Genomic DNA, 57,671 nt, shown 5'->3' with positions numbered 1-57,671 from the left:
CGGCCACCACCCGCGCCTTGATCATCGCGTAGCGTTCCCAATCGCGGCCCTGGTCCTGGTAATACTGTTCCAATGCATTGAAGCTGAGCACCAGTGCACCGGACGAGCCGTAGGGGCGCAGGCGCATGTCGACGCGGAAGACAAAACCATCGACGGTGATCGGGTCCAGCGCCTTGATCAGGCGCTGGCCCAAGCGAATGAAGAACTCCTGGTTGTCCAGCGCCCGCTTCACCCCAACCGTTTCGCCACCCTCGGGGTAGGCGAAGATCAGGTCGATGTCGGAGGACAGGTTAAGCTCCACCGCACCGAGCTTACCCATGCCGAGAATCACCATTTGCTGCGGCTCGCCGCTGCGCCAGCCCATGGGTGTACCAAACTGCTGGCAGTGGCGCTGGTACAACCATTGATAGGCCTGATCGATGCAGGCATCGGCCATGTCGGACAGGTCGCGGCACGTCTGGACCAGGTCGGCCTGGCGGGTCAGGTCACGCCAGATAATCCGCACCTGCTGCCGATTGCGCTGACGCCGCAGGACCCGGCCCAACTCATCATCCGTGGCTGCACTTTGCGTGGCCGTCGCGATTTGCCCGCACAACTCGCCAGGGGCGAAGGCGCGATCCAGCTCCCCGGACTGCACAAGCGTGAGCAGCATCACAGGATCACGCACGCACTGTTCAATGACAAAGTCGCTGGCGGCCGTTACCCGGGCGAAGTCCGCCCAGCGCTCAGGCGTCCAGGAAGACAGGCCATGATCGTCATCAAGCGCCGCGACGGCGGCGCGAAACGATTGCTCGGCGCGGCTGACAAACGGCAGGAGAATGGCGGGCAGCGGGGCAAGCGAAGGGAGGCTCATGGTCTATCCTTGATCGGCGTAGAAGGGGCGGTCTGTAGTGAACGCATCAAATGCACTACGCAAAGGACTGTCGAACAAAAGTTAGAAATAGCTGAAATTTCTGTTTTTTTGGTAGCCAGCATCAAGCTTTTACCTTTTCTGGTTGGCTAAAGACCAAGAGTAACGATTATTCTCACAACGAAACAGGAGGCCACAAGCCGTACTTCTGTAGTTTTACTACTCGTATATACATTCGAAAGGCTGAAATGGCCGACGATTTGTAGTAAAACTACACGCCGCCGAGTCAACCTACCGGCAATCCAAGAATTCATAACGTCTGCCCACAAGGCCAGTCGCTAACTCAGGCAACCGATTCTGGTAGCCTTTCCGCCCTGGAGCAAGCCATGCAAGACCTCGATCCCGTCGAAACCCAGGAATGGCTGGACGCCCTGGAATCGGTTCTCGACAAAGAAGGCGAAGACCGTGCTCACTATCTGATGACCCGTATGGGCGAACTTGCGACCCGCAGCGGCTCGCAGCTCCCTTACGCCATCACCACGCCGTACCGCAACACCATCCCTGTGACCCACGAAGCACGCATGCCTGGCGACCTGTTCATGGAACGCCGCATTCGCTCGTTGGTACGCTGGAACGCGATGGCCATGGTGATGCGTACGAACCTGAAAGATTCTGACCTGGGCGGTCACATCTCCAGCTTCGCCTCCAGCGCAACCCTGTATGACATCGGCTTCAACTACTTCTTCCAGGCCCCGACCGACGAACACGGCGGCGACCTGATCTACTTCCAGGGCCACACCTCGCCAGGCGTTTACGCCCGTGCGTTCATGGAAGGCCGCATTACCGAAGACCAGATGAACAACTTCCGCCAGGAAGTCGACGGCCAGGGCTTGTCGTCCTATCCGCACCCTTGGCTGATGCCTGACTTCTGGCAGTTCCCGACCGTATCCATGGGTCTGGGCCCGATCCAGGCGATCTACCAGGCACGTTTCATGAAGTACCTGGAACACCGTGGCTTCATCCAGCCAGGCAAACAGAAAGTCTGGTGCTTCCTGGGCGACGGCGAGTGCGACGAGCCGGAATCCCTGGGCGCGATCTCCCTGGCCGGCCGCGAGAAGCTGGACAACCTGATCTTCGTCATCAACTGCAACCTGCAGCGCCTCGACGGCCCGGTTCGCGGCAACGGCAAGATCATCCAGGAACTCGAAGGCGTGTTCCGCGGCGCTCAATGGAACGTGACCAAAGTCATCTGGGGCCGTTTCTGGGACCCTCTGCTGGCCAAGGACGTCGACGGCATCCTGCAACGCCGCATGGACGAAGTCATCGACGGCGAGTACCAGAACTACAAAGCCAAAGACGGCGCGTTCGTACGTGAGCACTTCTTCAACACGCCGGAACTCAAGGCGATGGTTGAAGACCTGTCCGACGACGAGATCTGGAAACTCAACCGTGGCGGCCACGACCCGTACAAGGTCTACGCGGCCTACCACGAAGCGGTCAACCACAAAGAACAACCGACCGTCATCCTGGCCAAGACCATCAAGGGTTATGGCACCGGCGCCGGCGAAGCGAAGAACACCGCGCACAACACCAAGAAGGTCGATGTCGACAGCCTGAAGTTGTTCCGCGATCGTTTCGATATCCCGGTCAAAGACGACGAACTCGAAAACCTGCCGTTCTTCAAACCGGAAGAAGGCAGCGCCGAAGCCCGCTACCTGAGCGAGCGCCGTACCGCACTGGGCGGCTTCGTGCCTCAGCGTCGCGCCAAGAGCTTCAGCATCCCGACCCCGCCACTGGACACCCTCAAGGCAATCCTGGACGGCTCGGGCGACCGTGAAATCTCCACCACCATGGCCTTCGTGCGAATCCTCGCGCAACTGGTCAAGGACAAGGAAATCGGCCCGCGCATCGTTCCGATCATCCCGGACGAAGCCCGTACCTTCGGTATGGAAGGCATGTTCCGTCAGTTGGGCATCTACTCGTCCGTTGGCCAGCTCTACGAGCCAGTCGATAAAGACCAGGTGATGTTCTACAAGGAAGACCAGAAGGGCCAGATCCTCGAAGAAGGCATCAACGAAGCGGGCGCCATGAGCTCCTTCATCGCGGCCGGTACTTCGTACTCCAGCCACAACCAGCCGATGCTACCGTTCTACATCTTCTACTCGATGTTCGGCTTCCAGCGTATCGGCGACCTGGCCTGGGCCGCTGGCGACAGCCGTACCCGTGGCTTCCTGATCGGCGGCACCGCCGGCCGTACCACCCTGAACGGTGAAGGCCTGCAACACGAAGACGGTCACAGCCACCTGCTGGCTTCCACCATCCCGAACTGCCGCACCTACGATCCGACCTACGGCTACGAGCTGGCGGTGATCATTCAGGACGGCATGCAGAAGATGACCGAAGAGCAACAGGACGTCTTCTACTACATCACCGTGATGAACGAGTCGTACCAGCAGCCAGCCATGCCGGCCGGTGCCGAGGAAGGCATCAAGAAAGGCATGTACCTGCTCGAAGAAGACACCCGCGAAGCGGCGCACCACGTTCAGCTGATGGGCTCCGGCACCATCCTGCGTGAAGTCCGTGAAGCGGCGAAGATTCTGCGTGAAGAGTTCAACGTCGGCGCTGACGTCTGGAGCGTTACCAGCTTCAACGAACTGCGTCGCGACGGCCTGGCCGTTGAGCGCACCAACCGTCTGCACCCGGGCCAGAAGCCTAAGTTGAGCTACGTTGAAGAGTGCCTGAACGGCCGTAAAGGCCCGGTCATTGCCTCTACCGACTACATGAAACTGTTCGCCGAGCAGATCCGTCAGTGGGTACCGTCCAAGGAATTCAAAGTCCTGGGCACCGACGGTTTCGGCCGCAGCGACAGCCGCAAGAAACTGCGTCATTTCTTCGAAGTCGACCGTCATTTCGTGGTGTTGGCAGCCCTTGAAGCACTGGCTGACCGTGGTGACATCGAACCTAAGGTCGTGGCTGAAGCCATCGCCAAGTTCGGTATCAACCCGGAAAAACGCAACCCACTGGACTGCTGAGGAGAGACTCTGTGAGCGAACTCATTCGCGTACCTGACATCGGCAGCGGTGAAGGTGAAGTAATTGAACTGATGGTCAAGGTCGGTGATCGCATCGAAGCCGACCAGAGCCTGCTGACACTTGAGTCGGACAAGGCGAGCATGGAGATTCCGGCCCCCAAGGCCGGCGTCATCAAGAGCCTGAAAGTGAAGCTGGGCGATCGCCTGAAAGAAGGCGACGAACTGATGGAACTGGAAGTCGAGGGTGCCGCTGCGGCACCCGCGGCGCCAGCCGCTGCTCCTGCTCCGGCCGCCGCGGCTCCTGCTGCTGCGCCAGCACCGGCTGCTGCCCCAGCGCCAGCTGCGGCACCTGCTGCTGCCACCATTCAGGACATCCACGTCCCGGATATCGGCTCGTCGGGCAAGGCCAAGATCATCGAGCTGCTGGTCAAGGTCGGCGACACCGTCGAGGCTGATCAATCGCTGATCACCCTGGAATCCGACAAGGCCAGCATGGAAATCCCTTCGCCGGCTGCCGGCGTGGTGGAAAGCATCGCGGTCAAACTCGAAGACGAAGTCGGCACTGGCGACTTTATCCTCAAGTTGAAAGTGGCGGGCGCTGCGGCACCGGCTGCGCCAGCACAAGCGGCGGCTCCCGCGCCAGCGGCGGCACCGGCTGCTGCACCAGCCCCGGCTGTCAAAGCCGAGGCTGCGCCAGCCCCGGTTGCAGCACCTGCGCCAAGCGGCGCCAAGGTGCATGCAGGCCCGGCAGTACGCCAGCTGGCCCGCGAGTTCGGCGTCGAGCTGAATGCAGTGAGCCCAAGCGGCCCACACGGCCGTGTGCTCAAGGAAGACGTACAGGTTTACGTCAAAGCCATGATGCAAAAGGCCAAAGAAGCTCCGGCTGCAGGCGCAACCGGCGGTGCCGGTATTCCACCGATTCCGGTCGTGGATTTCAGCCGCTTCGGTGAAACCGAAGAAGTGCCGATGACCCGCCTGATGCAGATCGGCGCGTCGAGCCTGCATCGCAGCTGGTTGAACATCCCGCACGTGACTCAGTTCGACTCGGCTGATATCACCGAGCTGGAAGCGTTCCGCATCGCTCAGAAAGCCGTTGCAGAGAAGGCTGGCGTCAAGCTGACCATCCTGCCGCTGCTGCTCAAGTCGTGCGCGCACCTGCTCAAGGAACTGCCGGACTTCAACAGTTCGCTGGCGCCAAGCGGCAAAGCGATCATCCGCAAGAAGTACGTGAACATCGGCTTCGCGGTCGACACCCCGGATGGCCTGCTGGTACCGGTCATCAAGAACGTCGACCAGAAGAGCCTGTTGCAACTGGCAGCCGAAGCCGCCGCGCTGGCAGCCAAAGCCCGCGACAAAAAGCTCACCGCTGACGACATGCAAGGCGCCTGCTTCACGATCTCCAGCCTCGGCCACATTGGCGGCACCGGCTTCACGCCGATCGTCAACGCGCCGGAAGTGGCGATCCTCGGTGTTTCCAAGGCAACCATCCAGCCTGTCTGGGACGGTAAAGCCTTCCAGCCGAAACTGATGCTGCCGCTATCGCTGTCCTACGACCACCGTGTGATCAACGGCGCCGCTGCGGCCCGTTTCACCAAGCGTCTGAGCGACCTGCTGGGCGACATCCGCACCATCCTGCTGTAAGACCGGGCGGCCCTCCCTCAACGGAGGGCCACTCGCGTTCCACGTTTTCCGAGCGCCACGCTCGTACCTCAACCCCGCCAATTTGGCGGGGCTTTTTTTGCCCGCAAAACAGCCCGCCACCTAGCACTGTCTTCAACACTCGTTGAAAGCATGCCCCCTGCCTACAAACAAAAAATAATCGGTACCACATCGACAGTTTACTCAGCCCACACCTGCAGTCTGCTTATCCATCAATATTTATCGTCTTGCGAGCAATAGGATAAGTTCAACACAGCACACTAAGTGCTTTGCCACAACATACTGACCTCCACAGTTATATTGCGAACGGACTCGAAAATGTTCAAACTTAGCGTCGGCCCGATTATTGGCCATACAACAACTAATCACACACGTATATTCCTCCGTGGGAACCTGAAAAAGAATAACCCGGCATTTGCTGGAATACGTTATCGCCGCGCGGGTGATACCGATTGGTCCAACTCATTGTTTACTGCCTTGACACCCCTTCGCGACATGTCGAATGTCATCGCACTCAACAACCTGTCCAGCGATACTCAGTATGAATATCAGGCAGGCTGGTTCACTACCGGCAGTGCGACACACTCCCAGGAAACCCTGAAGGAGTTGCCACTGCAATGGCCCACAGAGATCTACCGCTTTCGTACCACTTCCAGTCAAGCCACCACACCTCGAAGCTACATGGTTGGCTCTTGTCGCTATTTACGCATGACGCTAGGCATCCCGTCATTGCCATCAAAGGGCGATAAGATCTACTCGGCTGTCTACCGCCTGGCACAAAAGTCCTCGCCACCTGCCAGCGCCTTTATCATGACAGGCGATCAGGTTTATGTAGACGATATGAACATTGTTGCGCCAGACCGTGAATACAAAGACATACTTAGCAAGTATCGAGCAGCCTTTTCTCAGCCGCACATCCAGGAATTAATGGCATCTCTCCCGACATACATGATTCTGGACGACCACGAAATAGAAGATAACTGGCCAGCCAAGGCCAACAACGATACAACGCTTTATCGTAATGCAATAACCGCGTATGAAATCTACCAAGCCAGCCATAGTCCCGTTCATGAACTGACGCCCGACGGACAACCAGACCGAACGCTGAAACACTATTGGTATCAGTTCTCGCAGGGAGATCTCGAATGGTTCGTGACCGACAGCCGAACCCGTCGCAATCTCTCAGCTGACGATCGTCGCATCCTCGACACGGAACAGGAACACTTCCTGCTCGAGTGGCTGATCAACAGCCCGGCGCGCGTCAAATTCGTGGTGACCAGCGTCATGCTCTACCCCGACAGCAAAAGCCAGGACAACGACGCCTGGAAAGGCTTCCCCGAGCAACGCCTGCGCATCCTGGAAACCATCCGCCACAACAAGATCAAGAACGTAGTGTTCGTGACCGGTGATGTTCACGGCTCACTCACCTGCCGCCTGCGTCACAGCCAGGACCCCGACTTCGAAGTACACACCCTCGTGTCCTCCCCGCTGTGCAACAGCGCATGGCTGCCCTACGCCAAAGCGTCGACATTCATCCTGGACCGCCCCCTGATGCAAACGCCTACGGGTGACTATCACCTCCAGTTAACAAGTGCAGTGGTCAGCCAGGACAACTTTGCCCACATGATTGTCGGCACAGAACAGATCCAAGTGGACTACTACGACCCAAACGGCAAGGTCTTGCAATCAGCACACATCCCACTGCACAACAACCTGTCGTAGCGACCGGAGAGACGTTGCGTGCGTCGTTGAAGAGCCCCATCCGGCACGATGACCAACAGGATGCCTGTCGCTGGCACGCCTGCCACAAAAGCAAACACCCTCACAGGCGGCAAGGGTTTCAGTTGTTTACTGCAGAAACCCTTCTTCCTGCCGATACGCTCTCATAGCACTTAGCCTTGATCCTCACTTGTCAGTCACTGCGCCATGATGCAACCTTGCCGCAGGCAGCAGTTAAGAGGGCGTGAGCCCGGCGCGTTCAGCACTTTCGAAGCGAGTTTCTTTCATGAAAAGCCATCCCGATGCCGCCAGCCGTATGGTGGCCGAGGTAGTGACGCAGTTGCCAGTGCCCTCGCGGCTCGGCATGCTGCGTTTCGAACGGCTGAATGAAGCAAGCTGGGCCCTGCTATTTCTCGACCCCAACTGCGAACGCCAGTTCGGCTTGCCCGCTGTCGAGCTCTGCGCTCTGGTTGGCTCGCCCTACGCGAGCCTGATGGAGCCCGAAGCCCGCTATCAATTGCACGACACCATCCAGCAGCAACTGACACAAAGCCCCCATTACCTGATCCGGTACACCCTCCACACCGCCCAGGGCTCCCTGAGCCTGCTTGAACTGGGTGAGGCCTACAAACAGCACAATCGTCACCTGCTACGCGGCTATCTGCTGGTGGTCGACGGCCTGTTCGAAAACGATACGCTACTGTCGGCACTCGACCTGGAAACCCAGAACTCGCGCCTGCAAATCGCCCTGGAACTGAACCAGCGCGCCCAGCAGGAGCAACTGCTGCACCTGGAGCGCGTACGCGCCCAGCAGGACTTGATCCTGCTGCTCACACGCCAGCGCTACAGCAGCGGCAATTCGCTGCAGGAAGCGGCCCAACTGATCACCCGCAGTGCCTGCGACATCTACCAGATCGACAGCGCAAGCCTGTGGAACCTTGAAGGCCAGCACTTGGTAGCGGTTTCCGCCTACCACCGCGCCTCCCAGGAGTACCGGCTACCCGAGGCGATCGACGTCAGCGACTGCCCTGATTATCTGGAAGCCCTGCACACCTGCCGCGCCATTGACGCTCATAATGCGATGCACGACCCACGCACCCGGGAAATGGCCGAGAGCCTGCGCCCGCGCGACGTCAACGCCATGCTCGACGCCAGCATCCGCGTCGACGGCCACGTGGTGGGCGTGCTCTGCCTGGAACAGACCGGCGTGACCCGCGCCTGGCAATCGGACGAGATTGCCTTCGCCGGGGAGTTGGCCGACCAGTTCGCCCAAGTCATCAACAACCACAATCGCCGCAAGGCCACCAGCGCCTTGCACCTGTTCCAGCGTGCGGTGGAGCAGAGCGCCAACGCCTTTTTGCTGGTCAACCGCGACGGCGTGGTCGAGTACGTCAACCCAAGCTTCACGGCCATCACCCAGTACAGCACCGAAGAAGTCCACGGCCATCGTCTGTCGGAACTGCCGGCGCTGGAAAACCTCAGCGAACTGCTGTTCGACGCGCCCTCGAGCCTGGCCAAGAGCAACAGCTGGCAAGGCGAGTTCAGAAGCCGGCGCAAGAACCTGGAACCCTATTGGGGCCAGCTGTCGATCTCCAAGGTATACGGGGACAACCGCGAGCTGACCCACTACATCGGCATCTACGAAGACATCACCCAGACCAAGCTCGCTCAACAACGCATCGAGCGCCTGGCCTACACCGACAACCTGACCAACCTGGGCAATCGCCCGGCGTTCATTCGCAACCTCGACGAGCGTTTTGCCCGCGACAGCGACAGCCCGATCTGCCTGTTGCTGGTGGACATCGACAACTTCAAGCGGATCAACGACAGCCTCGGCCACCAGACCGGCGACAAGTTGCTGATCAGCCTGGCGCGACGCTTGCGCAACAGCCTGAGCCCGAGTGGCAGCCTGGCGCGTTTTGCCAGCAATGAATTTGCGGTGCTACTGGACGACACCCACCTGAATGCCGGCCAACAAATTGCCAGCCAGCTGCTGATGACGCTGGATAAACCGATGTTCGTCGACAACCAGTTGATCAGCGTCACCGGCTCCGTGGGCGTGGCCTGCGCGCCTTTGCACGGCCGCGACCCACAGACCCTGATGCGCAATGCCGGGCTGGCCCTGCACAAGGCCAAGGCCAATGGCAAGCATCAGGTCCAGGTCTTCACCGAAGCGCTGAACGCCGAGGCCAGTTACAAGCTGTTCGTGGAAAACAACCTGCGCCGCGCCCTGACGCAAAATGAACTGGACGTGTTCTACCAGCCCAAGCTGTGCCTGCGCACTGGCCGCTTGTTGGGGATGGAGGCGCTGTTGCGTTGGGACCATCCAGAAAAGGGCATGATTCGTCCGGATCAGTTCATCAGCGTCGCCGAAGAGACCGGACTGATCATCCCCATCGGCAAATGGATCGCCCGACAAGCCTGCCGCATGAGCAAAGCCCTGACCGCTGCCGGCCTGGGCAACCTGCAGGTGGCGATCAACCTGTCACCCAAGCAATTCTCCGACCCGGACCTGGTGTCGTCGATCGCCGGCATTCTCAAGGACGAACAACTGCCCGCCCAACTGCTGGAGCTGGAACTGACGGAAGGCCTGCTGCTGGAGGCCACCGAAGACACGCACTTGCAACTCGACCAACTCAAGCGCCTGGGCCTTACCCTGGCCATGGACGACTTCGGCACCGGCTACTCGTCGCTCAGCTACCTGAAGAAATTCCCGATCGACATCATCAAGATCGATCGCAGCTTCATTCATGAAATCCCGGACAACCAGGACGACATGGAAATCACCTCGGCCGTGATCGCCATGGCCCATAACCTGAAGCTCAAAGTGGTTGCCGAAGGCATCGAGACCGCCGAACAGCTGGCGTTCCTGCGTCGCCACCGCTGCGACGTCGGCCAGGGCTACCTATTCGACCGACCGATCCCGGGCTTTGATCTGATCGAGAAGCTCAAACGCTATCCACGCGGCCCAAACGCCTGACAGCGCTGTAACACTCGGGCACACTGACACTCTACTTAATCGACATCCCCAACCTGACTGGAGGACCGATCATGGTCTTGCGTTCGGAAATTCTGGTGAACAAAAACGTGCTCCCTACTAAAGAACAAGCTCTGCCTGGCCGCGAATCCCCGATGACCGTGCCGGAGAAACACTTCGTCAATAAGGATCAGTACATGCTCGGTCCATTCATTGGCAATGTGGAGTTCGCGATCTTCGGCCTGGGCTGTTTCTGGGGTGCGGAACGTAAGTTCTGGCAGCGCGAAGGCGTCGTGAGCACGGCGGTGGGTTATGCCGGTGGCTTCACACCAAACCCGACCTACGAAGAAGTCTGCTCGGGCCTGACCGGCCACACGGAAGTGGTGTTGGTGGTGTATGACCAGGATCAGATCAGCTACAAGGAACTGCTGGCCATGTTCTGGGAACTGCACAACCCGACGCAGGGCATGCGCCAGGGCAACGACATCGGCACCCAGTACCGTTCGGTGATCTACGCGGTCAAACCTGAACAACTGGACGAAGCCAAGGCCAGCGAGAAAACGTTCCAGGCAGAACTGACCAAGGCCGGGCTGGGCACCATCACCACCGAAATCGAACAGGCCCCGACCTTCTACTACGCCGAGGCCTATCACCAGCAGTACCTGGCAAAGAACCCAGAAGGCTACTGCGGGATCGGCGGCACCGGCGTCACCTGCCCGATCTGATTTTCGGACCATCAAAAGCATCGCGGGCAAGCGGAACGCCGCCCGGCCCGCTCCCACATTAGGTTGGGAGCGGGCTTGCCCTAATACCGATCAGTTAAGCCATGACGCGATCCGTAGCAGCTGGCGAAGCCAGCGTTCGGCTGCGCAGCAGTCACAAAGTCAAACATTGGGTGAGCATGCCCACCACGCACATCGTCGGCGAAATCGGCAGTAATGACTCTGATGGACGACGGGTTTTCCGGGGTGCCAAGAGCAAGAGCGCCATCGTTTAATAGGCACGCAAAACCGTCGCACCCTACAGCCCGAACAGAGCGGCCAGCTAAGAGTGTGAGCAGGGCAACCAAACAACACTCCACCGATTTTTTATTGCGCACTTGGCCTGCGTAAATTGCGCCAACACGCTAACAAGGCATTGGAAGGATTGATGTGAGACGCTTCTATTGCCATGGTCAGAAACCTCCTCTATTTCAGAATGATGTATCAGAACTTGATAAGGAAATTTCTTAAGCTTGTCGCGTAGACTTTAAATTCTATGCACTCCAATAAAGATGAATTGTGAGACATTGCTTGATAATCGATGAAATTACATAAAGGTGCCGCGGCGCTTTAACTGGCTGTTCTCATTTGCTTGCATTTTCAGAAGCGTCCTACATTTTTTGTTTTATATTTTTGTCATGCTTTGGTGGCTTCTGGTGCTGGGGCAGATCATTGAAACTCCAATGGGGGAATGAACGTGATTCTTAAAAACGGCCATGGATGTCTTACTCAAGCAAACTTCCACTTATTATATTTAGCTCGCTAAGGTCTATGTTTCCAAAGAAAGTTTCGTGAGCGAGGGTGCGCGCTCTTCGAAAGAGTATAAAGCGCTGGAATGCGAGTTGGGCAAAGGCAACATGGCCATAACCGTTTATACAAAATTCTATTGTTATGGTGATTGCATGGATGAGTCATGTGGAAATTCCAATATTTTCCGTCTGACAGATTTTGAAAAAGAGGGTATTCGCGATGCACTGGTGGGTGTTTGCTACGAGCCGACAGGGGGTCACAATTACATTCAGAAGATTCGTACGACTGCATATCGGATGTTTCCGGAGCGTTTGATTGAAAAACTCGAGTCGCTGAAAAACGACGATGCGTCTTACTGCGTGTTCGAAAATCTTCCAGTGGATGATGCGTTCGGTAGTCCACAACGAGATGCAGACAGTTTTGGTTTTAAAAATGGGTACCTGTCCGAAAACGTATTAGTAGCGTTAGGCAGTTTGATTGCAGAGCCTTACTCCATCGAGCACGAGGGACCGAAACTGGTAAATGACCTTGTTCCGCACCCTGAGGCGGCAGCCGAATACACCGGAAACGGGTCGGAGGTGGAATTGGACTTGCACACTGAGAACGCCTTCCAGACTTACGACACCCGTGGCGACACATCGCCATTAGCTCTAATGCTGTTTGGGGTTCGCAGCGACCCATATACCTCAGGCCCGAAAACTTGGGTTTCCGATGCTAGGGAAGCGCTCAAGACGCTGAGCGAAATGGACATTCAACTGTTATACGGCAAGCATTTCATAATCCGGCAGCCTTATCGCTGGAGAAACAGCGGCGCTCAATCTGGCGAAACCCGCTTGTATCCAATATTGACCGGGCCGATATCTCATCCTCGGGTCACCGCTGCGTTTTATCCAGATATGGTTATCGCCGTTGATGAGGCGGCAAAAAAAGCCTATTCGAAATTTTACGAAGCCCTTAAACAAGTCGCCCACGCAATAGATATCCAGCCTGGAAAATTAGTGTACATAAACAATCGATTTACTCTGCACTCCCGTGACAAGTTCATACCCAGCTTCGACCCGAAAGGTCACGCGTATCGTTGGGTCCAGCGCGTGTTTCTCACCAATAACCTGTGGAACTTTCGAACGTTCAAAAAGAACGGTACTCGAATTTTTGAACCCTTGCCTACTGATTTCAAGAGGTGAAGTAAATGTCCGATGCGAAACGCTACACGTCAATAATCCATAATATAGGCACGTTCCTAACGGGCGATCTCGACATTCCGCTCATTGATGCAGACACACTGGTCAGCGTTGACGGCATGATTACGTATGTCGGCCGCATTGAAGATGTAGAGTTTTCAAATGCAGATCTTCTGATCGACGCAAAACAAAGCACCGTAATGCCCGGCTTGATCGACAATCACACTCACCCGACCCTTGGTGAATATAGCCCACGATCCGGTAACCATAATTGGATCTGGCATTCACTGCAGGGTGGAGTCACGACCATGATTTCTGCTGGGGAAGTACACGTTCCAGGGCTACCCACTGACAGAGTCGGCACTATCGCAATGGCAATTGCTGCCCAGCGCTCTTTCTCCAACACCCGCCCTTCGGGGATAAAAATGGAGGCAGGTGCACCACTGCTCAATGATGAGTTTACGGATCAAGACTTTGCCGAAATGGTTGCCCAAGGCATCAACCAACTGGGAGAGGTCGGCATAGGCCCGGTCAAATCCGTAAGCCGCGCAGCTGAGTTGGTCAAGATAGCTCGCAAGCACGGCATGACTTCTATTACCCACACCGGCGGTCCTTCTATTTCCACCTCTCAGAGAATGGACGCAGAACAGATCCTTGAAATTGCGCCGGACATTATCGGGCATATCAATGGCGGCTATACCGCATTGGCGCCAAGCCAAATTCGGTGTCTGTGTGAGGGCTGCCTGGGTGCTTTGGAAATCGTACATAACGGGAACGAGTTCGCGGCGGTGACCACCTTGAACTACGCAAGAGAAATGAACCAACTCGACCGTATAGTAATTGGAACAGATTCGCCCGCTGGCTGCGGGGTTCCCACGCTCGGCATGCTCAGAGCCATCGCCTTGCTCAGTAGTTTCGGCGACGTACCTCCGGAAAAGGCTGTCTGCTTTGCAACGGGCAATACTGCAAAGGTGCGAAAGTTGAACCGCGGAATTCTGAAAGTCGGAAGAGAAGCCGACATTCTGATCGCATGCGGCCCTTTGGGTGGCGCAGAGCCCAGCGTATTGGGCAGTTTCAGCAGCGGCGACCTTCCGAGCATCACCTCGATTCTGATTGATGGGCGCCTGGTAGTGAAGCAATCCAAGAACTCACCACCGCCATCCGTCACACCTGAAATAACACTCCGCACCTAAATAGAGGCGCCCTGTGAGGGATGCCGGTTTGAGAACATTTGCATGCATAGAATCCTACCCGGAATCACCCGCAGAGGGCCTACTGTCTTGGCCTCCGGTTGCGCGATTGGATTGGCTATCCCTCATCTTGCTGACTTGGCGAGACCATTGCTGCCCGTCATGGTATTCATATTTGTATTAGGTGCTCTCCTGCGCATCAACAACACTGAGGTAATAAGAGCGGCAAGAAACATTAAAATATCGCTGATATTTCCAACCTTGATGGTTGTTGTTTGCCCTTACCTTTTCGGAGTGGTTTCGTTCTATCTCAGTGGTAATCAGGAATTGTCTCTTGCTATCGCCATCGCCGTTGCAGCCCCGCCGGCCAGCGGAAATGCTGCAGTGGCGAGAATGCTCGGACTTGACCCCTCCATGTCGCTGGTGACCGCTCTCTGCTCAATGGCAATTATCCCTATTAGCGCTCCGCTGATACTCCATGTTTTCGCTGATGGACTTTCACTCTTCATAGACCCTATTGATCTGGCCATCAGACTGGCAATATTGATAGGGGGCGCCGAAGGGGCCGCGTTATTGATACGTCGCCTTTCGCAAACGTTTGTTGCAACACATGGTTTGGCAATCGATGGTGTAGTCGTGATTGCTCTTTTCTTTTTTGCAGTAGGGACGATGGCAGGCATGCAACTGATCATTTTGGATAAACCCTCGCTGGCCATTTCAATGATAGCTATCGCCTACTGCATAAATGTTTGCCTACAACTGATCATGGGCTGTCTGTACCCCGGATCATTGACATCGAAATTCACCATGGCACTTAACGGCGGTAACAGAAATGTTGGGCTATTATGGTCTGCTCTTGGCGTCAGCCTGTCCCCTACCATGGCGTTGTTTTTCGCATGCTGCCAACTGCCTATCCACACCATGCCGAAGATACTGCAGTTTGTTTTACCTAAGATTGAGAGCTTTTTGAGTAAGCTAGCTGTAAGTAAAAATCAAACTTGAACTATTACCGCCTGGAATTTCATACAAAATTACGCTCACACAAGTAAATATCAGGCAGATCGCGGAGCTTTCATCGCTGGTGTCCAAGTCCTGTAGGTGAATCGGAGGCTTGTCGCAGGGCTAGGAGGCTTTGCCCATTACCCAGTTAAGGATCAGAAAACCTGGCTTCCGAAAGAGGTTGCGGAGTGATGTTTATTCAATGACTTGGCAGTCATCAGCGTCAAAAAATATCCCATCTTCTTCTAAAGCCACACAATAGTGGTGCTCTCGTTCGAAGCCGTTAAACTGCCCCAGCCATTCATTTTCCTCTTGAGGCTGTGTGCATGAAATTTCGTTTTCTGCTGTGGATGCTGGGTTTGTTGATGGGTAAGGCCAGCCGGACCAATCCGGCTTTTCAGCAGCAGTTGGGTGACAAGGATTTGGTGTTTCAGCTACAGACCCTGGACGGGAAAGTGGCGCGGCATTTCCGCGTGAAGGACCAGCGCATCACCAGTCAATCGGGTGTGCATGCCGAGCCTGCGTTTGCGATTGCCTTTAAGGACGCAGCTTATGGCTTTGCCACGATGCAGGCGAAGAACAAGCAGTTGGCATTCATGACGGGGATTCAGGACAAGTCGATCCAGATCAAGGGCAACCCGGCGCTGGTGATCTGGTTCCAGGGGCTGAGCAAGTATTTGAAGCCGAAGAAGGCGTAGGGGCGAGCTTGCTCCGGGCGGCGTTCCGACGAGAAACTCAAGTACCCCGGGTTTATCCAGGACGCACGCGTCATCGTTGACGGCCTTCGCGGGCAAGCCCTAATGCCAGTCAGTTAAGCCCTCCAGTTTTCTTTTTGGAGTATTTTACAGGCCTGGGCTTGACTACCCTTGGGTAACTTCGCGGTCGCCTGGCAGGCAACATGAAGTGTTGAGCCTGGGACCGCAGTGCTGCCAGTCGCTGAGGAATCGTACCTGGCGTTTCCAGCGGGCAGAACCGTAGCGCGTTGGTCACCGCTTGAGCCAACCAGAGGAAGCTTAAGTGGTGCGGCGCCACCTTCATTTCTCCAGCCATCAAGCGCATTTCCTGACGGATCAAATTGTAGGCCAGCAGGGTCCCCCACAGTTCCTGGCGCACCAGATCAGGGTGTTTACTGCGTAGTTGTTCGCCTTTAAGCAGATTTTGCTTGATTTCGCGATAACCCAATTCGATTTCCCAGCGTTCGTTGTAGTGCCCTGCCACCTGATTGGCAGGGTAACGTTCAGCATCGGTCAACGAAGTGAGATAGCGGCGCGGTTTGTCGTCTATCGAGTACTCAATCAGTCGTGCATGCCAATGGGTGGGAAGGTCCGGACGTTGCTTGAGAGCGTCTCGAGAAACGGTCAGTCGCACGAGCCAATCACCCACGCCCAACTCTTCGATCACTTCGTATTTAAGTGGTTTGCGTGCTCGCATGAGCCAATGCCGCTCAGTGCCACTTTGTTGCCAATCAAGCAAGAGGACTGCGGAGTAGTAGGCTCGATCAAAAATCGTCACCGAGTGATCGCTCACCGCTTTTTCCAACCCCTTCGCATGGCGAAGCTCACCGACAGCAAACTCGCCAAAACAGGCGGCTCGAATCAAGTAACTATGGGTATCCATCAGGCAAACACCACGTACTTGCGGCCAGGCTCCATCTCCCGAGTGAGTCCGCCCGCCACCAAAGGCCTGGCGGTTCTCCGGCGTGTCGGGAGTGGACCAAACCACGCCGTCTACCGCAAAGCTACGCAACCCCAAAAAGCCAGCCGAAGCCGGCTGCTCAGCACAGCTCCATGCTTCGGCCAATTGCTTAAACAGTGCGACCAGCGGTGCCTCTCCGAGCCGTTGCCTAGCCTGGACTGCGGCACTGGGGCAGGTACTTTCGCTTCGCCCAGAGCCAATCCTAGTTGTTGCACGATGAGCCAAATCGGTTCGCTCTTGAACAAGGCCAACCCAACCACCAGCCACACAATGCGCGCGGCCGGCAAGCGTCTGCGGCGAATAGAGACCGTACCGGTCGACAGCTGCGCCTGCTCAATCCACGCAGGGTCAATCAGCTGTGCAAAGCGCTCGAAGGAGATTGGATTAAGCTTGGTAAGTTCTTGAAGGTCGTTTTGGAGGGGCATGAAGCGAGCTCATAAAAACATAAGACCGTTTCTAATATTGCTTGGCGGCCAAGTCAATTCCTTAACTGACTGGCATTAGGGCAAGCCCGCGATAGCGTCAGACCAGACGCCGAAGAATCCACCAATCAACTCTCGGCAATCAACCAATCCATCTGCCACCCACCCTGGGTCTGGCCAAGCTTCTGCGCCAGCCAGGGCAGCAGCTCCCGCAGCTCCTCTTCCAGCCCCCACGGAGGATTGGCAATGGCCATCCCGGAGCCATTCAGGCTGTTGGGCGTATCCAGCGGATGCACCAGCAGTTCCACGCGCAACAGCTTCGGCGCGCCCGTACCGGCCAGGTCCTGATAGAAGCGACGCAACAGGCGCTGGTCCTTGACCGGGTACCAGATCGCTACCACGGATTGCCGCATCCGGCCAATCGCCTCTTTGAGGGAGGCGGCGCAGCGCTGCATCTCATCGAGCTTCTCGAACGGCGGATCGATCAGCATCAACCCACGCTTCTCGGGTACCGGCAACAACGCACGCGGGACATGCCAGCCTTCGCCAAGGTGCACCTTGACCCGGCGATCGCCCTTCATGTTGTCCTTGAGCAGCAAGCCGTCTTCTGGATGTTTCTCGTTGAGCAGTACCCTGTCTTGCGGGCGAGTCAGGCGTCGTGCCAGCTCTGGCGAACCAGGGTAGTAGCGTAACTGGCCATCCGGGTTCATTTCATGCAGCACCTGCATGTAGTCCGCCGTCAGCAGCGGCAGATCCGGCTCGCCCCACAAACGTGCGATACCTTCCAGGTATTCACCGGTACGGCTGGCCTGGTCGCCTTGCAGGTCATACAGACCAATGCCGGCGTGGGTGTCGAGATAGGCAAACGGCTGTTCCTTGCGCGACATCAGGGCGATGAGGCGGGTCAAGGTCAGGTGTTTGAACACGTCGGCGTGATTGCCGGCGTGGAAGGCGTGACGATAATTCATGGCTGCTCCTGCGAAGGAGGCGAAGTTTACCCTGTACCGCGCCCAACGTCAGGGGTTCGCAGCCGAGCGGCCCCCAGGACGCCAGCCATGCCGGTATCCGCCGAGCGGAACCCGCACAAAAAAACGGCCCGCATCCAATTGGCTGCGGGCCGTTTTTTATCAGTGCTTAATCAGGGTATTTGCCCTGGCAATCACTTGTTCAGGTGGAAATCTTTCTCGGCGGCGGCAAAACGCTGCAGCATGCCGGCCGTTGGCTCACCCATCTTGCTGACCAGGAAAATGGCCAGGCTGGCGAAGATGAAGCCCGGGATGATTTCGTACAGGCCCAGCAGTTCGAAATGCTTCCAGACGATCACGGTGAGAGCACCGACCACGATACCGGCCAGAGCGCCGTTACGGGTCATGCCTTTCCACAGTACCGAGATCAGTACAACCGGACCGAAGGCAGCACCGAAGCCGGCCCAGGCGTAGCTGACCAGACCCAGTACGCGGTTTTCCGGGTTGGCGGCCATCACGATGGCAACCAGTGCTACGGCCAGCACCATGGCACGACCGATCCACACCAGCTCAAGCTGGGAAGCGTTCTTGCGCAGGAAAGCCTTGTAGAAGTCTTCGGTCAGGGCGCTCGAGCACACCAGCAACTGGCAGCTCAGGGTGCTCATCACGGCAGCCAGAATGGCCGACAGCAGCACGCCAGCGATCCATGGGTTGAACAGGATCTTGGCCAGTTCGATGAACACACGCTCGTGGTTCTCACTGACCGGCATCGCCACGGCCGGATTCGCCGAGAAGTAAGCAATGCCGAAGAAACCGACTGCAACGGTACCGCCCAGGCACAGGATCATCCAGGTCATGGAAATACGACGGGCATTGGCAATCGATTTCACCGAATCCGCCGCCATGAAGCGCGCCAGGATGTGCGGCTGACCGAAGTAACCCAGGCCCCAGCCCATCAGCGAGATGATGCCGATGAACGTCGTGCCCTTGAGCATGTTGAAGTTGTCAGGGTTCTGCGCTTCGATCGCCAGGAACGTGGTGTCGACGCCACCGGTGGCCAGCAGCACGATGATCGGCGTCAGCAACAGGGCGAAGATCATCAGCGTGGCTTGTACGGTGTCAGTCCAGCTTACCGCCAGGAAACCACCAACGAAGGTGTAGGCAATCGTTGCCGCAGCACCGGCCCACAGCGCGGTCTCGTAGGACATGCCGAAGGTGCTTTCGAACAGACGGGCGCCCGCCACAATGCCGGAGGCGCAATAGATGGTGAAGAACACCAGAATCACGACGGCCGAGATAATACGCAGCAAGCCGCTCTTGTCTTCAAAACGGCTGGAGAAGTAGTCCGGCAGTGTCAGCGCGTCACCGTTGTGTTCGGTCTGTACTCGCAGACGACCGGCTACAAACAGCCAGTTCAGGTAGGCACCGATGACCAGGCCGATGGCGATCCAGCTCTCAGACAGGCCAGACATGTAGATGGCACCCGGCAGGCCCATCAACAACCAGCCACTCATGTCGGAAGCGCCGGCGGAGAGCGCGGTCACGACGCTGCCCAGGCTACGGCCACCCAGAATGTAGTCGGAGAGGTTGTTGGTGGAGCGATAGGCCATGAAGCCGATCAGCACCATTGCTGCGATGTAGATCACGAACGTGATCAAGGTTGGATTGCTAGCACTCATTGAGTTACGCCCTGGCTTTGTTTTTATGTAGCTGCGGTCTGCTGAACCGCCGCCAAACGATTACGTTTGAAAGACGATCGGGTAATCCGCGCATTTATGACTGATGTTTCCCCAGGAAAGCCATCAGCCGATGAACTGTCTCGTGGACGGTTGCACCTTGGGCGCGAATGCTATTCAACAAAGCAAATAAGGTGCAACCAGTTTCGCCCGAATAAGTTGCACCTAGTCGGAAATATTTTTTAGGTAAAGGTTTCTTGCTCCTTTTCGGAGCAAGAAACATCGCTAACCCAGACAAACAGCACCAAGCAGGAGCAGCACCCGCGTAGCAGAATTTATTTCCTGACGAGCTGCCTGTTTTTCCGGCAAAAAAAGGTTGCACCCGGTTGCACCTCTTTCGGCGCACGGCTAATCTTGCCGCCAGCTGATGCCACGCAGTCGTGGCAAACATGAGGATAAAAATATGGCTACCACCACCCTTGGGGTCAAACTCGACGACCCGACCCGCGAACGCCTCAAGGCCGCCGCGACCTCGATTGATCGCACGCCGCACTGGTTGATCAAGCAGGCGATTTTCAATTACCTGGAAAAACTCGAGGGTGGTGCAACCCTGACCGAACTCAATGGTTCGGTCCGTCCTGAGCTGGATGAAGGCGCCGACATTCACGTCGACCACGCACACCAGTGCTTCCTTGAATTCGCTGAGAGCATCCTGCCGCAATCGGTACTGCGTGCTGCGATCACCGCCGCCTACCGTCGTCCAGAGCCGGAAGTGGTACCCATGCTGCTGGAGCAGGCTCGCCTGCCGGCACCGATGGCAGAAGCCACCAACAAGCTGGCCGCCTCGATTGCTGAAAAACTGCGCAATCAGAAGAGCGCCGGTGGCCGTGCCGGCATCGTGCAGGGCCTGCTGCAGGAATTCTCCCTGTCGTCCCAGGAAGGCGTGGCACTGATGTGCCTGGCCGAAGCGCTGCTGCGTATTCCGGACAAGGGCACTCGTGACGCCCTGATTCGCGACAAGATCAGTACCGGTAACTGGCAGCCGCACCTGGGCAACAGCCCGTCGCTGTTCGTCAACGCCGCGACCTGGGGCCTGCTGCTGACCGGCAAGCTGGTCTCCACCCATAACGAAGCAGGCCTGACCTCGTCCCTGAGCCGCATCATCGGCAAGAGCGGCGAGCCGATGATCCGCAAGGGCGTCGACATGGCCATGCGCCTGATGGGCGAGCAGTTCGTGACCGGCGAAACCATCGCCGAAGCCCTGGCCAACGCCAGCAAGTTTGAAGCCAAAGGCTTCCGCTACTCCTATGACATGCTCGGTGAAGCCGCACTGACCGAGCATGACGCGCAGAAATACCTCGCGTCCTACGAGCAAGCCATCCACTCGATCGGCAAGGCGTCCCACGGTCGCGGCATTTATGAAGGCCCGGGCATCTCGATCAAGCTGTCGGCCCTGCACCCGCGTTACAGCCGTGCCCAGTACGAGCGCGTGATGGACGAGCTGTACCCGCGCCTACTGTCGCTGACCCTGCTGGCCAAGCAATACGACATCGGCCTGAACATCGACGCCGAAGAAGCCGACCGCCTGGAGCTGTCGCTGGATCTGCTGGAGCGCCTGTGCTTCGAGCCGCAACTGAGCGGCTGGAACGGTATCGGTTTCGTGATCCAGGCGTACCAGAAGCGTTGCCCGTATGTAATCGACTACGTGATCGACCTGGCTCGCCGCAGCCGTCATCGCCTGATGATCCGCCTGGTAAAAGGCGCCTACTGGGACAGCGAAATCAAGCGCGCCCAGGTCGAAGGCCTGGAAGGCTATCCGGTCTACACCCGCAAGGTGTACACCGACGTTTCCTACATCGCCTGCGCGCGCAAACTGCTGTCGGTACCGGAAGTCATCTACCCGCAGTTCGCCACGCACAACGCCCACACCCTGTCGGCCATCTACCATATCGCCGGGCAGAACTACTACCCGGGCCAGTACGAGTTCCAGTGCCTGCACGGCATGGGTGAGCCGCTGTACGAACAGGTTGTAGGCAAGGTGTCCGAGGGCAAGCTGAACCGTCCGTGCCGCGTGTACGCACCGGTCGGCACCCACGAAACCCTGCTGGCGTACCTGGTACGTCGCCTGCTGGAAAACGGCGCGAACACCTCGTTCGTCAACCGTATCGCCGACCAGTCCATCTCCATCCAGGAGCTGGTAGCCGACCCGGTGAACCAGATCGAGCAGATGGCCACGCTGGAAGGCGGCTTCGGCCTGCCGCACCCGCGCATTCCACTGCCACGCGACCTGTACGGCAGCGAGCGCGCCAACTCCAGCGGCATCGACATGGCCAACGAACACCGCCTGGCATCCTTGTCCTGCGCCCTGCTGGCCAGCGCCCACAACAACTGGAAAGCCGCGCCGATGCTCGGTTGCGCCTCCAGCACTGAAACGCCTGCGCCGGTGTTGAACCCCTCGGACCTGCGTGACGTAGTCGGCCATGTACAGGAAGCGACCGTCGAAGACGTCGACAACGCCATCCAGTGCGCCCTCAACGCCGCTCCGATCTGGCAGGCCACCCCGCCAGCCGAACGCGCCGCGATCCTGGAACGTGCCGCCGACCTGATGGAAGCCGAGATCCAGCCGCTAATGGGCCTGTTGGCCCGCGAAGCTGGCAAGACCTTCGCCAACGCCATCGCCGAAGTGCGTGAAGCCGTGGACTTCCTGCGTTACTACGCGGTGCAGGCCCGCAACGATTTCACCAACGACGCCCACCGCCCACTGGGCCCAGTGGTGTGCATCAGCCCGTGGAACTTCCCGCTGGCGATTTTCAGCGGTCAAGTCGCCGCCGCACTGGCCGCCGGTAACCCGGTCCTGGCCAAGCCGGCCGAACAGACCCCACTGGTGGCGGCGCAAGCCGTGCGCTTGCTGCTCGAGGCCGGGATCCCGGAAGGCGTGCTGCAATTGCTGCCGGGCCGTGGCGAAACCGTGGGTGCCGGCCTGGTGGGCGATGATCGCGTCAAAGGCGTGATGTTCACCGGCTCCACCGAAGTCGCGCGACTGTTGCAACGCAATATCGCCGGCCGCCTGGACTCCCAGGGCCGTCCGATCCCGCTGATCGCCGAAACCGGTGGCCAGAACGCAATGATCGTCGACTCCTCGGCGCTGACCGAACAAGTGGTCATCGACGTGGTTTCGTCGGCCTTCGACAGCGCCGGCCAGCGTTGCTCGGCCCTGCGCGTACTGTGTCTGCAGGAAGATTCGGCAGACCGCGTGATCGAAATGCTCAAGGGCGCCATGGCTGAATGCCGTCTCGGCAACCCGGAACGCCTGTCCGTGGACATCGGCCCGGTGATCGACGCCGAAGCCAAGGCGGGCATCGAGAAACACATCCAGGGCATGCGCGACAAAGGTCGCAACGTGTACCAGGTCGCGATCGCCAATGCCGAAGAAATCAAACGCGGCACCTTCGTCATGCCCACCCTGATCGAACTGGAAAGCTTCGACGAACTGCAACGCGAGATCTTTGGTCCGGTGCTGCACGTGGTGCGCTACAAGCGTAAAGAGATCGATCAACTGATCGAGCAGATCAACGCTTCCGGTTATGGCCTGACGCTGGGCGTGCACACGCGCATCGACGAGACCATCGCCAAGGTGATCGACAACGTCAACGCCGGTAACGTCTACGTCAACCGCAACATCGTGGGTGCCGTGGTCGGCGTGCAACCGTTCGGCGGCGAAGGCCTGTCGGGCACCGGCCCGAAAGCCGGTGGTCCGCTTTACCTGTACCGCCTGCTGTCGACCCGCCCTGGCGACGCCATCGAGCAATCCTTTGCCCGTGCCGACGCCGAAACCGCGCCGGACGTCCGTCTGCGTGATGCCATGAGCAAGCCGCTGACTGCCCTGCAAGCCTGGGCCGACAGCCACAAGCTCAGCGACCTGAGCGCCCTGTGCGTGAAGTTCGCCGCGCAATCGCAGAGCGGTATCACCCGCGTATTGGCAGGCCCGACCGGCGAGCGCAACAGCTACGCCATCCTGCCGCGCGAACACGTGCTGTGCCTGGCGGAAATCGAAGTCGACCTGCTGACCCAACTGGCAGCGGTACTGGCCGTGGGTGGCTCGGCAGTCGTGCCGGAGAATGAGCTGAGCAAGGCACTGCTGGCGCGCCTGCCAAAAGACGTGCAAGCACGCATCAAGCTGGTCGCTGACTGGACCAAGGACGAAGTGGTCATCGATGCGGTACTGCATCACGGTCACTCCGACCAGTTGCGCGCGGTCTGCCAGCAAGTGGCAACCCGTGCCGGCGCCATCGTCGGGGTTCACGGCCAGGCGCCGGGCGAAACCGGCATTGCGCTGGAACGCCTGGTGATCGAGCGCGCGCTGAGCGTCAACACCGCAGCGGCCGGTGGTAACGCCAGCCTGATGACGATCGGTTAAAAACAGCTGCAAGTTTCAAGCTTCAAGCGGCAAGTAAGAGCAGTTTGCGGTGTTCGCAATGTGCTTTTACTTGCCGCTTTTAGCTTGCTGCTTGCAACTGCTCCTCTATCACCCAAATCAATCATCCTGTTCACTCCACCCTTCCCACGCCTAGACTCGGCCTATTCCAAAACAGGTAGGCCGCCATGTCCGAGACGTTGCTCAGTTCCCGCAATCTGGCTTTCGAGCTGTACGAAGTCCTCGACGCCGAGGGCCTGACCCAGCGCGAGCGTTTCGCCGAGCACAACCGCGAGACCTTCGACGCCGCCATTAGCACTGCGCGTAGCATCGCCGAAAAGTTCTTCGCCCCGCACAACCGCAAGGGCGACGAGAACGAACCGCACTATGAAGACGGCCAGGCGATCCTGATCCCGGAAGTGAAACCTGCCGTGGATGCCTTTCTCGAAGCCGGTTTCCTCAACGCTGCACGCAGTTTCGAGGCGGGTGGCATGCAGTTGCCGACGCTGTTGTCGCAAGCCTGCTTCGCGCACTTCCAGGCGGCCAACGCGGCGACGACTTCCTACCCGTTCCTGACCATGGGCGCCGCCAACCTGATCGAGAGCTTCGGCACCGAGGAACAGAAACAACGCTTCCTGCAACCGATGATCGACGGCCGCTTCTTCGGCACCATGGCCCTGACCGAGCCCCACGCCGGTTCGTCGCTGTCGGACATCCGCACCCGCGCCGAACCCGCGGCGGACGGCACCTATCGACTCAAGGGCAACAAGATCTTCATCTCCGGCGGCGACCATCCGCTGTCGGAAAACATCGTGCACATGGTGCTGGCCAAACTGCCGGATGCACCCGCCGGGGTGAAGGGCATCTCCCTGTTTATCGTGCCCAAGTTCCTGGTCAACGACGACGGCAGCCTGGGCCAGCGCAACGACGTGCTGCTGGCCGGGCTGTTCCACAAGATGGGCTGGCGCGGCACCACCTCCACCGCGCTGAACTTCGGCGACAACGGCGAGTGCGTCGGCTACCTGGTGGGCCAGCCGCATCAAGGCCTGAGCTGCATGTTCCAGATGATGAACGAGGCGCGGATCGGCGTCGGCATGGGCGCGGTGATGCTCGGTTACGCCGGTTACCTGTACTCGCTGGAGTACGCCCGCGAACGCCCGCAAGGCCGCCTGCCGGACAGCAAGGACCCGAACACCGCACCGGTGTCGATCGTCCAGCACGCCGACGTCAAACGCATGCTGCTGACCCAGAAGGCCTATGTCGAAGGCTCGTTCGACCTGGGACTGTATGCCGCGCGATTGTTCGACGACACCACTACCCTTGAGACCGAAGCCGAGCGCAAGCAGGCCCATGAACTGCTGGATTTGCTGACCCCCATCGTCAAATCCTGGCCGTCGGAGTTCTGCCTCAAGGCCAACGAACTGGCGATCCAGATCCTTGGCGGCCACGGCTATACCCGCGAATACCCGGTGGAGCAGTACTACCGCGACAACCGCCTGAACCCGATCCACGAAGGCACCCATGGCATTCAGTCACTGGACTTGCTGGGGCGCAAACTGGCGCAGAACGGCGGAGCCGGACTCAAGCAGTTGATCCGCTTGATCGCCGACACCGTTGAGCGGGCCCACGCCCATGAATCGCTGACCCCATTGCGCGAACCGCTGGAAAAACTGGTAGCGCGCCTGCAAACGGTGACCATCGGCCTGTTGACCGACCTGGCCCAGGGCAAGATCAACGGCAGCCTCGCCAACTCGGCGCTGTACCTCAAGGCGTTCGGCCACACGGTGATCGGCTGGCGTTGGCTGGAGCAGGCGATCCGCGCCGAGGAAGGCTTGGCCAAGGGTAATGCCGTGGATGTGAGCTTCTATAAAGGCAAGCTGCAAGCGGCGCGCTACTTCCTGACCTGGGAAGTGCCGGCTTGCCACCATGAACTGGCGATTCTCGAGGCACGGGATGATGTGTGCCTGGGTATGCAGGATGAGTGGTTCTGACATCCTACACTCCGCCTGACCGATCGTTCCCACGCTCCGCGTGGGAACGATCCCCCCTTGTCAGCTCAGCTTGAACCCACCCATCTGCCGCGCCAGATCATCCGCCAACCGCTGCAACGTCTGACAATCTTCCCGGCAAGCCCTGACCTCCCCCGCCGTGGCCCGTGCCAGGTCGGAGATGCCCTGCACATTGCGGTTGATCTCTTCAGTCACCGCCGACTGCTCTTCGGTGGCCGTCGCCACTTGATGGTTCATGTCGCTGATGTGTTCAACCTGTCCGGTAATCGCCGTTAGTGAAGCACCCGTGCGCTGGCTCGACTCGACACCGGTGCCGGTTGCGGCCTGTCCGGACTGCATCGACGACACCGCATTCTCCGCCCCCTGCTTGAGGCTGCCGATCATCTGCTGGATCTCATCGGTAGAGGATTGCGTACGCCGGGCCAGCGTGCGGACTTCATCGGCCACCACCGCAAAGCCACGGCCCATGTCGCCAGCCCGCGCCGCTTCGATGGCGGCATTGAGCGCCAGCAAGTTGGTCTGCTCGGAGATCCCACGGATCACCGCCAACACCTGATCGATAGAAGCCACCTGAGTCGCCAGTTCGCCCACGGCCTGGGCGGCAATGCCGATTTCGTCGGACATGCTTTCGATATGGCGGATCGAGCCGCCAACTACTTCCCGGGCCTGCAAGGCTTCGTCGCGGGCCGTTTGCGAAGCGACGGCCGCATTACCGGCGTTCTGGGCGATTTCCTGTACGGTCAGGCCCATCTCATGCACTGCGGTGGCGACCATGTCGGTCATTTCCTGCTGCCGACCGGAGCGTTGCGCCGTGTTTTCCACCACCTGCGCCACCTGCCCGACAGCTGTGCGCAAGCGTTCGCTGGTGGCCAGCACGTCGCCGATCATGCTGCGCTGGTTTTCCAGGAAGCGATTGAAGCCACGGGCCAGGTCCCCCAGCTCATCGGCGCGGCTGGCGTCCAGCCTGTGTGTCAGATCGCCACCACCGCTACCAATCGCTACCAGCGCCGCTGTTACCTGACGGATCGGTCGCACCAAACCACGGGCCAGTACGATCACCAACAACAGGCATACCAGCGCGACCCCCAACCCGATAGCGCTGGTGAACCACATCGCGCGCCGGGCTTCGGCATAGATCTGCGACTGTGGCACTTCGGCCACCAGGGTCCAACCGAGATCGCGAAGGGGCAGGCTCAATGCCAGGAAATCTTCGCCATCGCGGACAAAGCTGCTGGTGGCGGATTTTTGGCCCATGACCGCTTGCGCCGCCGCAGCGCCAACCTGCTCGCTCAGGGTACGTTTCCCGCTGAACTGCGCCTCGGGATGAACCTGGATCAATCCGTCGGAGCGCACCAGATAGACCTTGCCGCGCTCACCGAAGCTGAAATTGTGAATCAACTCCGACAGCTCTTTCATGCTCAGGCCCAGCCCGGCAACGCCCACGACTTTACCGGCCTGCTCGACCTTGAGGTCGATGAACAGCGCCAATTCTCCGGTGGCCGTGTCATTGTCGATATTGAGGGTGCGGGGCTGGTTGCTGTCCATGAACGAATAGAACCAGGCGTCGGCGGGATTGGAGCGGCTAAGGGTGCGATCCAGGCCTTTTTCAGTGATGTAGTGGTTCGACGCGGCGCCGATGATTAGCGCGGTGAACGCCTTGTGTTCGCCGCGAATGCCTTCCAGATACTGCGCGAAGGTCGCCGTCCGGGCACTGCTTTCACCTTCGGCCAGCCAGTCGCGCACCATGCTGTTGCTGGCGATGTCCTTGGCGGCGGTGAGCGGCTGAACCAGAATCCGCTCGATGTCGTTGCGCATCGCTTCGATGCTCGACGGCAGCGCTTGTTCGACCAGATAGCGCTGGGCGAGGTTGTTGACCACCAGGGTATAAATGCCGACCACGATCAGAATACTGACCAGCAGGGCGGTGCCCATACTCAGGATCAACTGCCATTGAATACTGCGTCGCCAGAACTGCATGAAGCACCCCCAAAGAGTAAGAGGCAAAAATGCTGCAACAGCCGTGCCGATTGTATACAACAGAATCGACAATCTACTCTTTGGTTGTGCGCATACCGATCAGCCCTGGTTGATCGTCTTGGCGATCACTTCAACCGTGGCGCTGACTTGCTCTTGGTAACGGTCGAGTTCCTGCTGGTGGCGCTTTTGCATTTCCAGCTGCTGCGAACACAGGTTCATCGCCGTCAGCACCAGCAGTTTGTCCCCGATCAGGGTCGGGTATTTCTTTTTGGTCTCAGCCAGCACCGCTTTCAACATAAGCGCGGCGTCCAGCAGGGTCTGCTCTTCCCCGGCCGGCGCCTTGATCGAATAGTCCTCTCCAAGAATCGAGACGACTTTTACCCCATCGGCACCCTGTCTCATGCGTTCACAGGACCTGCGCTCACACGCTCAACCAAGGCTTGAATGCGCGCAACGGCGGCGCCCTGCTTTTCTTCCTGTTCCATCAGGCTCAGTTGCAGGCTTTCGTTTTCGTCCTTGGCCTGGGCCAGCTCTGCACTCAGGGCTTGATGGGCGGTCTGCAGGTCCTGGTTCTGTTGCACCAGATCGCTGACCAGTTGTTCCAATTGACTCAGGGTTGCTTCCAACATTTTTGATTTTCCGGGCATTTTCAAAGGGCGCGTACGATAAAGAAAAGTCACCACAGGCGCCAGGGTTATTACGGCGCAAAGCCTTGATTTTCCTGGCGGCGACTTTGCTTGCACGTGTTAAAGACTGCGATTGGCCGGTCAGGTTCCTGACAGCTCGTCAGCGCATGCGGATCTGCGGCAAATGCACGCAGCGACTCAAGACTTTAGTCGTATGACCGATAAGTCATGCATACCCCTTCTCAGCCCTCGTGCCCGTGCGCGTCTGTTTGGTAAAAAACCATGTCCCTACGCTCTATGAACATCGCCCCCCGGGCGTTCGCCGGCTTTGCCCTGATTGGCACGCTGATGTTGATTCTCGGTGTATTCGCCTTGAACCAGATGAGCAAGATTCGCGGGGCCGCCGAGGACATTACCCAGAACAGCGTACCGAGCATCAAGAGCCTCGATGAGTTCACCCAACTGACATTGCGTCTGCGGGTGCTGTCCTACCGCTTGCTGATCAACCGCGAAGCAGACACCCAACAACAGACACTCGCCCTGCTCGACCAACGCAACCAGCAGATCCGCGAGGCCCAGGCGGGCTACGAGAAGTTGATCTCCAGCCCGCAGGAACGCGCAGCCTACGATCAGTATGTGACACTGCTGGGCCAGTACCGCCAACTTGAAGAGCGCATGAAGGCGCTGTCGCGCAACAATCAGGTCAGCGAGCTGCAAACCCTGCTCAACACCGAACTGCTGAACAACTCCGAAGCGATCAACTCGGTGCTCAACCGGTTACTGGAAATCAACACCCAGGGGAGCCTCGACACCAATCGGCAAGCCGCTGACCAGTACGCTTCGGCGTTCAACCTGGTAGTCGCCCTGTTAGTGGTCGCCACTGCCCTGACCCTGCTCTTCGCCTGGTTGCTGACCAACAGCATCACTCAGCCGATCGCCAAGGCCCTGAACGCCGCCGAAGCCATCGCCGAAGGCAACCTGACACGCCCGATCACAGTCGACGGTACTGACGAAGCCGGGCGCTTGTTGCTGGCAATGTCGAAGATGCAGGAAAAACTGCGCGATACCCTGCAACGTATCTCAGGTTCCGCGACTCAGTTGGCCTCCGCTGCCGAAGAGCTCAACAGCGTGACCGATGAAAGTGCCCGCGGCCTGACCCAGCAAAACAACGAGATCGAGCAGGCCGCCACGGCAGTCAACGAAATGACCAGCGCCGTCGAAGAAGTGGCACGTAACGCGGTCAGCACTTCCGAGGCCTCGAAAAACGCCACCGCCTCTGCCGGCGACGGTCGCGACCTGGTGCAGGAAACCGTGAGCGCCATCGAGCGCATGAGTGGCGATGTGCAAAGTACCGCCACCCTGATCGGCAACCTGGCCGAGGAGTCGCGTGATATCGGCAAGGTGCTGGACGTGATTCGCGGCCTGGCCGACCAGACCAACCTGCTGGCACTCAACGCCGCCATCGAAGCCGCGCGCGCCGGTGAAGCCGGTCGTGGTTTTGCGGTCGTCGCCGACGAAGTGCGTGCGCTGGCGCATCGCACCCAGCAATCGACCAGCGAAATCGAACGCATGATCGGCAGCATCCAGAGCGGCACCGAGCACGCCGTCGACTCGATGCGCAACAGCACCGAGCGCGCCGAGTCGACGCTGAACATCGCCCGTGGTGCCGGCCTGTCGCTGGACACCATCAACAGTGCCATTGTCGAGATCAACGAACGCAACCTGGTGATCGCCAGCGCGGCAGAGGAACAGGCCCAGGTGGCCCGTGAAGTCGACCGCAACCTGGTGAACATCCGCGACCTGTCGATACAGTCCGCCACCGGCGCCAACCAGACCAGTGCCGCCAGCAACGAACTCTCGCGCCTGGCGGTGGACCTGAACACCATGGTTGGGCGGTTCAACCTGTAACAGTCACCGATCACACTGTGGCGAGGGAGCTTGCTCCCGTCGGCCGGTCCGCGCTCGAGCGGAGCAGCCGCATAACCTGTGTACAGGTTTTGCCTGAAACTCCGCGACGCTGGCTCTGGGGCCGCTGCGCGTCCCAGCGGGAGCAAGCGCCCTCGCCACAGTGATCACATGCCTGGCCCGCTGGGTATTACGTGCGTCAAAAGCTTTTTGACAGCATCACATTTCAACAGGTTAGAATCGCTGGCACGCACACTGCATGGTCCGTTTGCGCCCGCCTTTCTGCTTTCTGGAGTACTGCCTTTGAATGCGACGACCATCAACAGCCTGTTCTTGATCGGCGCGTTGCTGGTAGGTGCGAGCATTCTGGTGAGTTCACTATCGTCCCGCCTGGGCATCCCGATTCTGGTGATCATCCTGGCGGTGGGCATGGCTGCCGGCGTCGATGGTGCCGGCATCATCTTCGATAACTACCCCACCGCGTATCTGGTCGGCAACCTGGCCCTGGCCGTGATCCTGCTCGACGGCGGGTTACGCACCCGGGTCTCGAGTTTTCGCGTGGCGTTATGGCCGGCGTTATCGCTGGCTACGGTCGGAGTGCTGATTACCACCGGGCTGACCGGCATGGCGGCGGCATGGCTGTTCGACCTGAATCTGATTCAGGGCCTGCTGATCGGCGCCATTGTCGGCTCGACAGACGCCGCGGCGGTGTTCTCGCTGCTCGGCGGCAAAGGCCTGAACGAACGGGTGACCGCCAGCCTGGAAATCGAATCCGGCAGCAACGACCCGATGGCGGTGTTTCTCACCGTCACCCTGATCGACATGCTTGCCAGTGGCCAGACCGGCCTGCACTGGAGCCTGCTGACACACCTGCTGCGTGAGTTCGGTATCGGTGGCCTGATTGGCCTGGGCGGCGGCTGGCTGATGCTGCAAATGGTCAACCGCATCCATCTGGCCGCCGGCTTGTACCCGATCCTGGTCATCGCCGGTGGCCTGGTGGTCTTTGCCCTGACCAACGCCCTGCACGGCAGCGGCTTCCTGGCGGTGTACCTGTGCGGCCTGGTGATCGGCAACTGCCCGGTGCGCAGCCGCCACGGCATCCTGCATATGCTCGACGGCATGGCGTGGCTGGCGCAGATCGGCATGTTCCTGGTGCTGGGGCTGCTGGTGACACCCCACGACTTGCTACCGATTGCCCTGCCCGCCCTAGGGCTGGCGTTGTGGATGATTCTGTTTGCCAGGCCCCTGTCGGTGATTGTTGGCCTGCTGCCGTTCAAGGCGTTCCACGGCCGTGAAAAAGTCTTTATTTCCTGGGTCGGCCTGCGCGGCGCGGTCCCGATCATTCTGGCGGTGTTCCCGTTGATGGCTGGCCTGCCGAATGCCCAGCTGTACTTCAACCTCGCGTTCTTTATCGTACTGGTATCGCTGCTGGTGCAGGGTACAAGCCTGCCGTGGGTCGCCAAGCTGCTGAAAGTGACGGTTCCGCCAGAACCCGCGCCCATCTCCCGGGCCGCGCTGGAAGTGCATGTCACCAGTGAGTGGGAGCTGTTCGTTTATCGCCTGGGTGCCGAGAAATGGTGCATCGGCGCTGCCCTCCGCGAGCTGAAAATGCCCGAGGGCACCCGTATCGCGGCACTGTTTCGCGGCCAGCAACTGCTCCATCCGTCGGGTAGTACGGTGCTTGAAGTGGGCGATTTGCTCTGTGTCATCGGCCATGAACACAACCTGCCGGCTTTGGGAAAACTCTTCAGCCAGGCGCCACAACGGGGCCTCGATTTGCGCTTCTTCGGCGACTTCGTCCTGGAAGGCGACGCCCAGCTGGGCGCGGTTTCCGCGCTATATGGGCTACAACTCGAAGGGGTCGACCCGGACATGCCGCTGGGGCGCTTCATTACCCAGAAAGTCGGGGGCGCGCCAGTGGTCGGTGACCAGGTGGAATGGAACAACACCATCTGGACGGTGGCGGTCATGGAAGGGAACAAGATTGCCAAAGTGGGCGTCAGATTCCCCGAAGGAAGTCGCCCAGGTCCCGGGTTGTTCCTCTAAACTCTTTTTTTCGCTACGTTCTCGATCGGTCTTTATGCCAACCCTGCGCACATTCATAGCTATCGCCCTGCTGGGGCTGAGTCTCTCCGTCGGCACCCTGCAGGCGGCCGAACCACCGTCCGCCGAGGCCGTGCAAAGGAGCCTGGACAAGATTGCCGAACGCAAACTGCCCGAGGCGGATCAAAAGGCCCTGCAATTAGTGTTGCAACAGACGCTGATCCAGTTGTCCAGCCAGGCCGATAACGAGAGGCGCCTGAGCGACCTCAAGCAGCAGCTGAGTACCGCCCCCAAGCAAAACATCGAGAACCAGCGCGAGCTGGAACGCCTCAAGGCCACCAAGGTGGTGCCGGTCGCCCAGCGCTACGCCAATCTGAGCGTGTCGCAGCTCGAGCAAATGCTCACCGAGCGCAGCACCCAGCAAAGCGATCTACAAAAGGCCCTGGCCGAGGCCAATAGCCTGATCATCACTGCGCAAACCCGTCCCGAGCGCGCCCAGGCCGAGATCAGCAGCAGCCAGACCCGCATCCTGCAAATCAACAACATCCTCAAGGCGGGCAAGGACAACGGCAAGGCGCTTTCCAAGGAACAGCGCGACCAGCTCAATGCCGAGCTCGCCGCGTTGAACGCACTGATTCCGTTACGCCGCCAGGAACTGGCCGGTAACAGCCAGCTGCAAGACCTGGGCAATACTCAGCGCGACCTGTTGATGGAACGCACCGCGCGCATGGAGCAAGAGATCCAGGACCTGCAAAACCTGATCAACCAGAAGCGCCTGGCCCAGTCTCAAGAGACCGTCACCCAGCAGTCCATCGAAGCCCAGAAAGCCGGGGGCAGTAGCTTGCTCGCCGCTGAAAGCGCGGCCAACCTGAAGCTCTCGGACTACCTGCTCAAAAGCACCGACCGCCTCAACGAACTGACCCAGCAAAACCTGCAGACCAAGCTGCTGCTCGACAGCGTGACCCAAAGCGACGCCGCGCTGGATGAACAGATCAGCGTGCTCAAGGGCAGCCTGCTGCTGTCCAAGATTCTCTATAAACAGAAGCAAAGCTTGCCGCGCCTGCGGGTCGACCGCGACCTGGCCGACCAGATTGCCGACATTCGCCTGTATCAGTTCGAGGTCAATCAACAACGCGAGCTGATCGGCAATCCCGTCGCCTATGTGAGTAACCTGCTGGCCGCTCAACCGGCCGATCAGGTCACCCCGCAACTGCGCAAGAACCTGCTGGAACTGGCCGTCACCCGCGCCGACCTGCTGGAGCGCCTGAACCGTGAGCTGAGCTCACTGCTCAACGAATCCATCACCCTGCAACTCAACCAGAAGCAACTGCTCACCACGGCCCAGAATCTGCGCGCGACGCTCGATGAACAGATGTTCTGGATCCCCAGCAACAAGCCGCTGGACCTGGAATGGATGCGCAGCGTACCGGCGCGTCTGGAGAAACAAATCAACACCCTGCCATGGACCTCAAGCCTGAGTGAATTGAGTGACGGCCTGATCCAGCGGCCGCTGCTGTTCACCCCGCTGGCGCTGCTGATCGGTTTTCTGGTGTGGCGCCGTAAATACCTGTATGCCCGATTGAACAAGGTTCACCAGGACATCGGCCACTTCAAGCGTGACAGCCAATGGCACACACCACAGGCGATCATGATCAACGTGTTGCTGGCGATGCCGGTTGCCCTGGGTCTGGCGCTGTGCGGCCTGGCCTTGCAGATTGACGCGCGCGGGCAGAACGCCAACCTCGGGGCCGCCCTGCTGCAAGTCGCCCAGGCGTGGCTGGTGTTCTACACCGCCTACCGGATCCTTGCACCGGGCGGTGTGGCGGAGCTGCATTTCCGCTGGGAGCGACCGCAGGTGGAATTCCTGCGGCGCTGGATCCGTCGCCTCGGGATGGTGGTGTTCGCGCTGGTGGCCGTGGTGGCCGTTGCCGAGTTGCAACCGGCCGCGCTCGCCGATGACGTGCTCGGCATCGCCGTCGTCCTGACCTGCTACGCCTTGATGGCCTGGCTGCTCAGCCGCCTACTGCTCAACAGCCCGACCCACAACAACGCGTCGCTCTTTCGCAAGGCCGTCGGGGTGCTGTTCACTGTGCTGCCGGTCGCCCTGTTCATTGCCGTGTGTTTTGGTTACTTCTATACCGCCCTGAAACTCAGTGACCGACTGATCAACACCCTTTACCTGCTGATGTTCTGGCTGGTCATCGAAGCCACCTTCGTGCGCGGCCTGGCGGTTGCGGCGCGGCGCCTGGCCTACCAGCGCGCACTGACCAAGCGCCAGGCGGCGAAAGAAGCCGGGGACGGCGATGCGGTGGTCGAAGAGCCGACGCTGGACATCGAGAAGGTCAACGAGCAATCCCTGCGCCTGATTCGCCTGGCCCTGCTCGGCGGTTTCATCGCCGCGCTGTACTGGGTCTGGGCCGACCTGATCACGGTGTTCTCGTACCTGGACAACATCACCCTCTACGAATACACCAGCGGCACCGGCGCCAACATGAGCATGATCCCGATCAGCATCGGCGACATGCTCGGTGCACTGATCATCATCGGCATTACCATGGCCCTGGCGCGCAACCTGCCGGGGCTGTTGGAAGTCCTGGTGCTGTCCAAGCTCAACCTGGCCCAGGGCAGCGCCTACGCCACGACCACCCTGCTGACCTATGTGATCGCGGGTATCGGCTTTGTCACGACCCTGTCCACCCTCGGCGTGAGCTGGGACAAATTGCAATGGCTGGTGGCAGCGCTCTCGGTCGGCCTGGGTTTCGGCATGCAGGAAATCTTCGCCAACTTCATTTCCGGGATCATGATTCTGTTCGAGCGCCCGGTGCGGATCGGCGACACCATCACCATCGGCAACCTGTCAGGCACGGTGAGCAAGATCCGCATCCGTGCCACGACCATTACCGACTTCGACCGCAAGGACATCATTGTCCCGAACAAGACCTTCATCACCGGGCAATTGATCAACTGGTCCCTGACCGACACCGTCACCCGCGTGACGCTCAAGCTCGGGGTCGACTACGGCTCCGACCTGGACCTGGTCAAGGAACTGCTGCTCAAGGCCGCCCGCGAAAACCCGCGCGTGCTCAAGGAGCCCGAGCCACACGTGTACTTCCTGAACTTCGGCGAAAGCACCCTGGACCACGAACTGCGCGTGCACGTGCGTGACCTCGGCGACCGCAACCCGGTGCTCGACGAGATCAACCGCTTCATCAACCGCGAGTTCAAGAAGCAGCACATCAACATCTCGTTCCGGCAGATGGAGGTCTACCTCAAGAACCTTCACGGCCAGGAGTACAAGATGGTGCCGATCGAGCCGGAGGCCAAGACCATCGTTCCCGTGAACGACGTCACTGCCGGAGCAAAGCCGCCGGTGTCCAAGCTCGACTAACGAACCAATCCCCAGCAGAATGCTCGGACATTCTGCTGGAGATGGCCGTTGAAAGCCCTCGACGAACTGACCTTCGATAACCGCTTCGCCCGCCTGGGCGACGCGCTCTCAACCCATGTGCTGCCCGAGCCCATTGCCGAGCCATGCCTGGTCGTGGCCAGCCCGGCGGCCATGGCGCTGCTCGACCTTGACCCGGCCGTTGCCGAGACACCGGTGTTCGCCGAACTGTTCAGCGGCCACAAGCTGTGGGCAGAGGCCGAGCCCCGGGCGATGGTCTACTCCGGGCATCAGTTCGGTGTTTACAACCCGCAACTGGGCGACGGTCGCGGACTGCTGCTGGGTGAGGTCTACAACGAAGCCGGCGAGCACTGGGACTTGCACCTCAAGGGCGCCGGGCAAACACCCTACTCGCGCATGGGCGATGGTCGCGCCGTTCTGCGCTCCTCGATTCGCGAATTCCTGGCCTCCGAAGCCCTACAGGCCTTGGGTATCCCGACCACTCGCGCCCTGTGCGTGATTGGCTCCAGCACCCCGGTCTGGCGTGAAAAACAGGAACGCGCAGCAATGCTCCTGCGCCTGTCGCCAAGCCATGTGCGCTTCGGACATTTCGAATACTTCTACTACACCAAACGGCCCGAGCAGCAGAAGGCACTCGGCGAGCACGTCCTGGCGATGCACTTCCCCAAGTGCCTGGAGCAACCGGAGCCGTACCTGGCGATGTTCCGTGAAATCGTCGAGCGCAACGCCGAATTGATCGCCAAATGGCAGGCCTATGGTTTCTGTCACGGGGTCATGAACACCGACAACATGTCGATCCTGGGCATCACCTTCGACTTCGGCCCGTTTGCCTTCCTCGATGACTTCGATGCCCACTTCATCTGCAACCACTCCGATGACCAGGGCCGCTATTCGTTCAGCAATCAGGTACCGATCGGCCAGTGGAACCTCAGCGCCCTGGCCCAGGCCCTGACCCCGTTCATCAGTGTCGAGGCCCTGCGCGAAACCCTCGGTCTGTATTTTCCGTTGTATCAGGCTCACTACCTGGACCTGATGCGCCGCCGGCTCGGCTTGACCACTGGTGAAGACGATGACCAGACACTGGTCGAGAACCTGCTGCAATTGATGCAGAACGCAGGCGTCGACTACAGCCTGTTCTTCCGTCGCCTGGGCGATCATGCCCCCGAGCTGGCGGTCACCCGGCTGCGTGATGACTTCGTCGACATCAAGGGCTTCGATGCCTGGGCCGAACGCTACTGCGCGCGCGCCGCCCGTGACGGCGATAACGATCAAGCCCGGCGTCGCATCCGCATGCACGCGGTCAACCCGCTCTACATCCTGCGCAACTACCTGGCGCAAAAGGCCATCGACGCAGCACAAAGCGGTGACTATGCAGAGGTTCGCCGCTTGCACGCTGTACTGAGTGATCCATTCACGGAGCAGCCGGGAATGGAGCGTTACGCCGAACGTCCACCCGAGTGGGGCAAGCACCTGGAGATCAGTTGCTCATCGTGAAGCGGCTCAGATAAAGGTCTCGACCGATAACACCGAAGCACCTTGATAATCCACGGCAGCGGCTCCAGATTGGTTTCATTGCCCATGCCCCGGAGCCTTCCATGTCTGCCCCCCTACTCATCCCCTGCCCCCACTGCAACGGCCTCAACCGTATTCCCGGTGAGCGCCTGAGTGATAAACCCAAGTGTGGCCGATGCAAGGCGCCCGTCTTGTTGAGCAAGTCCTTTGAGTTGAGGCAGGGTGATTACGCCAGCCAGATCAAAGGCGATCTACCCTTGCTGGTGGATGTGTGGGCGGACTGGTGCGGGCCCTGCAAGTCATTTGCGCCGGTATTCGAGCAGGCTGCCGGGCAGTTGGTGGGCAAGTGTCGACTGGCCAAGCTCGATAGCGAGGCCAATCAGTCGCTGTCAGCGCAATTGGGGATCCGTTCGATCCCCAGTCTGATTCTGTTCAAGAATGGCCGGGAAGTGGCGCGCCAGAGCGGCGCCTTCCCGTTAACGCAGTTGATGGACTGGTTGCGCAGCCAGGGAATCTGACGACGCCCTGTCAGGCATGTTCCAGCAGGTCGTGCAGATCGACGAATTGCTGGGTCAGCTTGTGCCGGGGGTCGAGATGGATCAACGGCATGTTCGCCTGATGGGATTCGCGCATCCGCACGGAACTGCCCAGATACACCGGCAGCACCGGCAAACCTTCGGCAATCAGCTCATCGAGCATCTGCTGCGGCAAGCTGGCGCGAGCCTGGAACTGGTTGACCACAATGCCTTCGACCTGCAGCGCCTCGTTGTGGTCTTCCTTCAACTCTTCGATTTCCGCCAGCAGGCCATACAAGGCCTGGCGGGAGAAACTGTCACAATCGAATGGAATCAGCACACGATCGGCAGCGATCAAGGCTGAAACCGCGTAGAAATTCAGCGCGGGTGGCGTATCGAGGTAGATCCGGTCGTAGTCTTCGGACAATTCGTCGAGCAGTTTGCGCAGCTTGTTGATCTTGTGTTTGGCCTCAAGCTTGGGCTGCAGGTCAGCCAGCTCGGCGGTCGCGGTCACCACATGCAGGTTGTCGAACGGGGTTTCGTAGATGTCGACCCGGTTTTTCTTTGAAAACGGCCCGGACGACAGGGTCTGCTTGAAGAAGTCGGCAATGCCCATGGGAATATCGTCGCCGGTCAGTCCTGTCAGGTACTGAGTGGAGTTGGCCTGGGCATCGAGATCCACCAGCAGGGTGCGATAGCCCTCGCTGGCGCTGACCGCGGCCAGATTGCAGGCAATACTGGATTTGCCCACGCCACCTTTCTGATTGAACACCACGCGCCGCATGTCAAAACCTCCGTGTATCAAAGAATGACCGAGTGTAGTAGCCGATGCCGTCGCTTAGCTACCTCGAAGTCAGACGGACTGCGCGGTCAGCAGCAATCTCTGCAAAAAACTCACCGAGTTCTGATAATAATCAGGGAATTGACTGGCAGACACCGCCGCCAGAAACCGGAAAACTCGTAGACGTCCCTCAAGTTCAAACGCTGCACACCCGCTTGAGCAGAATGTAACCAGCATTTGCTACAAGCCAGTCACACCGGGATAATGCTCGACACTCGGCCGCAGCGCCGTTGCCAGTCAGTCGCAGGTCAAAAACGACTCACCGCGTCTAGGAAGCCCGCAGGGGCGGGATGAACACTCAGTGATCACATTCAACATCGCCCAATGGCGCGCGTGGGCTCCCGGGCTCGAGAGCGTGGACGATTGGCAAGCCTGGAGCCGACAACCGATCGTGCTTCCAGCCAGCGATGTCGCTCCCGATGTGTCCTTTCTGCCTGCCATGCAGCGCCGACGCCTCAGCCGCCTGGCCCGAATGGCCTTCAGCGTAGGCTGGCCACTGGCCGAAGGACGTGAACAGCTGCCGCTGGTCTTTGTTTCCCGCCACGGTGAAACGCCTCGAACCTTCGAAGTCCTCAGCGAGTTGAGCCACGAACAGCCTTTGTCGCCAACCCAGTTCAGCCTCTCGGTTCATAACGCAATCATTGGCCTGTGGTCGATCATGCGCGGAGAAACCAGTGAGATGACCGCCCTGGCCGCCGCGGGTGACGGCCTGGAACACGGCATGCTGGAGGCCGCGGCGCTGCTTGAAGAAGGCGCGCCCGCCGTGTTGCTGGTCGTCACCGAGGAACAACCGCCAACCGCCTACTCGGCCTGGATTGACGACGTCCCGTTCCCCTACGCCGTCGGCCTGCTGATTACCCCCGGAAATGACTGGCAGCTGTCCCTGAACAGCACCCGGGATTCGTTGTCAAAATCCCAATGGCCCCACCCTCTGAGCCTGTTGCGTACCCTGCTCGGCCAGGATGCCTCTTGCCAACATGCCTGGAAAAATCGTCTATGGACCTGGCAACGCAACCTGTGACCGAAAAAAAACGTGACGCCTACTACTGGCGCTTGCTGGCGACCGCCACCAGCTTCGCCCTGTTCGGGCTGGGCGGGTTGTGCCTGCGAGTGGTTGTTTTCCCGCTGCTGAGCTGTCTGCCCGGTGATGCCCAGGCCCATCGGCAACGGGCACGACAAACCGTCAGTCGTGTGTTCTGGTTTTTTATCCGGTTCATGGCCCGAACCGGCGTGCTGACCTACGATATCCAGGGTGCGGAGCGGCTCGGTCGTCCCGGCCAGATGATCATGGCCAATCACCCATCGCTGATCGACGTGGTGTTCCTGATCGGGTTGGTGCGCCACGCCAACTGCGTGGTCAAGCAGAGCCTCTGGGAGAACCCCTTCACCCGTGAAGCCCTGCGCCGCACCCAATACATCAGTAACGACGGCAGCATGGACATGCTCGACACCGCAGCGGACGCCCTCAAGAGCGGTCAGACACTGATCATCTTCCCTGAAGGCACCCGCACCCGACCCGGCCAACCGCCAGCCTTTCATCGGGGGGGCGCGGCAATTGCCTTGCGCGGTGCGAAAATGCTCACCCCGGTGATTATCAAGGTCAACCCGAGCACCTTGACCAAGGCCGATCCCTGGTATCGGATCCCCAAACGCCGCGTGCATTTCAGTTTCCGCGTGGGGGCCGATATAGACCCACAGGCCTTCGCCACGACAGGCCCGGCTCCTCAGGCCTCACGCAAGCTTAACGATTACTTGCATCATTACTATTTGAAGGAGCTCGCCGAAGATGAGCGATCTGAACCGTGAGATAAAACAATTGATCATCGATGCCTTGGGCCTTGAAGACATCGGCGTCGACGACATCGACGATACCCAGACGCTATTCGGCGAAGGCCTTGGCCTGGACTCGGTGGACGCCCTGGAACTCGGCCTGGCCATTCAGAAAAAGTACGGCATCAAAATCGACGCCGACGCCAAGGACACCCGCAACCACTTCAGTAACGTGGCGAGCCTTGCGGCGTTCGTCACTGCAAAACAGGCAGCTTGAGACCGGACCATGCAAACTCGTGACGATATTTTCAACACCCTGCGCGATGCCTTGGTCGAACTCTTCGAACTGGATCCCGCACGCGTGAGTCTTGAGTCCAACCTGTATCAGGACCTGGAGATCGACAGCATCGATGCCGTCGACCTGATCGACCATATCAAGTGCAAGACCGGCAAGAAGATCGCGGCCGAAGAGTTCAAATCGGTACGCACTGTCGGCGATGTGGTTGAAGCGGTCTATCGCCTGGTTCAACCGGCCGCATGAGCCGACTGATCGGCCTCGGTCTTCTGCTGGCGGGCTTGTTGTACCCCTTTGCGGTGTATTACGGCATGGAGCACTTTGCCCCGTGGCAGTTCGGCCTGCTGCTGGGCAGCCTGTGGCTGGCCAGGGCACTGACCGGCAAACGCCGCCCCGGGAGCCTGTGGATGGCGAGCGCGGCCATTGTGTTTTGCCTGCTGCTAGCGCTGTTCGACAGCCCGGGGTTGCTGCGCTGGTATCCCGTGCTAATCAGTTTGCTGATGTTGCTGCTGTTCGGCCTGAGCCTGAAGTACGGCCCGCCGATGGTGGAACGCCTGGCCCGCCTGCGGGAACCCCAGTTGCCACCGAAAGCGATTCGCTATACCCGACGCGTCACGCTGGCGTGGTGCGTGTTCTTTTTCTGTAACGGCTTGTGCGCAGCGGCCCTGACCCTTTGGGCGCCACTGAGTTGGTGGATGCTGTACACCGGCCTGATCTCTTATGGATTGATTGGTCTGATGTTTGCCATTGAGTGGCTCATACGACAACGGGTACGAGGCCACCCATGAACTGGATAAAACTTGAGCACCTGTTGCTCAAGGCGCAAGCGGAACGCGCCGTGACGGCCGACCCGACGCTGAACCATGGGCAATTGTGCGAACAGGCCCTGAGTCTGGCGGCCGGGCTGCAAGCCCAAGGCGTACAACACATCGCCGTACACCTTGAAGACGCCGCCGACCTGGCGATTGCATTGCTCGGCGCCTGGCGTGCCGGAGTCAGCGTGCTGCTGCCCGCTGACCTGCACGCGCCAACTCGTCAGCGCTGGGCAGGCGACGTCGATCTGTGGCTGACCGATCAAGCCGGCGACACACACATCCGCGATTACCGGCATGCACCACTGGCGGCGGCGGTACTGGATCTGGACCTATGCCAGCTGAGCCTGTGCACCTCGGGCTCCAGTGGCGAACCCAAACGCATCGACAAAACCCTGAGGCAGTTGGCCAATGAAGTCCAGGCCCTGGAGCACCTGTGGGGTGCCGGGCTAGGCACGGCCTGCGTCATTGGCAGCGTCGCCACTCAACACATCTACGGCTTGTTGTTCCGGGTACTGTGGCCGCTGTGCGCGGGGCGCCCCTTCGTGCGCAAGCAAGTGGCTTTCCCGGAAGACCTGCAGCGCGCCAGCCGCGAATACCCGGCGTTTGCCTGGGTCGCCAGCCCGGCGCTGCTCAAGCGCATGGGCGACAATCTCGACTGGCCGGCCTTGAGCGCCGTGCGCCAGGTATTTTCCTCAGGTGGTGCGCTGCCTGGCGAAGCCGCGCAACGCCTGCACGAACGTTTACAACAATGGCCGACGGAAATCCTTGGTAGCTCCGAGACCGGTGGCATTGCCTGGCGCCAGGGCCGTGAGCTCTGGCAGCCCTTTGCGGCCGTCGAGCTGAGCCTGGATAGCGACGGGGCGTTGCTCATTGCCTCGCCGTACTTGCCCCCTGGCCATATCGAACACACGGCCGACGCGGCACGCCTCGCCGCTGACGGCCGTTTCGAGTTGCTGGGACGGCTGGACCGGATCGTCAAACTGGAAGAGAAGCGCATCTCGTTGCCCATGCTCGAACGGGCCCTGATGGACCACCCATGGGTCGCCGAAGCACGCCTGGGGGTGGTTCAGGAGAACCGCGCCTCCCTGGGAGCCGCGCTGGTGCTGAGCGAATCGGGCCTGTACGCCTTGCGCAACCAGGGACGCCGCAGCCTGACCCAGACGCTGCGCCAACACCTCAGCCAGCATTGCGAAGCCCTGGCCCTGCCACGACGCTGGCGCCTGCTCCGGCAACTGCCGTTGAACCCCCAGGGCAAACTGCCCCAGGCGGACATCGATGCCCTGTTGCTGGCCCCGCGTCCAAAGACCCCTGAAGTACTGGAGCAGGTTGAAGCCGATGGGCAATGGAGCCTGCAATTGTCGGTTCCGCCCGATCTTGCCTACTTCAGCGGCCACTTCCCGCAAGCACCGGTACTGCCTGGCGTGGTGCAGGTGGACTGGGCGCTGAGCCTGGGCCGGCAATTGATGGACCTACCGGAGAAGTTTGCCGGCATGGAAGTGCTGAAGTTCCAGCAACTGTTGCGTCCAGGCGATGAAGTCCAGTTGCACCTGCGCTTCGACCCGACGCGCAGCAAACTGTACTTCACCTATCGTAATGAAACCGCCACCTGTTCCAGCGGGCGGATCGTGCTCGAGGCTGCAGATGCATAACCCCTGCGCCGTCATCCCGGTCTACAACCACGAAACCGCCATCGGCACTGTGGTTGATGCGCTGCTCGCCTGTCATGTGCCGTGCATATTGGTGGATGACGCCAGCAACCCGGCGTGTGCGGCCGTGCTGGATCAGCTGGCACAACACGACAAGGTGTTCCTGCTCAGGCTCCCGGTCAATCAGGGCAAGGGCGGCGCCGTCATGACCGGCCTGCGCGAGGCTTCCCGCCTGGGGTTCAGCCACGCGTTGCAGGTTGACGCCGATGGCCAGCACGACCTGCAGGATATCGACCGGTTCATCGAACACTCGCGTGCCCATCCCGAGGCGCTGGTTTGCGGTTATCCGCTGTACGACGCCAGCGTACCGAAGGGGCGCCTGTACGCTCGCTACCTGACTCACGTGATGGTCTGGATCAACACGCTGTCGTTGCAGATCCGCGACTCCATGTGCGGTTTTCGCGTCTATCCGCTGCCGTCGACCCTGGCGGTGATCGACTCGGCAAGGGTCGGCAAGCGCATGGACTTCGATTCCGACATCCTGGTACGTCTGGCCTGGCGCAATCAACCCATGCAATGGCTGCAAACCCGGGTGCACTACCCGCTGGACGGCGTTTCGCACTTCCGGATGGTCCACGACAACCTGTTGATTACCAGCATGCACACCCGGCTGTGCATCGGTATGTTGCTGCATTGGCCGGTGATCCTCTGGCGGCGGTGGCGAGCATGAGCGGCAACACAGATCGCAAACACTGGGCCGACCGCGAGGAACGCGGCAGCTTCTGGCTGATGAAGTTCACCGCAACCGCCGCCAAAGTGCTGGGGCGACGCCTGTTGAGCCCGCTGCTGTACGGCATTGTGCTGTACTTCTTCCTGTTCGGCCGCAATGCTCGCCAGAGCGCCTGGCACTACCAACAGCGGCTCGCTGATTGGAGCGGTCGCCGCGATTTGCGTCCCAGCCATTGGCGAGTGTTCGGTCAGTTCATGGCCTTCGCCGACTCCATGCTCGACAAACTCGATGTCTGGAATGGCAAGCTGGGCCTGGAACAGATCGAAATCATCGACCCGGCACTGCTGCGCAATCAATTGCGCGGCAGCCGAGGGCAGATGATGGTCGGCGCACACCTGGGCAATCTCGAAGTCTGCCGGGCCCTGGCGGAGATCGGCGAAAGAGTCACCATGAACGTACTGGTGCACACCAAGCACGCCGAACAGTTCAACCGCCTGCTGGGCGAAGCCGGGGCCACCAACCTGCGGCTGATACAAGTCAGCGAGCTGGACCCATTGATCATGTTGCAGCTCCATGAGCGCCTGGAACGTGGCGAATGGCTGGCAATTGCCGGCGATCGCGTGCCACTGCATGGCGGACGCCGCGTGACGGTGGACTTCCTCGGCCATCCGGCGGCATTCCCGCAAGGCCCGTGGCTGCTGGCCGGGCTGCTGAAATGTCCGGTCAATCTGCTGCTGTGCCTGAAGAAACCCTCGGGCGGCTATCGACTGACGCTCGAACCGTTCGCCGAAGCCGTGGCCTGGAAACGCGGCGAGCGCGAACAGGTCATTCATCAGTGGACCTCCCGCTATGCGGAGCGGCTGGGTCACTATTGCCTCGAAGCGCCCCAACAATGGTTCAACTTCTACCCTTTCTGGATAACCGATGACGACGCCCATGCTTGAGCCGGTAACCTTCGGCGAACTTCCTTTGCGCATCGAAGACGTGCTGGCCGTGGCCAACCGCCAGGCACCCGCGCGATTGCAAGGCGACAGCGATTTTCGCGAGCGCATCGCCAAGGGACCGCGGTTCCTCGACTCGTTGCTGGACAAGGAAGGCGTCATCTACGGCGTGACCACCGGTTACGGCGACTCGTGCGTGGTCGCGGTGCCGTTGCACCACGTCGAAGCCCTGCCCCGTCATCTGTACACCTTCCACGGCTGCGGCCTGGGCCAGTTGCTCGACGCCCAGGCTACCCGCGCCGTGCTCGCGGCGCGCTTGCAGTCGCTGTGCCACGGCGTATCGGGGGTGCGCGTGGAACTGCTGGAGCGCCTGCAAGCGTTCCTGGAACACGACATTCTGCCGCTGATCCCGCAAGAGGGCTCCGTGGGCGCCAGCGGTGACCTGACGCCGTTGTCCTATGTGGCCGCGACCTTGTCCGGCGAACGCGACGTGCTGTTCAACGGTGAGCGCCGCCCATCCGCGGACGTGCATCGCGAGCTCGGCTGGGAGCCACTGGTGCTGCGTCCCAAGGAAGCCCTGGCGCTGATGAACGGTACCGCGGTCATGACCGGCCTCGCCTGCCTGGCCTACGCCCGCGCCGACTACCTGCTGCAACTGGCCACCCGCATCACGGCGCTGAATGTGGTCGCCCTGCAAGGCAATCCGGAACACTTCGACGAGCGCCTGTTCGCCGCCAAGCCGCACCCGGGGCAGATGCAGGTCGCCGCATGGCTGCGCAAGGACCTGGCGATCGATGCGCCAACCGCACCACTGCACCGCCTGCAGGATCGCTACTCGTTACGCTGCGCCCCCCATGTGCTTGGCGTGCTGGCGGACAGCCTGAACTGGTTGCGTTCGTTCATCGAAATCGAGCTCAACAGCGCCAACGACAACCCGATCATCGACGCCGAAGCCGAGCGCGTGCTGCACGGCGGGCACTTCTACGGTGGGCACATTGCCTTTGCCATGGACAGCCTGAAAAACCTCGTGGCCAACGTCGCCGACTTGCTCGACCGTCAGCTCGCACTGCTGGTGGACGAACGCTACAACCACGGCCTGCCGAGCAACCTGTCGGGCGCCAGCGCCGAGCGGGCGATGCTCAACCATGGCTTCAAGGCGGTGCAAATCGGCGCCAGTGCCTGGACCGCCGAGGCACTGAAAAATACGATGCCAGCCAGCGTGTTTTCGCGCTCCACCGAATGCCACAACCAGGACAAAGTGAGCATGGGCACCATCGCCGCCCGCGACGCGATCCGTGTACTGGAACTGACCGAACAAGTTGCCGCCGCCACCTTGCTCGCGGCCAACCAGGGGGTGTGGCTGCGCGCCCAGGCACCCGGTGCCCGCCCGTTGCCGCCGGCACTGGCCGCCATGCACGAAGCGCTGGCCAAAGACTTCCCGCCGGTCATTGAAGACCGCGCCCTGGAAGGCGAATTGCGCCTGTGCCTGCAACGTATCGCCGCACAACACTGGAGGCTGCATGCGTAGCAAAGGAGTGCTTCACGCCGACACGCAAATCCTCGTGCCGTTCTTCGACGTCGACAGCATGCACGTGGTCTGGCACGGCCACTACGTCAAGTACCTGGAAATGGCCCGCTGCGCCCTGCTCGACAGGCTCGGCCACAACTACAACGCCATGCATTCCTCCGGGTACGCCTGGCCGGTGATCGACCTGCAACTGCGCTATGTACGCGGCGCCGTGTTCGGCCAGACGCTCAATGTGCGCGCCAGCCTGGTGGAGTGGGAGAACCGGCTGAAGATAAACTACCTGATCAGCGACCTGGCCAGCGGTGAACGCCTGACCCGCGCCAGCTCCGTGCAGGTCGCGGTGCATATCGCCAGCCGCGAAATGCAACTGGCCTCGCCGAAGGTGCTGATCGACGCGGTTGAAAGGATGCTGCCATGAAGCTCATCACCCATCTGAGCCTGTTGGTGTTGCTCGGCTTTTCCTCGTTGGCGCAGGCCTTCGACCTGCAACAGTTGAGCGATCAGCTGGCCAAGCCCGAAGTGATCCACGGCCGCTTCATTCAGGAAAAACACCTGCGCGCCCTGCCGCAGCCGCTGACCAGCACCGGTACCTTCGTACTGGCCAGGGACCATGGACTGCTGTGGCTGCTCAAGACACCACTGCAGCAGGACTACCGCATCGATACCCAGGGGATTGCCCGGCGTGACGGCAGCGGTTGGCAAAGGCTACCGGGCAAAAGTGCCGGGGCCGAGCAGAACCGTTTGTTCCTCGCCGTGCTGCAAGGTGACAGCAGTGGCTTGCAGCGAGATTTCGAGCTGTCACTGACCGGTGATCCACAGCACTGGAAACTGACCCTGATTCCGCGTTCGATGTTGCTCAAGCAAGTGTTCAATCAGATCACTATCGACGGCGGCGAACTGGTACAGCGCATCGAGCTGCTGGAGACCCAAGGCGACAGCACCGTGCTGCGCATGCAGGACAGTACCGGCCATCAACCCTTGAGCGATGCGGAACACCATGACTTTGCCAAGTGAACGCAGGCTCCCCTGGCTGTTCCTGATCCTGCTGCTGGCAGTGCTCGCACTCGGGGGCTGGCAATGGCGTGACGGCGCCCCTTTGTCGGCCAACCTGATGGAACTGGTGCCCGGTACCACGCCAGATGCCCTGGAACAGCGTGCCGAACAGCGTATGCAAGAACCGTTGAACCGGGAAATACTGGTGCTGGTCGGCCACAAAGACCGCACGCAGGCCATCGCCATGGCCCAGAAGCTCGGCGATCAGTGGCAGTCCAGCGGCTTGTTCGAAAAGGTCCAGTGGACCCTGCAAGCGGACCTGCCGGCCCTGCGTGCGCAGTTGCTGCAAGGTCGCCTGGCGATGCTATCGACGGCTGACCGGCAGTTGCTGATCGAGCATCCCGACGCATTCATCCAGCAGCGGGTCCAGGCACTGTTCGATCCCTTCGGCGGCTTCAGCCTGGTGCCCAGCCAGGAGGACTGGCTGGGCCTGACCGGACGTATCCAGAACAGCCAGCCGCAACAGGGCGCGGTGCAACTGGACATCGGCAGCGGGGCATTGATCGCCGATGCCGACGGCAGGAGCTGGGTATTGCTGCGGGCGCGCACCACCGGCAACGCCTTCGACATGAACCTGCCACTGCAAGTGGCCGATCTGCTCGTACACAGCCGCGAAACAGCGGCCAGGGCTGACGTGCAGCTGCTCGCGGCCAGTGGGTTGCTGTATGCGGCGGCTGGCCAGCAACAAGCCACCCAGGAGATGACCTGGGTCGGGGGTGGCGCCACCCTGGGCATATTCTTGCTGCTGTTGCTGGCGTTCCGCCGCTGGCGGGTGTTGCTGGCGTTCGTTCCGGTGCTGGTGGGCATGTTGTTTGGCGCGGTGGCCTGCGTGGCCCTGTTCGGCCACATGCATGTGATGACCCTGGTGCTCGGCTCAAGCCTGATCGGCGTGGCCGTGGACTACCCGCTGCACTACCTGTCCAAGAGCTGGCGCCTGAAACCGTGGCACAGTTGGCCGGCCTTGCGCCTGACCCTGCCGGGGCTGACCCTGAGCCTGATCACCAGTTGCATCGGCTACCTGGCCCTGGCCTGGACCCCCTTCCCGGCCCTGACCCAGATTGCCGTGTTCTCCGCCGCCGGACTGCTCGGCGCCTACCTGTCGGCGGTGTGTCTGCTGCCAGCGCTGCTCAAGGGCGTCGACCTGCGTCCGGCCCATTGGCCGCTGCGGGTCTGCGAGGCACTGCTGAATCTGCGTGAAGCGTTGCTCCAGCGTTTGCGTACGCCCGTCTTGCTCGGGCTACTGATCGCCTTTTGCATCGGCGGCCTGTTGCAACTCCAAACCCGCAACGATATTCGTCAATGGGTCAGTGCGCCCCAGCAACTGACCGATGAAGCCCAGACCATTGCCCGCATCACCGGTCATCAACCCACCAGCCAGTTCTTCCTGGTGCGCGCGGCCAACCAGGAGCAACTACTCGAACGGCAAAGCGCCCTGAGCGACCGCCTGGAGCAATTGGTCAACCTGGACAAACTCGATGGCTATCTGGCACTCGATCAACTGAGCGGTTCGGCGAGCGAACAGCAACAGGTGCGCACGGCACTGAACAAACTGCCGCAGTTCTGGCAGCCACTGCTTGAACTGGGGATCCCGACCGAGGCGCTGCAAGCCGAACTGGCCGCCTTGCAGGCGCTGCCCGTCGAAGACATCGATGCCGCGCTGCGTGGCCCGCTGGCGGAGCCTTATCGCGCCCTGTGGCTGGGCCCGACGGACGAGGGCGTGGCGGCGATCACCAGTCTGCAGGGCCTGAACGATCCCGCCTTGTTGAGAGTCCAGGCCCAGGACTTGCCGGGTGTGGTGCTGGTGGATCGCCTCGGTGAACTGAACACGGTTTTCGCCGAGACCCAGATCAGCGCCGCCGAACTGAAGCTCGCCTCCTGTGTGCTGATCGTGCTGGTGCTGATGGCGCCATTTGGCTTCGGTGGCGCGCTGCGGATCGTCGCCCTGCCATTGCTGGCGGCCCTGTGCAGCCTGGCCAGCCTCGGCTGGCTGGGACAACCCTTGACCCTGTTCAGCCTGTTCGGTTTGCTACTGGTCACGGCGATCAGCGTCGATTACGCCATCCTGATGCGCGAGCAGGTCGGTGGTGCGGCAGTGAGCCTGCTGGGCACCTTGCTGGCGGCCGCCACCACCTGGCTGTCGTTCGGGCTATTGGCCGTGTCCAGCACCCCGGCCGTGAGCAACTTCGGCCTGTCCGTGAGCCTCGGCCTGGTATTCAGCTTCATGCTCGCGCCCTGGGCCCGACAGGCCCATGCCGCCCCGGTCACGGAGTCGGTCGTATGATGGTCGCGCTGTTCTGGCTGCTGGCCCTGGCGCTGTTCGCCATCGCCACCCGTGTCGGTCGTCACTTCGGCCTGATTCCGATCGTCAGCCAGTTGCTGCTGGCAACCTTCGGCCTGCCACTTTTAATGTACGGCTGGATCGAACCTGACTGGCAGCTCAACGGCGCCGACCTGATCGCCCCGACCTGGCTGAAAAATCTCTACAGCCTGGGTTTCGCCTTGCTGCTGGGGCATATCCTCAGCGACGTGATCGACCTGCGGCTGGATCGCCAGAGCCTGAAGATCGCCCTGCCCAGTTTCTGCATCCCCTTCGCTTGCGGTCTGGCCACGGCTGTCTGGCTGCTGCCGGCGCAACCCTGGATCAGTTCACTGGCCGTCGGCCTGTTGTTCGCCATCACTGCGATCCCGGTGCTCTACCTGTACCTGCGCCACATCAACTACCCACTGGATGCGGCCCGGCGCCTGGTACAGACCGCCATCCTCATCGACCTCACCTGCTGGACACTGTTCGCCGTCGCCCAGGGCAGCCTGCACCTGAGCAGCCTGTTGCTGCCACTGGCCGGCGCCTGCCTGCCGCTGGTGCTACGGCTGCTGCACCTGCGCCAACCGTTGCTGCACAGCGCAGGCTTCTTCTTGCTGCTGGTGGTGGCCGAGCATTACAAGCTCAATGCGCTGATTGTTGGTATCGGCTACCTGCTGTGCATGGCCGCGCTCAAGGTACCGCTGATACTGCCATTGCCGACGGTGTGGATGAGCCGCGTGCAAACCTGGATCGCCATCCCGCTGATCCTCACGTTCGGTATCGTGCAGATCAACGTGCACAGCGCCCTGGACAGCCTCGGTTGGCTGCAACTGTCGGCGCTGCTCGTGTTGCCGATTGCCAGTAAACTGCTGGGTAACTGGCTGGGACTGGGCTGGGCCGGACGCTCTTTCGAAGGCGCCAGTCGCTGGAGGGAAAGTGTGCTGCTGAACATTCGCGGATTGAGCGAGATCGTCTTCCTCAATCTGCTGCTGCAACAACAACTCATCAGCCCGGCGCTGTACTTCGCGCTGATGCTGATGGGGCTGATCGCAACCCTGCTGCCGGCACTGGTCGGCATGCACCGTACGCCTCTGAAAATCGCCGCCCCGGCCAGGAGTCCTCGTGCCAATCATTGAAATGGAACGTCGTCAGGTAGTGATCATCGGTGCCGGCCCCTCCGGCGCCATTGCTGCAGCGCTGCTCAAGCGCAAGGGGCACGATGTGCTGGTGATCGAACGCCAGCATTTCCCCCGGTTCTCCATCGGCGAAAGCCTGCTGTCCCACTGCCTGGATTTCGTCGAGGAAGCCGGCATGCTCGAGGCGGTCAACGCCGCCGGATTCCAGCTCAAGACCGGCGCGGCATTCGCCTGGGGCGAGCGCTACAGTGCCTTCGATTTCGGCGACACCTTTACCCCGGGCAAGCCGACCACCTTCCAGGTGCAACGCGCCGATTTCGACAAGCTGCTGGCCGATCAGGCCGCACTGCAAGGCGTGGAAATCCGCTATGGCGAAACCTTGGTCGATGTTGACATCGAACGCCCCAAGCCGCATCTGAACGTGCAACGCGAGGACGGCAGCCAGTACCAGGTCGAAGCCGACTTCATCCTCGACGCCAGCGGCTACGGCCGGGTGCTGCCACGTTTGCTGGATCTGGAGGCCGCATCGAATTTTCCGGTGCGCCAGGCCGTGTTCACCCACGTCGAGGACCACATCGACTGCCCGACGTTCGAGCGCGAGAAGATCCTCATCACCACCCACCCGACGCAGCGCGACATCTGGTTCTGGACCATCCCCTTCAGCAATGGCCGCTGTTCGGTCGGCGTGGTCGCGGCGGCCGAGCATTTCCACGGTCGCACCGACAACCTGGACGATTGCCTGCGTGGCTTTATCGCTGAGACACCGAGCCTGGCCCGCGTGCTGGAAAATGCCGTGTGGGACACCGAGGCCAGAACCATCGGCGGCTACTCGGCCAACGTCAAGACCTTGCACGGTCCAGGCTTTGCCTTGCTGGGCAACGCTGCCGAGTTCCTGGACCCGGTGTTCTCCTCCGGCGTGACCATCGCCATGCGTTCGGCCAGCATGGCCGCTGGCGTACTGCACCGTCAGTTGCAAGGTGAAGCGGTCGACTGGCAGCGCGAATTTGCCGAGCCGCTCAAGCGCGGGGTCGACACCTTCCGCTGCTATGTCGAGGGCTGGTACAACGGCACCTTTCAGGATGTGATTTTCTATCAGGGCGGCGCCGCGGATATCCGCCGCATGATCAGCTCGATCCTCGCTGGCTATGCCTGGGATGAGCACAATCCGTTTGTCAGTGAGGCCAAGCGTCGACTGAACGTGATTTCGAAAATCTGTGCAGGGGACGCCACATGAATGGCCTGGTCGTCCGTAAACCGCTGGCAGGCCGGCGTTGATGATTCGCCTGTTGCTGGTGTGCTGTGCCCTGCTGCTGAGCGCCTGCGCCAGCCAGCCGCCGCTGCCCGAAGCACGCCCGACCCTGCAGTTGCCCCTGCAACTGCACATTGAGCGCGAGGAACACCAGCAACGCCTGGACTGGCTGCTGGTGATCCAGCGTGAGGGTGCAGGTCTTCGCTGGTCAATGATGGACCCCTTGGGAATTCCCCAGGCTCGCCAGCGTCTGATTGACCGACAATGGCAAGCCGATGGGCTGCTACCGCCCAACCCGCAAGCCCGGGAGCTGTTTGCCGCCTTGCTGTTTGCCCTGACCCCATCAGGCGAGTTGCACGCCAACTACCCCGCCGCCCGGCAGCATGGCATGCAACGATCCCTGCCTGCGCGCTGGGAAGTCCGCTATACACAACCCATGAGCTTTGAATTGAAACTGCCAAATGGCCCGACCTATCACGTCACGCCGCTGCACGAGTCCACGCCATGACCGCCTACCTCAATGCCCTCGGGCTGATTTGCAGCCTGGGCCGCACGCAACACGAAGTGGCCGGCAACCTGTTTGCCGGTGACTGCTCAGGCATGCGCGCCGAGGCCGGCTGGGTCCCCCAGCGCTCGCTTCCGGTGGCCGCGGTCAGGGGCGAACTGGCAGCGATCCCGGCAGCGCTGGGCCTGCATGCCACCCGCAACAACCAGTTGCTGCTGGAAGCGGCGCTGCAAATTCGCGATGACATCGAGCAGGCGATCCAGACCTATGGCGCTGACCGAATCGGCATCGTTCTGGGCACCAGCACGTCGGGCATCGAGGAGGCCAGCCAGGGTCTGGCCCAGTACCTGCGTGAACATCAGTTCCCCGCCAGCTATGACTATCGACAGCAAGAGCTCGGGGCCCCGGCCAACTTCCTCGCCGACTGGCTTGAAGTGAGCGGCCCGGCCTACGTGATCTCCACCGCCTGCACCTCCAGCGCCCGCGCGTTGATGAGTGCCCAGCGCCTGCTGGACCTGGGGTTGTGCGACGCGGTGGTGTGCGGTGGCGTCGACAGCTTGTGCAAGCTGACGCTCAACGGTTTCTCGGCACTGGAAGCGGTGTCGGGGCAGCGCTGCAATCCGTTTTCCGTCAACCGCAATGGCATCAACATCGGCGAAGCGGCGGCGCTGTTTCTGATGAGCAAGCGTACCGACGACAGCCCGGCCATTGCCCTGCTCGGTGCGGGCGCCAGTTCCGATGCACACCATATTTCCGCACCGGAGCCCGGCGGCCGCGGCGCCCTGCAAGCCATGAACAAAGCCCTGGCCCGCGCCGGCCTGCAACCCGGGCAAATCGACTATCTGAACCTGCATGGCACCGCCACCCAACACAACGATGCCATGGAGAGCCTGGCAGTGGCGACCCTGTTTCCGGCCGGTGTACCCTGCTCCTCGACCAAACCGATGACCGGACACACCCTCGGCGCCGCCGGAGCACTGGAGGCGGCGTTCTGCTGGTTGAGCCTGAGCCCGGGCAACCGCAAGCACGCCCTACCCCCCCACGTCTGGGATGGCCAGCCCGACCCCGCATTGCCGCCACTGAAATGGGTGACCCCGGCCGATCGCCTGGCGTCCATTGCACCTCGCTACCTAATGAGCAACTCGTTTGCCTTCGGTGGCAACAATGTCAGCCTGATTATCGGAGACGCCCCATGATTGACTGGCCGATCGCCGAACTGGTGCCCCACGGCGGGGACATGATCCTCATCGAGCAGATACTGGGGTTCGACGATGAACAGATTCAAACCCGGCTCACAGTCAAGCCCGACGGGTTGTACAGCCTCCCGGACGGCAGCCTGCCAGCCTGGGTCGGCATCGAGTTGATGGCCCAGAGCGTGGCCGCCTACGCCGGTTGCCATGCCCGTCAACGCGGCAATCCCGTGGAGCTGGGTTTCCTGCTCGGCACCCGCAAGTTCGAATGCAACGTGGAATGCTTCCCGGCGGGCACCGAGCTGACCATTCATGGAACACGCTCGCTGGAAGACGACAACGGCATGGGCATATTCGAATGCCATATCAACGGCCCGGGCATCCATGCCAGCGCCCGGCTGAACGTGTTCCGGCCGCCACAGGCGGCTCACTATCTGCATGAACCCAAGGAGTCGAGTGATGACTGAATCTGTACTGGTCACCGGCTCCAGCCGTGGCATTGGCCGCGCTATCGCCCTGCGCCTGGCTCAAGCCGGGCATGACATCGTGCTGCACTGCCGCAGCGGCCTGACCGAAGCCGCCGCCGTGCAGTCCGAGATTCAGGCGCTGGGCCGCACCGCGCGCATTCTGCAGTTCGACGTCTCCGACCGGGCCGCGTGCAAGGCCATCCTTGAAGCCGATGTCGACACCCACGGTGCTTATTACGGTGTGGTGCTCAACGCCGGCCTGACCCGCGACGGTGCCTTTCCCGCCCTGAGCGAAGACGACTGGGATGTGGTGATGCGCACCAACCTCGATGGTTTCTACAATGTGCTGCACCCGGTGATGATGCCGATGATCCGGCGTCGCGCTGCCGGACGGATTGTCTGTATCACCTCGGTTTCCGGGCTGATAGGTAATCGCGGACAGGTCAACTACAGCGCCTCCAAGGCCGGCCTGATCGGGGCGGCAAAAGCATTGGCGATCGAGCTGGGCAAGCGCAAAATCACCGTTAACTGTGTCGCCCCCGGCTTGATCGACACCGCGATGCTCGATGACCACGTGCCACTGGAAGACCTGTTGAAGATGATCCCCGCACAACGCATGGGTACCCCGGAAGAAGTTGCCGGCGCGGTGAACTTCCTGATGTCGGCGGAAGCCTCGTACATCACCCGACAGGTGCTGGCCGTCAACGGAGGCCTGTGTTGATGAAACGTGTTGTCGTCACCGGCATGGCCGGCATCACGTCCCTGGGCAACGATTGGGCGACCATCTCGGGTCACTTCAGGGCCAACCGCAGTGGCGTCCGCCGCATGGATGAGTGGGATCGCTTTACCGAGCTCAACACGCGCCTGGCCGCACCCATCGATGATTTCAAGGTTCCGGGGCACTGGACCCGCAAACAGTTGCGCAGCATGGGCAGGGTTTCACGCCTGGCAGTGGGCGCGGCAGAACGCGCACTGGCCGACGCCGGCCTGCTGGGCGACGAGTCGATCAAGGACGGGCGCATGGGCGTTGCCTGCGGCTCATCCACCGGCAGCACCGACGAGATCAAGGCGTTCGGCAATATGCTGCTGAACTCGGTGGCCGAAGGCCTGAACGCCAACTCCTATGTCCGCATGATGCCCCACACCACGGCGGCCAATATCAGCATCTTCTTCGGCCTCACCGGGCGCTTGATCCCGACGTCCAGTGCTTGCACCAGCGGCAGCCAGGGCATCGGCTACGCCTACGAGGCGATCAAGTTTGGTCGACTGCCCCTGATGCTCGCTGGCGGTGCCGAGGAGCTGTGTCCGACCGAAGCCATGGTGTTCGACGCGCTCTACGCCACCAGTTTGAAAAACGACACCCCGCAATCCAGCCCACGCCCCTACGACAGCGCCCGTGATGGCCTGGTGATCGGCGAAGGCGGCGGCATGCTGGTGCTTGAAGAGCTTGAGCACGCCCTGGCCCGTGGCGCCCATATCCACGCGGAACTCGTCGGTTTTGGCAGCAACGCCGACGGTCAGCACACCACCCGGCCGGAACAAGCCACCATGCGTCGGGCCATGGAACTGGCGCTGGAAGACGCAGGACTGAAACCTTCCGATATCGGCTACGTCAATGGTCACGGCACCGCCACCGAGCAGGGCGATATCGCCGAAACCCTGGCCACCAGCAGCCTGTTCGGCAGCCGCATGCCCATCAGCTCGCAAAAGAGCTTCCTCGGCCACACCCTGGGCGCCTGCGGTGCACTGGAGTCCTGGTTCAGCATCGAAATGCTCAACAGTGACCAGTACGCCCACACCCTCAACCTCGACAACGTCGACCCGCAGTGTGGCGCACTGGACTACCTGCGCGGCGAGTTCAGGCAGATGAGTAATCAGTACGTCATGAACAACAACTTCGCCTTTGGTGGGGTCAACACTTCGTTGATTTTCCGGCGCGGGCAGTGACCTGAAGTACCTCTGTCGTGAACGTCATTACGAGGGCCATGCCGGTATTTACTTGGCCGGTGTGGCACCGCGCAAGGATCAGGCACGAGCGCAGAGCTTTTCAAACTCGCATTCGCTGACCAGAAATCTGCCCGAAAGTGCATTTACGCCTTCCTTTCTGCTATCTGGTTACAAGTGATCAGGTCGCCCCTGAAAATTTCTGCAACTAATGCAATACGCTTCCTGACATATCAAATCACTATTGAGCACCCTGTAGAACAATGCATAATCATTAACTCTCCCGCCCCAAAAAAAAATCACACAAACAACAAAAATAAACTTGGATAATATTTCCGCCAAGGATCAAGGCCATGCCACAAAACAAAAGCGAATTACCTGCAACATCCATCACTGGAGTATGGAGAGGAACTTTCGGAGGATATTGGTCCACGGACGGCATAATCATTGACGGGACCTACGTCATGCCTCCACCACAACCTGAAGTGGTCACAGTAGCTTTTCATAAAGCTACCGCCCCAGGAAACATCTTGTGAACAAGAAAATTTGGCGCCTGACATGCCTATACTACCTATCACTAATAACCACTACAATCGCAAGCGTCCAGACCGTCATCACCAACTTCAAAATCGGACTTTACCCGAATGATCAAGACTCCATAGCCATTCCGCTATCATTCATAACAGCCACACTCATCGCGCTCGCTTTATTTTCAGCAGTTCAAACAATAATTTTCACGAGAAATAAAATTAGCCTTGAGCATCGTTCAGCGGCAGCCTGCGCAGCGCTGTCCATAGCTTCATCCGCAATTTTAACTTCCAACATTAACTATTGGCATGCCCCAAATCACATATTGCTCTTCACCCTATACTCGGTGACGTTCGGCACTTACATTGCGCATCAACTTCAACTTTTCAAAATAGCTATATCACGCTAACAACCTAAATCAATTGTCATTGGTCCTTCGTCGAGCGCCC

Annotated in this window: 43 protein-coding genes and 3 pseudogenes (1 of these 46 cut by a window edge); 36 read left to right on the top strand and 10 right to left on the bottom strand. The window is 60.2% G+C overall.

From position 1 onward, the window contains the following. A protein-coding gene (glnE, locus tag CKW07_RS09705) for a bifunctional [glutamate--ammonia ligase]-adenylyl-L-tyrosine phosphorylase/[glutamate--ammonia-ligase] adenylyltransferase (protein WP_095144691.1) crosses the window boundary here: on the bottom strand, window positions 1-853 show its start. It extends 2,087 nt beyond the left edge of the window; the window shows 853 of its 2,940 coding nt (coding positions 1-853); the start codon lies at window positions 851-853; its stop codon lies off the left edge, out of view. 383 nt (window positions 854-1,236) lie between these two features. On the opposite strand from glnE, the gene aceE reads away from it, so the two are divergent. From aceE to CKW07_RS09660, 9 genes are all read left to right on the top strand, one after another. Continuing rightward, the gene (aceE, locus tag CKW07_RS09700; RefSeq protein ID WP_095144690.1) at window positions 1,237-3,882 is read left to right on the top strand and encodes a pyruvate dehydrogenase (acetyl-transferring), homodimeric type; all 2,646 of its coding nucleotides are present in this window, start codon (window positions 1,237-1,239) and stop codon (window positions 3,880-3,882) included. An 11-nt stretch (window positions 3,883-3,893) separates the two neighbouring features. Beyond that, window positions 3,894-5,522: a dihydrolipoyllysine-residue acetyltransferase gene (aceF, locus tag CKW07_RS09695; protein ID WP_095144689.1), complete on the top strand. Its 1,629-nt coding sequence runs from the start codon at window positions 3,894-3,896 to the stop codon at window positions 5,520-5,522. Window positions 5,523-5,858: 336 nt separating this feature from the next. Further along, window positions 5,859-7,262: an alkaline phosphatase gene (locus CKW07_RS09690; RefSeq protein ID WP_095144688.1), complete on the top strand. Its 1,404-nt coding sequence runs from the start codon at window positions 5,859-5,861 to the stop codon at window positions 7,260-7,262. 283 nt (window positions 7,263-7,545) lie between these two features. Then, entirely contained in the window at window positions 7,546-10,239 is a 2,694-nt protein-coding gene (locus CKW07_RS09685) for a bifunctional diguanylate cyclase/phosphodiesterase (protein ID WP_095144687.1), read from the top strand. A 71-nt stretch (window positions 10,240-10,310) separates the two neighbouring features. Further along, a complete protein-coding gene (gene msrA / locus CKW07_RS09680; RefSeq protein WP_095144686.1) occupies window positions 10,311-10,961 on the top strand; it encodes a peptide-methionine (S)-S-oxide reductase MsrA in 651 nt (216 codons plus the stop codon). Between the two features lie 827 nt (window positions 10,962-11,788). After that, complete coding sequence (locus tag CKW07_RS09675; RefSeq protein WP_095144685.1) at window positions 11,789-12,931, top strand: TauD/TfdA family dioxygenase; 1,143 nt, start codon at window positions 11,789-11,791, stop codon at window positions 12,929-12,931. Window positions 12,932-12,936: 5 nt separating this feature from the next. Continuing rightward, a complete protein-coding gene (locus tag CKW07_RS09670) occupies window positions 12,937-14,121 on the top strand; it encodes an amidohydrolase family protein (protein ID WP_095144684.1) in 1,185 nt (394 codons plus the stop codon). A 42-nt stretch (window positions 14,122-14,163) separates the two neighbouring features. Continuing rightward, window positions 14,164-15,120 carry a hypothetical protein gene (locus tag CKW07_RS09665; RefSeq protein ID WP_095144683.1) on the top strand — a complete coding sequence of 319 codons (957 nt, stop codon included), beginning with the start codon at window positions 14,164-14,166 and terminating at the stop codon, window positions 15,118-15,120. Between the two features lie 323 nt (window positions 15,121-15,443). Beyond that, complete coding sequence (locus tag CKW07_RS09660; protein WP_095144682.1) at window positions 15,444-15,815, top strand: helicase; 372 nt, start codon at window positions 15,444-15,446, stop codon at window positions 15,813-15,815. Window positions 15,816-15,924: 109 nt separating this feature from the next. Here CKW07_RS09660 and CKW07_RS09655 read toward each other — a convergent pair whose 3' ends face one another. The 4 genes and pseudogenes from CKW07_RS09655 to putP form a co-directional block, all read right to left on the bottom strand. After that, complete coding sequence (locus CKW07_RS09655; RefSeq protein ID WP_141234444.1) at window positions 15,925-17,079, bottom strand: IS4 family transposase; 1,155 nt, start codon at window positions 17,077-17,079, stop codon at window positions 15,925-15,927. Continuing rightward, window positions 16,983-17,237 (bottom strand): annotated as a pseudogene (locus CKW07_RS25955) (transposase domain-containing protein); the annotation flags it as partial. The pseudogene CKW07_RS25955 and the gene CKW07_RS09655, both read right to left, overlap by 97 nt. A gap of 125 nt (window positions 17,238-17,362) precedes the next feature. Further along, complete coding sequence (locus CKW07_RS09645) at window positions 17,363-18,202, bottom strand: 23S rRNA (adenine(2030)-N(6))-methyltransferase RlmJ (protein ID WP_095144680.1); 840 nt, start codon at window positions 18,200-18,202, stop codon at window positions 17,363-17,365. A gap of 191 nt (window positions 18,203-18,393) precedes the next feature. Continuing rightward, a complete protein-coding gene (putP, locus tag CKW07_RS09640) occupies window positions 18,394-19,878 on the bottom strand; it encodes a sodium/proline symporter PutP (protein ID WP_095144679.1) in 1,485 nt (494 codons plus the stop codon). Between the two features lie 460 nt (window positions 19,879-20,338). On the opposite strand from putP, the gene putA reads away from it, so the two are divergent. Further along, window positions 20,339-24,292: a trifunctional transcriptional regulator/proline dehydrogenase/L-glutamate gamma-semialdehyde dehydrogenase gene (gene putA, locus CKW07_RS09635; protein WP_095144678.1), complete on the top strand. Its 3,954-nt coding sequence runs from the start codon at window positions 20,339-20,341 to the stop codon at window positions 24,290-24,292. Between the two features lie 185 nt (window positions 24,293-24,477). Continuing rightward, entirely contained in the window at window positions 24,478-26,280 is a 1,803-nt protein-coding gene (locus CKW07_RS09630; RefSeq protein WP_095144677.1) for an acyl-CoA dehydrogenase, read from the top strand. Between the two features lie 60 nt (window positions 26,281-26,340). Here the strand turns inward: CKW07_RS09630 and CKW07_RS25950 are convergent, their stop codons facing one another. From CKW07_RS25950 to CKW07_RS09615, 4 genes and pseudogenes are all read right to left on the bottom strand, one after another. Beyond that, on the bottom strand, window positions 26,341-27,048 hold the full coding sequence (locus tag CKW07_RS25950; RefSeq protein WP_371850651.1) for a methyl-accepting chemotaxis protein: 708 nt from the start codon (window positions 27,046-27,048) through the stop codon (window positions 26,341-26,343). Window positions 27,049-27,255: 207 nt separating this feature from the next. After that, window positions 27,256-28,113 (bottom strand): annotated as a pseudogene (locus tag CKW07_RS25945) (cache domain-containing protein); the annotation flags it as partial. Between the two features lie 261 nt (window positions 28,114-28,374). Next, window positions 28,375-28,677, bottom strand: coding sequence for a cell division protein ZapA (locus tag CKW07_RS09620; protein ID WP_095078080.1), 303 nt, complete (start codon window positions 28,675-28,677; stop codon window positions 28,375-28,377). Continuing rightward, the gene (locus tag CKW07_RS09615; protein WP_095144675.1) at window positions 28,674-28,904 is read right to left on the bottom strand and encodes a hypothetical protein; all 231 of its coding nucleotides are present in this window, start codon (window positions 28,902-28,904) and stop codon (window positions 28,674-28,676) included. The genes CKW07_RS09620 and CKW07_RS09615 overlap by 4 nt, the downstream gene beginning before the upstream one ends. Window positions 28,905-29,183: 279 nt before the next feature. On the opposite strand from CKW07_RS09615, the pseudogene CKW07_RS25940 reads away from it, so the two are divergent. The 6 genes and pseudogenes from CKW07_RS25940 to trxC all read left to right on the top strand — a co-directional run. After that, window positions 29,184-29,906, top strand: a pseudogene (locus CKW07_RS25940) (MCP four helix bundle domain-containing protein); the annotation flags it as partial. A gap of 30 nt (window positions 29,907-29,936) precedes the next feature. Next, window positions 29,937-30,809 (top strand): methyl-accepting chemotaxis protein, encoded by an 873-nt coding sequence (locus CKW07_RS25935; RefSeq protein ID WP_371850650.1) that lies wholly within the window; start codon window positions 29,937-29,939, stop codon window positions 30,807-30,809. 300 nt (window positions 30,810-31,109) lie between these two features. Next, on the top strand, window positions 31,110-32,852 hold the full coding sequence (locus CKW07_RS09605) for a potassium/proton antiporter (RefSeq protein ID WP_095078077.1): 1,743 nt from the start codon (window positions 31,110-31,112) through the stop codon (window positions 32,850-32,852). Between the two features lie 34 nt (window positions 32,853-32,886). Continuing rightward, window positions 32,887-36,237 (top strand): mechanosensitive channel MscK, encoded by a 3,351-nt coding sequence (gene mscK, locus CKW07_RS09600; protein ID WP_095144673.1) that lies wholly within the window; start codon window positions 32,887-32,889, stop codon window positions 36,235-36,237. 48 nt (window positions 36,238-36,285) lie between these two features. Further along, a complete protein-coding gene (selO, locus tag CKW07_RS09595) occupies window positions 36,286-37,749 on the top strand; it encodes a protein adenylyltransferase SelO (RefSeq protein WP_095144672.1) in 1,464 nt (487 codons plus the stop codon). Window positions 37,750-37,850: 101 nt separating this feature from the next. Beyond that, window positions 37,851-38,285: a thioredoxin TrxC gene (gene trxC / locus CKW07_RS09590; RefSeq protein ID WP_095144671.1), complete on the top strand. Its 435-nt coding sequence runs from the start codon at window positions 37,851-37,853 to the stop codon at window positions 38,283-38,285. A gap of 10 nt (window positions 38,286-38,295) precedes the next feature. Here the strand turns inward: trxC and CKW07_RS09585 are convergent, their stop codons facing one another. Beyond that, window positions 38,296-39,066: a ParA family protein gene (locus CKW07_RS09585; RefSeq protein WP_095144670.1), complete on the bottom strand. Its 771-nt coding sequence runs from the start codon at window positions 39,064-39,066 to the stop codon at window positions 38,296-38,298. 358 nt (window positions 39,067-39,424) lie between these two features. On the opposite strand from CKW07_RS09585, the gene CKW07_RS09580 reads away from it, so the two are divergent. From CKW07_RS09580 to CKW07_RS09490, 19 genes are read left to right on the top strand one after another with little or no spacing between them, the layout of a single operon-like run. Beyond that, complete coding sequence (locus CKW07_RS09580) at window positions 39,425-40,144, top strand: beta-ketoacyl synthase chain length factor (protein WP_095144669.1); 720 nt, start codon at window positions 39,425-39,427, stop codon at window positions 40,142-40,144. Further along, window positions 40,120-40,929: a 1-acyl-sn-glycerol-3-phosphate acyltransferase gene (locus CKW07_RS09575; protein WP_095144668.1), complete on the top strand. Its 810-nt coding sequence runs from the start codon at window positions 40,120-40,122 to the stop codon at window positions 40,927-40,929. Before CKW07_RS09580 ends, CKW07_RS09575 begins: the two co-directional genes overlap by 25 nt. Continuing rightward, window positions 40,910-41,170 carry a phosphopantetheine-binding protein gene (locus tag CKW07_RS09570; protein WP_095144667.1) on the top strand — a complete coding sequence of 87 codons (261 nt, stop codon included), beginning with the start codon at window positions 40,910-40,912 and terminating at the stop codon, window positions 41,168-41,170. The genes CKW07_RS09575 and CKW07_RS09570 overlap by 20 nt, the downstream gene beginning before the upstream one ends. 9 nt (window positions 41,171-41,179) lie before the next feature. Further along, on the top strand, window positions 41,180-41,434 hold the full coding sequence (locus CKW07_RS09565; protein ID WP_095144666.1) for an acyl carrier protein: 255 nt from the start codon (window positions 41,180-41,182) through the stop codon (window positions 41,432-41,434). Further along, entirely contained in the window at window positions 41,431-41,976 is a 546-nt protein-coding gene (locus CKW07_RS09560; RefSeq protein WP_095144665.1) for a hypothetical protein, read from the top strand. The genes CKW07_RS09565 and CKW07_RS09560 overlap by 4 nt, the downstream gene beginning before the upstream one ends. Beyond that, window positions 41,973-43,652: an acyl-CoA synthetase family protein gene (locus tag CKW07_RS09555; protein WP_095144664.1), complete on the top strand. Its 1,680-nt coding sequence runs from the start codon at window positions 41,973-41,975 to the stop codon at window positions 43,650-43,652. The genes CKW07_RS09560 and CKW07_RS09555 overlap by 4 nt, the downstream gene beginning before the upstream one ends. After that, the gene (locus tag CKW07_RS09550) at window positions 43,645-44,379 is read left to right on the top strand and encodes a glycosyltransferase family 2 protein (protein ID WP_095144663.1); all 735 of its coding nucleotides are present in this window, start codon (window positions 43,645-43,647) and stop codon (window positions 44,377-44,379) included. The genes CKW07_RS09555 and CKW07_RS09550 overlap by 8 nt, the downstream gene beginning before the upstream one ends. Further along, window positions 44,376-45,323, top strand: coding sequence for a glycosyl transferase (locus tag CKW07_RS09545; protein ID WP_095144662.1), 948 nt, complete (start codon window positions 44,376-44,378; stop codon window positions 45,321-45,323). Before CKW07_RS09550 ends, CKW07_RS09545 begins: the two co-directional genes overlap by 4 nt. After that, complete coding sequence (gene hutH / locus CKW07_RS09540; protein ID WP_095144661.1) at window positions 45,304-46,848, top strand: histidine ammonia-lyase; 1,545 nt, start codon at window positions 45,304-45,306, stop codon at window positions 46,846-46,848. The genes CKW07_RS09545 and hutH overlap by 20 nt, the downstream gene beginning before the upstream one ends. Then, the gene (locus tag CKW07_RS09535; protein ID WP_095144660.1) at window positions 46,841-47,266 is read left to right on the top strand and encodes a thioesterase family protein; all 426 of its coding nucleotides are present in this window, start codon (window positions 46,841-46,843) and stop codon (window positions 47,264-47,266) included. Before hutH ends, CKW07_RS09535 begins: the two co-directional genes overlap by 8 nt. After that, entirely contained in the window at window positions 47,263-47,862 is a 600-nt protein-coding gene (locus tag CKW07_RS09530; RefSeq protein WP_095144659.1) for an outer membrane lipoprotein carrier protein LolA, read from the top strand. Before CKW07_RS09535 ends, CKW07_RS09530 begins: the two co-directional genes overlap by 4 nt. Beyond that, entirely contained in the window at window positions 47,846-50,182 is a 2,337-nt protein-coding gene (locus CKW07_RS09525; RefSeq protein WP_095144658.1) for an MMPL family transporter, read from the top strand. Before CKW07_RS09530 ends, CKW07_RS09525 begins: the two co-directional genes overlap by 17 nt. Then, a complete protein-coding gene (locus tag CKW07_RS09520) occupies window positions 50,179-51,339 on the top strand; it encodes a sodium:proton antiporter (RefSeq protein WP_095144657.1) in 1,161 nt (386 codons plus the stop codon). The genes CKW07_RS09525 and CKW07_RS09520 overlap by 4 nt, the downstream gene beginning before the upstream one ends. After that, complete coding sequence (locus tag CKW07_RS09515; RefSeq protein ID WP_095144656.1) at window positions 51,326-52,573, top strand: NAD(P)/FAD-dependent oxidoreductase; 1,248 nt, start codon at window positions 51,326-51,328, stop codon at window positions 52,571-52,573. The genes CKW07_RS09520 and CKW07_RS09515 overlap by 14 nt, the downstream gene beginning before the upstream one ends. 40 nt (window positions 52,574-52,613) lie before the next feature. Beyond that, window positions 52,614-53,096 carry a hypothetical protein gene (locus CKW07_RS09510; RefSeq protein ID WP_095144655.1) on the top strand — a complete coding sequence of 161 codons (483 nt, stop codon included), beginning with the start codon at window positions 52,614-52,616 and terminating at the stop codon, window positions 53,094-53,096. Next, window positions 53,093-54,289: a beta-ketoacyl-[acyl-carrier-protein] synthase family protein gene (locus tag CKW07_RS09505; RefSeq protein WP_095144654.1), complete on the top strand. Its 1,197-nt coding sequence runs from the start codon at window positions 53,093-53,095 to the stop codon at window positions 54,287-54,289. Before CKW07_RS09510 ends, CKW07_RS09505 begins: the two co-directional genes overlap by 4 nt. Then, window positions 54,286-54,750: a hotdog family protein gene (locus CKW07_RS09500; RefSeq protein ID WP_095144653.1), complete on the top strand. Its 465-nt coding sequence runs from the start codon at window positions 54,286-54,288 to the stop codon at window positions 54,748-54,750. Before CKW07_RS09505 ends, CKW07_RS09500 begins: the two co-directional genes overlap by 4 nt. After that, window positions 54,743-55,471, top strand: coding sequence for a 3-ketoacyl-ACP reductase FabG2 (locus CKW07_RS09495; protein WP_095144652.1), 729 nt, complete (start codon window positions 54,743-54,745; stop codon window positions 55,469-55,471). Before CKW07_RS09500 ends, CKW07_RS09495 begins: the two co-directional genes overlap by 8 nt. Beyond that, window positions 55,471-56,697: a beta-ketoacyl-ACP synthase gene (locus CKW07_RS09490; RefSeq protein ID WP_095144651.1), complete on the top strand. Its 1,227-nt coding sequence runs from the start codon at window positions 55,471-55,473 to the stop codon at window positions 56,695-56,697. The genes CKW07_RS09495 and CKW07_RS09490 overlap by 1 nt, the downstream gene beginning before the upstream one ends. Window positions 56,698-57,671 lie beyond the last annotated feature (974 nt).

Source organism: Pseudomonas sp. Irchel s3b6, assembly GCF_900187415.1.
In the GTDB taxonomy this organism is placed as follows: domain Bacteria; phylum Pseudomonadota; class Gammaproteobacteria; order Pseudomonadales; family Pseudomonadaceae; genus Aquipseudomonas.
The sequence above is the reverse complement of the archived record's forward strand: the minus strand, read 5'-3'. Positions and strand labels throughout refer to the sequence as shown.

Excerpts from the sequence above, each read along its gene's own strand:
- putA (WP_095144678.1), top strand. The coding sequence starts at position 20,339 with ATGGCTACCACCACCCTTGGGGTCAAACTCGACGACCCGACCCGCGAA.
- aceE (WP_095144690.1), top strand. The coding sequence starts at position 1,237 with ATGCAAGACCTCGATCCCGTCGAAACCCAGGAATGGCTGGACGCCCTG.
- CKW07_RS09670 (WP_095144684.1), top strand. The coding sequence starts at position 12,937 with ATGTCCGATGCGAAACGCTACACGTCAATAATCCATAATATAGGCACG.
- CKW07_RS09490 (WP_095144651.1), top strand. The coding sequence starts at position 55,471 with ATGAAACGTGTTGTCGTCACCGGCATGGCCGGCATCACGTCCCTGGGC.
- CKW07_RS09545 (WP_095144662.1), top strand. The coding sequence starts at position 44,376 with ATGAGCGGCAACACAGATCGCAAACACTGGGCCGACCGCGAGGAACGC.
- CKW07_RS09575 (WP_095144668.1), top strand. The coding sequence starts at position 40,120 with ATGGACCTGGCAACGCAACCTGTGACCGAAAAAAAACGTGACGCCTAC.
- CKW07_RS09645 (WP_095144680.1), bottom strand. The coding sequence starts at position 18,202 with ATGAATTATCGTCACGCCTTCCACGCCGGCAATCACGCCGACGTGTTC.
- CKW07_RS25935 (WP_371850650.1), top strand. The coding sequence starts at position 29,937 with ATGTCGAAGATGCAGGAAAAACTGCGCGATACCCTGCAACGTATCTCA.
- CKW07_RS09495 (WP_095144652.1), top strand. The coding sequence starts at position 54,743 with ATGACTGAATCTGTACTGGTCACCGGCTCCAGCCGTGGCATTGGCCGC.
- CKW07_RS09560 (WP_095144665.1), top strand. The coding sequence starts at position 41,431 with ATGAGCCGACTGATCGGCCTCGGTCTTCTGCTGGCGGGCTTGTTGTAC.
- msrA (WP_095144686.1), top strand. The coding sequence starts at position 10,311 with ATGGTCTTGCGTTCGGAAATTCTGGTGAACAAAAACGTGCTCCCTACT.
- CKW07_RS09660 (WP_095144682.1), top strand. The coding sequence starts at position 15,444 with ATGAAATTTCGTTTTCTGCTGTGGATGCTGGGTTTGTTGATGGGTAAG.
- CKW07_RS09510 (WP_095144655.1), top strand. The coding sequence starts at position 52,614 with ATGATTCGCCTGTTGCTGGTGTGCTGTGCCCTGCTGCTGAGCGCCTGC.
- CKW07_RS09685 (WP_095144687.1), top strand. The coding sequence starts at position 7,546 with ATGAAAAGCCATCCCGATGCCGCCAGCCGTATGGTGGCCGAGGTAGTG.
- CKW07_RS09555 (WP_095144664.1), top strand. The coding sequence starts at position 41,973 with ATGAACTGGATAAAACTTGAGCACCTGTTGCTCAAGGCGCAAGCGGAA.
- CKW07_RS09615 (WP_095144675.1), bottom strand. The coding sequence starts at position 28,904 with ATGTTGGAAGCAACCCTGAGTCAATTGGAACAACTGGTCAGCGATCTG.
- CKW07_RS09505 (WP_095144654.1), top strand. The coding sequence starts at position 53,093 with ATGACCGCCTACCTCAATGCCCTCGGGCTGATTTGCAGCCTGGGCCGC.
- CKW07_RS09665 (WP_095144683.1), top strand. The coding sequence starts at position 14,164 with ATGCATAGAATCCTACCCGGAATCACCCGCAGAGGGCCTACTGTCTTG.
- trxC (WP_095144671.1), top strand. The coding sequence starts at position 37,851 with ATGTCTGCCCCCCTACTCATCCCCTGCCCCCACTGCAACGGCCTCAAC.
- hutH (WP_095144661.1), top strand. The coding sequence starts at position 45,304 with ATGACGACGCCCATGCTTGAGCCGGTAACCTTCGGCGAACTTCCTTTG.
- CKW07_RS09535 (WP_095144660.1), top strand. The coding sequence starts at position 46,841 with ATGCGTAGCAAAGGAGTGCTTCACGCCGACACGCAAATCCTCGTGCCG.
- CKW07_RS09630 (WP_095144677.1), top strand. The coding sequence starts at position 24,478 with ATGTCCGAGACGTTGCTCAGTTCCCGCAATCTGGCTTTCGAGCTGTAC.
- mscK (WP_095144673.1), top strand. The coding sequence starts at position 32,887 with ATGCCAACCCTGCGCACATTCATAGCTATCGCCCTGCTGGGGCTGAGT.
- CKW07_RS09550 (WP_095144663.1), top strand. The coding sequence starts at position 43,645 with ATGCATAACCCCTGCGCCGTCATCCCGGTCTACAACCACGAAACCGCC.
- CKW07_RS09620 (WP_095078080.1), bottom strand. The coding sequence starts at position 28,677 with ATGAGACAGGGTGCCGATGGGGTAAAAGTCGTCTCGATTCTTGGAGAG.
- CKW07_RS09570 (WP_095144667.1), top strand. The coding sequence starts at position 40,910 with ATGAGCGATCTGAACCGTGAGATAAAACAATTGATCATCGATGCCTTG.
- putP (WP_095144679.1), bottom strand. The coding sequence starts at position 19,878 with ATGAGTGCTAGCAATCCAACCTTGATCACGTTCGTGATCTACATCGCA.
- CKW07_RS09530 (WP_095144659.1), top strand. The coding sequence starts at position 47,263 with ATGAAGCTCATCACCCATCTGAGCCTGTTGGTGTTGCTCGGCTTTTCC.
- CKW07_RS25950 (WP_371850651.1), bottom strand. The coding sequence starts at position 27,048 with ATGGGCCTGACCGTACAGGAAATCGCCCAGAACGCCGGTAATGCGGCC.
- CKW07_RS09520 (WP_095144657.1), top strand. The coding sequence starts at position 50,179 with ATGATGGTCGCGCTGTTCTGGCTGCTGGCCCTGGCGCTGTTCGCCATC.
- CKW07_RS09585 (WP_095144670.1), bottom strand. The coding sequence starts at position 39,066 with ATGCGGCGCGTGGTGTTCAATCAGAAAGGTGGCGTGGGCAAATCCAGT.
- CKW07_RS09565 (WP_095144666.1), top strand. The coding sequence starts at position 41,180 with ATGCAAACTCGTGACGATATTTTCAACACCCTGCGCGATGCCTTGGTC.
- CKW07_RS09500 (WP_095144653.1), top strand. The coding sequence starts at position 54,286 with ATGATTGACTGGCCGATCGCCGAACTGGTGCCCCACGGCGGGGACATG.
- CKW07_RS09525 (WP_095144658.1), top strand. The coding sequence starts at position 47,846 with ATGACTTTGCCAAGTGAACGCAGGCTCCCCTGGCTGTTCCTGATCCTG.
- CKW07_RS09690 (WP_095144688.1), top strand. The coding sequence starts at position 5,859 with ATGTTCAAACTTAGCGTCGGCCCGATTATTGGCCATACAACAACTAAT.